The following is a 50,824-nucleotide window of genomic DNA, read 5'->3' on the forward strand; positions in this document are numbered from 1 at the left end:
AACCTCCTTTGATTTGATTGGTTGGCGAACCTAATCTTATTCTTCAAAGGAGGTTTTTTATTTATACTCATAGCTATAAGCTTTTTCGAACCCCAGGCATAGCCGGGGGTTTTCTTTATACAATAAAACACACTAAAAATCCTTTATAAAATAAAGTTTTTTAGTGTGTTTTTAGTTTATATTTATTTTAAATTTACACATTACCTATATTGCCAAGCTAACTTTGCAATAACAGGATAGTGATCAGATGGAAAGTGCTCATTGATTCTATCACGGCATATCTTTACCTCTTCAATATCTAGGTCAGGGCTTACAAAAATATAATCTATAGGCTTCCCTTGTACGCTTCCCTTAAATCCATGATAACTTCGGCCTATAGATCCATCTTTTAAATCTTGTCTGACTGTATAGAGATTTATAAGAGATATCCTTTTTTCAGCATCTCTTTCTTGATCCCATTTACGGAATGTTCTACTTGTAGGTGTTGCATTAAAGTCCCCCATAAAAAGAATAGAATCAGAACTCTTCATATACTGCTCATGAATTTTATTTGTAATCAGTTTAAGACTATTGATTCTGGACCAATAACTCATATGATCAAGATGCGTATTAAAAATGCTTAGCCTTTGCTCCTTATTATCTTTAAAAGACAAATTACATGTTGTACAAATCCGTGGAAATGCTGCGAACCAAGCACGACTTGGCCTCTCTGGTGTACTAGAAAGCCAAAATGTATGCTCCTCATTTAAAATAAATTTATCCTTTAAATAAAAAATGGCTGTATATTCTCCTTTATCGCCACCATTTCTTCCCATGCCTACATAATCATATTCTGGAAGCATACGCTGCATATCTTGAAGTGCCTTTCTTGTTAGCTCTTGTGTTCCTATAATATCTGGTTTATATTCTTTTATAATTTTTTCAATACGAACAGCTCTATATAGCCATTTATTCATACCAAAAGATAAATAATTGCGCTTCATATTAAAACTCATTACTTTAAGAGAAATAGACTTATTCATCAGCTTCTCCTCCATTCACTCTTACTTACTCATAGTATTCATTATACAATAAAAATCTACATATATTCTACATATTTCAAGCATCCATGAATTGTTAAAATAAAATCCCTAGGAAGTATATACTTCCTAGGGATTTTATTTTTATAAAGATTCGATAGATTTTAAAATCACATTGGCTACTTCATTACTTTTTGCCTTTAAAATAACAAATGTATTAGCTTCATGACTTTCATAGTCAGCTACTGTACGACCTCGTGTTTCACCCACTAAGTCTACATGTACTCTTGCCTGTTTACCTTCAAAGAGGCTTTCATCAATAAGGTAGGCCATAGCACATGGGTCATGCATCACACAGCCTGTTGCTCCAAAAGCAGGGCTACCTTTAATGTAGAAATCCATAAGCTCTGCAAAAACTCTTCCTGCATCACTATGCTTTCTAAGATATTCATAATCTTCTTTTAGAATCTCAACTTGTTCTGTTACATCTAGACCACACATTACAATCGGAAGACCTGAACTAAATACAATTTGTGCTGCTTCTGGATCGACGTAAATATTAAACTCTGCATATGGTGTAATATTCCCGTGACAGACTCCTCCACCCATTAGAGAAATTCTCTCTATTTTGTGTAAGTATTGTGGATAAGCTTTAATCAAAAGAGCTACGTTTGTAAGCGGCCCAAGTGCTAAAATCGTTACTTTCTCTTTAGCATCTCTTAAAATGTCTGCCATAAGTTCTACTGCACTTTTATCAGAATCCTTAGAGGTTGTCTCAACTTCTAAAGTTGGGCCATCCATCCCACTATCACCATGGAACTCTGCTGAAATAATGGGTTCATTAATAAGAGGTGTTTCTGGTCCTTTCGCCACTTCTACCTCTGACTTCACTACAGATAAGATATAGTGTGCATTTTTTGTTATCTTTTCTAAAGTATTATTTCCACATACTGTTGTTACAGCACGCAGGTTATATTGATCACTATGTGCAAGAGCCATAAAAATAGCCGTTGCATCATCATGTCCTGGATCACAGTCTATTATTAAATCTTTTCTCATATTTTAGGCTCCTTTTGATCTTCTTTTCTTTTTACGATTTTCAGAAAGCGCATAAGCTAAAAGCCCTAGTAGCGTTACAACGTATGGTAAAATACGTAAAAGTTCTGATGGAATACCTACTGTACCTAATGCATTGGCTGTAGCATCAGCTGCCCCAAATAAAAGGGACGTAATAGTTGTTCCTATTGTTGAACTTTGCCCCATAGCTTCTGCCGCGATAGCAATCCATCCGCGTCCAGCCACCATATCTCTTGCAAACCATGATACATACCCCATAGACATAAAGGCACCACCAAGACCTGCAAGTGCACCACTTAAAAGAAGTGCAATAGTCTTTGTACGCATAACGTTAATCCCCACTGAATCTGCAGCATTAGGATTTTCTCCTACAGCTTTTAAACGATAACCAAAAGCTGTCTTTTTAAACATTAGATAAATCACAACCACTGCTACAGCTGCCATATAAGTTAAAATATTATGCCCCGATAAAATAGCACCTAAGACAGGAATATCTTTTAAAATTGGAATATGAATAGTTGGTAATACTTTACTTGCAAGAGCTGCTGAAGTTCCTTTATCATTTGCAAAAAGATAAAGGAAGAAAACTGTCCCGCCACTTGCGAATAAGTTGAGGGCAATCCCTCCAAGAATTACATTTGTTTTATAGTAAAGTGTAAAGAATGCTAACACACCTGCAAAAGCTACACTTGAAAGTACTGCTGCTATAAGGCCAAGCCATGCACTTCCTGTAAAAGCACTTACAATAACCCCTACAAGTGCTGCAATCAGCATGAGCCCCTCTAAAGCAATATTGGCAATCCCTGCTGTATTAGCAATAACTGCCCCTAAGGCTGCAAATAAAATAGGAGTTGTTACCCTAATAATGGAGTAAGCAAATTCTGATGTAAAGAGTAAATCCATAATCTCACTCATTTATTTTGCCTCCTTTAAAATCATTTTTTGTTTATAACGTGCAAGAAATCTCTCTGCCGAAATAAAGAGGATGATAACCCCTTGCAAAATACCGATCATCTCTGCTGGTACATCTGAAAGTCTCGCTACGAGATCAGCACCTACCCTGATATAAGCTAGGAAAAGTGCTGCGCCAATAACACCAATTGGATTATTACGTGCTAACATAGCAACAAGTGCACCATCAAACCCATAACCTGGAAGCATCGTCCATTCAAATCTTTTATGCATCCCGATTGTTTCAATAGCACCACCCATACCAGCAATAATGCCTGATAAAAGGTGAGCAATTATAATAACTTTAAAAGTATTAATACCTGAGTATTTCGCAAACTCAGCATTAAGTCCTGTCATACGGATTTCATAGCCCCACTTAGTCTTATATAAAATCATATAAACAACTGCTACTGCCACTAAAGCAATAATAAGACCAAAGTGAATACGTGTTCCTGGAATAATACGTGGTAAGAGTGCTGATTCTTGCATCTCATAAGATACAACTGACATAGCATTAATATCTCTTAACTTATAGTTAAGGAAATAAAGCCCTATACCAAATACAATATTATTAAGCATAAGGGAAGTTACAAGTTCACTTGCATTCCATTTTGCTTTCATCACACCTGGAATAAAAGCAACCACTGCCCCTACCATGGCACCTGCCATAATAACTACAAGCTGATGGAAAATAGTTGGCATTGGTACAAAGATTGCTACTGCTGCTGATACCGCACCACTAATGTAGAAAATCCCTTCACTTCCTAGGTTAAATAAAGAAGCTTGGAAAACAACTGACATAGCAAGACCTGAAAAGATAAGTGGTATTGCCATTTCTATAATATTTCCTATGTATCGTTTATTAGATAATGGTCCAAGTACGAATGTTTTAAGCGCTTCTAACGGCTGATCACTAATAAGGAGAATCATACCGAATGCAAGTACAATCGCAATGAATACAGATACTAAGGTACGAATGAAGTTAAATCTCTGTTCTCTATTCACTTAAAGCCCCCCTGATTCTAGTCTGATCATGTTTATTAATCCCTAACATACATAATCCAAGTTCATGTTCTGTTACATCTTTTGTATCTTCAAAGTAAGCTGTAATCTCACCATTGTACATAACAAGTAATGAGTCAGACAGCTCCATAAGTTCGTTAAGGTCAGCTGACATAAGAAGTACAGCACATCCTGCATCACGTAATTCAATAAGTTTTTCATGAATAATTTGTGCCGCCCCAATATCTACGCCTCGTGTTGGTTGTTCTGCAATAAGGACTTCTGGGTTAATATCACACTCACGTGCAACAACAACCTTTTGCATATTACCACCTGATAGCATCGCAATCTTTTGGCTATAGCCAAAGCATCTTACTTTATAGTCAGCAATAGCTTTTTCTGCTAAACGAATAGCTTCTTTATGATTAAAGAAAATTCCTTTGTAGAATTTCTTATGATCATAAATATTAGAAACATAATTATCTTTAATAGAACCTTCTTTAGCCGTTCCTTGTCTTAAACGATCCTCTGGTATGTAGCCAAAACCTGTATCTCTTAACTTCTTAACTGTTAAATCTTTTATATTTTGACCATTGATTTCTACACTGCCACCTTCAATATTCTTCTGACGTGTAAGGATTTCAATGAGTTCTGCTTGTCCATTTCCTTCAACCCCTGCAATACCTAAAATGCAACCACCACGTACATTGAAGTTAATATCTTTAAGTACTGGCACTTCACTTTCACCTTGATAATGAAGTCCTTTAACTTTCATTTTAGCTGGTCCTAATTTCATAGGCTTTTTATCATATTTAATAACCACATCACGGCCTACAATCTTATTACTAATTTCCATTTCTGAAACAGTATTAGTATCAAATACGCCTTCCCATTTTCCTGCTCTCATAACAGTAATACGATCAGAAATAGCTTTAACCTCTCTTAACTTATGAGAGATAAAAACAATAGTATGTCCTTGCTCTTTAAGATTAATAAGTTCTTCAAAAAGAAGGTCTGTTTCTTGTGGTGTTAAAACTGCTGTTGGCTCATCTAAAATAAGGATCTTAGCTCCTCTAGCTAGTGCTTTTAAAATCTCAATTTTTTGTTTCATTCCTACTGAAATATCACTTACTTTTGCTGTAGCATCTACTTTTAAGTTATATTTCTCACTTAAAGCATTAGTAAATTCTATAGCTTTCTTCTCATCTACAAAAAGCCCTTTTTTAGGTTCCATACCTAGCATAATATTTTGTGCTACAGTAAAAGACTCTACGAGCATAAAGTGCTGATGTACCATTCCAATTCCACTTGCAATAGCATCCTTTGAAGAGCTAAAATGCATTTCTTTACCTCTTAAAAGAATTTTTCCTTCCGTCGGCTTTTCCATACCAAAAAGCATTTTCATAAGTGTAGATTTACCTGCACCATTTTCTCCTACCAGTGCATGAATCTCTCCTTCTTTTAAAGAAAAGTTAATGCCTTTGTTTGCAACCACACCGTTGTCATACACTTTTGTAACATTGTTCATTTGTAAAAGATAATTAGACATACTGGCTCCTTTCTAAAAAAGGGGCGTAGCATTTTTCTAAATGCCATACCCCTATACATTTAAAAATTATGGACGAACTGCATCTCTTCTTGCTGCGATTTCTTCGTTGCTAAGACCAAAAGCAGTTGATACTTCTACTTCACCATTTGTAATTTGAGCTTCAATAGCCTCAATTCTAGCTTGATTTTCTTCACTTACAAGTGATTTGTAAATCTCATTTTTTGCAAGACCTACCCCACCTTCAGCTACGCCAAGCACTTCGTGACTGCCGTATGGAAGTGTACCTTCTACATGCATGTTAACTGCTCTTAAAATAGATTCGTCGATTTTTTTGATGGCTGATGTTACAACATGTTCTGCTTTTTCTTTATCACTTTCCATGAAGGCTAAAGCTTGGTCAGAGTCTACACCAATTACATATTTGTCTAACTCTTTAGCTGCGTCGATTACACCAAGTCCTGTTTGACCTGCTACTTGGAAGATAATATCGATACCTTGGTTGTACATAGAAATGGCTACTTCTTTACCTTTTGTAGCATCTACAAAGCTTCCAGCATAAGCTGTTGCGACTTTAATATCTTTATTAACGTGCTGTGCACCTTCAATATAACCTAATAAGAAGTCATTAATTCCTGGGTTATCCATACCACCAATGAAACCAATTGTATTTTGTCCTTTTTCTTCTGCCTCAATAGCTGCAAGTGAACCAGCTAAGAATGCAAGCTCATTTGTACGATAGAACATAGAATATACATTATCTACTACTTCTGGCTCTGATGTATCAAAGTTAATGTATTTTTTATCTGGGTAAAGTTCACCAATTTCGTTAAAGATAGGCGTCATATCCCATGAACCTGATATAATAATATCCCAGTCTTGCTCCGAAAAATCAAGTACAGTTGGTTCCCATTTTGTTTGATCTGTTCCCATTTCTACAACTTTAACTTCTGCACCAAGTTCTTCCTCTACCTTTTTAACACCGTTGTTAGCCGCATCGTAGAAAGATTTATCTCCTAAATTTCCTGGAATTAAAAGAGCTACTTTTAATGCATCTTCTGTACTTACCTCTTGATTTCCTTGTACTGGTGTAGAACCTTCTTCACTACTACAACCCACAAGTGATGTTACTGCCATTGTGCCTGCTAATAATGCTGCTAGTATACGTTTCATTTCAAGTCCTCCATTATGTAATATATTAAACTTTTTATTGCTCTTAAGTAACCGTTTTAGTATAACGTTTACTTCATTCTAGCATCCCGAACTTTTTACGTCAACTAAATCCGAACGTTTTTTTTAAGTTTATTCACTTTATACGATTTTCCATAAATTAATAGCTTTTTTATTGTTATTGACATTTATTCCCTTAATCAGTAGTATAAGTAATTAAAGAAAACGTTTACGTTAAGGAGATTCTTATGAAATCATCAAATATTCTTGTCATCGGAAGCTTAAATATGGACTGGATTATTAAGGTGCCACGCACTCCTCTTGCAGGAGAAACACTTACAGGTGAATTTTCACTTGCTGTACCTGGTGGCAAAGGCGCAAATCAAGCTTTTGCTGCAAGTAATTTAGGCGGCCATGTTTACATGCTTGGTGCTGTAGGCACTGATGAAGACGGTCAAACTTTAATTCAAACACTTAAGAAAGCTCATGTGCATACTGATGCTATTGCTCAGCTTGAAAATAATAAAACAGGTCTAGCACTCATTTATGTGAATAGCGAAGGAGATAATACTATTGTTGTTCTTCCTAATGCCAATGCTAAAGTAGATCATGCGGCCATCGATGCTCATATGGACCTCATGCATCATAGCGATATTGTCTTACTCCAGATGGAAATTCCTGAAGAAACCCTTTACTACGCTATAGATCTTGCTCATAGTCTAGGCAAAACTATTATTCTAAACCCTGCACCTGCACCAGATACTATTCCAGATCATATTTTATCTAAAATTGACTATCTTACACCAAATGAAACGGAGCTTACTACCTTATCTGGTATACAAGCAGATACTTTTGAAAATATAGAAAAGGCTTGCCAGTCTCTTATTGCAAAAGGCGTAAAAAATGTTATTACAACACTTGGCCCTCGTGGTGCACTTCTTGTTAACCAAGAACGTACTGCTCATTTTAAAGGTTTCCCAGCTCATGCTATTGATACAACAGCTGCAGGCGATTCCTTTAATGGTGCTATTGCTACTTACCTTTCACAGGGTAAAACCATTGATGAAGCCATTACTTTCGGTAATAAAGTTGCTTCCATCACTGTGACCCGCGTAGGCGCTCAGTCCTCCATTCCATCATTGGAAGAAGTACTTAATCACTAAACTCATCTCTACACAAAAAATAGAGAACCTATACAAAAAATAATTTTGTATAGGTTCTCTATTTTTATAGCTTTCGTTTCTCCCTTCCCATTTGCCTAGAAGTTTAGCATCACACAGCCTTCCTAATCCACTCTTATTTTATTTCCTGTAATTTATAGCTTATAAATCCTGTACGGCTTGCATGATTATTTCCAAATCCAATACATCCATGTCCATAAGTTCTATCTGTATCCTCATATGTAAGAACTTCACTTCCTGCTACGCTTACTGTGATTTTATTGTCTTTTGCAGTAATTTCTAATGTATATACCTCACCATGTTGCCACTCAAAATCTACTTCATGAAGCGTTGTATAATCTTCATATTTTTTATAAAGAGCAAGTTTACCTTCTGGTGCAAGTCCAACAGCATAACATCGATTACCCCCTTGTACTCTTACAAGCACATGGTGATGGTCACCTAATAAAGGTTTTAATGTAGCTTCAAGCTTATAATCACTCCAATGTAAATTACCTGTGTAAGCTTCAACAGGTTTACTGCTACCACTTGCCATAAGCATGTCTTCTTCTACTCTAAAGATACCTCTTAAGAATGTAAGATGGGCTGGTAATTCATGAATTGGATTCCATTTTTCATTTGGCAGCTTACCTAAATGCATTGCATAGTTACTATGACTAATGATTTCCATCTCATCTAAGTTAACGCTTAATGAGAACTGACGCATAGCCATATTACCTCTTACACAAATGATATAGAAACCAATCTCTTCTACAATCATATCCGTAGCTTCTGGAATTTTAAAGCTTACTTCTTTCCATTCTTTCTCATCTACAAGAAAACTTATTTCACTTTCCATAATATTTCCTGTCATACGGTCTAGTACATAAGGTACAACTTTCACCGTCCCTTGTTGATTTCCACTTACCTTAATTCTAGCTTTTACTTCATCCCCAGGGAATACAATAGGTGAGAAGTCTGGATCATAGCGGCTATCATCAAAATCACTTGGTGTATAGTAAGTTTTATAATAAAGCTTAAACTTATCTCCATTTCCTAAAACAGGTACTGTAGCACGTAAAGAACGTGTCCCTTTATAGCACTCATCATCTACATTTGTAAGGATTACATTTGGCTTACCAGCAAAATCTGCTCTTATACCAAAAGTAGATTTTGGATACTCAAAGTTAAAGTATTTGCCTTCCTCATGGCTAAAGAGTTCTTGCCACATTTCATTTGGCTCTATACCATACATTTCATGTGTTGTCTTAGCTGTAAGTGTCGCAATTTGAGGCACGTTTTGAATATTGAGGTAACCTAAGCTACCTGATGCACATACAAAATCACCAATTTGAGGAAGCCAACTATTATCAATGCCAGATATGCCGTTCATAACACCTAAAATACTTCCTACATTTCCTACATTACAGTCGGTGTCCCATCCACACATATTACAAATATTAATCGTACGAGAGTAGTCTCCTTCGCCATACATCATAGAAAGTACCATGACTGCTGCATTAGGAATAATGTGGCATACCCCTTCATAATGCTGATAACCATAGTGTTTTTCTACATAATGGAAAGCAGCTCTCCAATCAGCTGGATTTTCCTTAACATATCTGATTACATCTTCAGCAACAACTCGATACTCACAATCTGCTGGAATGAGGCTAAGTCCTGTTCTTATAATTTCTTCAATATCATCACATACATAAGCCTTAGCAATACATGCTGCCACAAAAGCTGCTCCATATACGCCATTACCATCATGGGTTACACTTGCCATTTTCATAGCAAGGCTTGCAGCCAATTTCTCATCTCCTGGACATAAGAAGCCCCACCCATCTGCAAAAATCTGTCCACCAATCTGTTCTGCCATCGTTACACCATTTTGTGCAATAGATCCTGATCGAGGTGCAGGTATACCATTCATAAGGTTTTCATATGCTGTATGCTCAGTAGATACACCATAGCCCCCCCACCAGAAGAATCCATGTCCATCTGCTACATAATTGGTCAAAGTATGTGCCATATCCTCAAATGATAAGGCTTTATTATAATTAAAATCTTGAAGTGCTCTTATATAAAGCATCGGCCCATTAATATCATCATCGGCACAGAAGTTTTTATATGTAAATGGATAAGTTGTAATCTCACCAAAGGTATCTTTTATCTTTTGATACTCCCATCCTTCTACATTGGCCCCATGAATAACACCGATGATTTTACCAATCCAACCTCCATACATCTTATCCATATACAATCTATCTAACTGCATTTTTAGTCCTCCTTGAATGTCATTTATTTTGAGTGTATTGTAGCATAGCATTTCAAAAGTATAAACAAAAAATAGAAGTAAAGGTGTAAAAATAAATTTTTACCTTTACTTCTATTTAGGCCTCTTTAAAGAAAAATGAAACAATATACACTACTTGCAAGTCCTATGCAAGCTACAATTCTAGCTGCCCTACTCACGCCATACTCTTTATTTTGAAAGCTCATTAAAATAGCTGCAAGAGCTGGTATGCCTGGTAATAACCCTACTAATTGACTTGTCATATAGTTAGTTGGCAAACTTGTTATCGTAAGAAAAATAATTATACCTGTAAGTACAAGTGTTACAATAAATCCTGTATGAATTACTGTTAAATTTTTGCTAAATAGTGTAGTAATTATAGTAATAATAGAAATAAATAAAATACTTATAAAGAATAACCCTAATATACCTAGTGCCATATGGAGCACCTCCTTTAATTGATAAGCTTATTATAAAAGTTAATTCTGTAGATCCTTCATAGATAATTCTAAAGAATTCTGTAGAGGAAGCTCCATAACCACTTGAAATTGCAACTTATCTTGCCAAATCTTACAGCTTCCATTATAACTTTCTATAATCTCTTTGCAATTTTCAAGTCCAATACCATGACTCTCTGTCTCTACACCTTTAAGATTTATAGCGTTCGTTATACTTAGAATAAACTTCTGATTTTCTTTTTTTATGGAGACTTGTACAGGCTTCATTTTATCTGCATACTTTTCAATATTAGAACAAAAATTATCTAGTACACGTCTTAATAAAACTACATCTATACTAAGTGTATCACCTTTTGTCATAGTATTTTCATAAGTTACATTAAAACCACAACTATCTAACCAATCATCTATTTCTAATAAAATCTGGTCTGCCAAAATATGTGCTTCAAATAGCTGATTTTTCTTAGTCATCTCTCTTTTAGATGTACCTACATAACTAAAAAGTGTATCTGTGACACCTTTAATCTGAAGTGCTTTTTGGCTAGCAATGTGTATATACTCTTCCATCTGGCTAGAAGAACTATAAGCTCCTTTTTCTAAAAAATCCAAATAGCTCATAACTGCAGTTAATGGTGTTCGAATATCATGAGAAAGGGAAGAAACCATCTGCATATTCTGTGCTCTAAGCCTTTTCTCTTCTTCTATTTCCTGTTCAATACGACTCGCTAACGCATTAATATGACGTGCTACTTGCGTCAGTTCATCTTCCCCTTCAAGCGGAATACGCTTTTTTAGGTCTCCACTTTCCATAAGTTTAAGTATTTCGCTTATTCTAAGCAAATACTTAAACTTATAATGGCACATAAAAAGTACGAAGAAGATAAAAAGCATTCCCGAAGCCATCCTACTCATAATGCCTACCTGCATGACAAACTGCTTAGTATAACAAGGATATAACTTTACACTTTCCCTCCCATAAGGTGTCTTGACTTCAAAAGTATAAAAATCTTCCAGACCATAATGACTTGCCGTCAAATCCGGGCTTGTATAATAGAGCTTATCCTCCCTATACAAACTAATTTGTAGTTCTGGATACTCAACATTCCATGTTAATAAGCTACCTATAGGAAATTCTTCTCCTTCAGAACTTTGTAAAAGAGTCACAAGTTCCAAAGCCCCTTCTTTAATATAGGCCTGAAACTTTTCCGAACGTATTAATACCTTACTTCCCATAGATAAAGCAGCTGTATGAATAAAAACATATGAAAAAATAGCACCTATTGCAGCGATGATTATATACCCTATAATTTCTAAACTTAATTTCTTAGTCAATGTAGTAACCCTTTCCCCAGGCTGTTTTAATATAGCGTGGATGCCTTGTGTCCTTTTCTATTTTCTTACGTAAATTCTTAATATGAACCATAACTGCATTATCGCCTACCACTGCCCCATCTTCTTCCCAAATACTCTTATAGATATTCTCCATAGAAAAAACTTTTTTACGGTGGGTTAAAAGTAAATGTAAAATATTATACTCCGTAGAAGTTAGGATAACTTCTACTCCCGCTACTGTAACCTTTTGAGTTTCTTCATCTAGGTATAAGTCTCCAACACTTAGTATAAGACTATCTTTAATAGGCATAGGTTGATAAACATAGCAACGCCTTAGAAGAGCCTTTACCCTCAGTAACAATTCTGTATTTGAGAAAGGCTTTGTAATATAGTCGTCGCCACCTGCACAAAAGCCCATAGCTTTATCTGATTCTTGTCCATAAGCTGTCAAAAATAAAATAGGTACCTGCCATCTTTGTCTAATCTCTGAGCAGGCTACAAAACCAGATTTTCCTGGCATATTTACATCTAATAGAATAAGTGATATAGTCTCATCCACTAATTTTATAGCCTCCTCGCTATTACACGCACATACCACTTCATAGCCTTCTCCCGTAAGGAGTATCGTTAAGATCTGACGTATATCTTGTTCATCATCTACAATTAAAATCTTCTGCACATTACTTGCTTTTATATTCATAAAAAATAACCCCCGTATTTATAAACTATAACTTTGAACTCATTATAGCATAAATAAAGGGGGGATGTAGATTAAGCCTTATAGACTATTTGCCCATCAATGATGGTATAAAGTGTATCTGTAAAAATTTCCATTGGATTCCCTGAGAAAATAGCAATATCTGCATCCTTACCTACTTCAAGGCTTCCCACACGGTCTGCCACACCACAAATAGTTGCAGCATTAATGGTAATTGCTTTAAGACCTTCTTCAATACCTAAACCTTCCTTTGCAGCAAGTCCGGCACATTTACTTAAATATTGCACTGGAATGACGGGATGGTCTGTTGTAAGCGCTACAAGCGTACCTGCCTTATGTACAATTCCTGGTGTTTTAAAGGTTTTGTTTTGAACTTCTATTTTACTTCTACGTGTTAACGTTGGACCAATAATAGCAGGATAAGAAGAGGCTGCTACATACTCTGGAATGAAGTGCCCCTCACTACAGTGGTCAAGTGTCATATGTAAATTAAATTCTTTTCCAATACGGATAGCTGTAAGAATATCATCGCTACGGTGTGCATGGGCTTTAAGTGGAATTTCTTGATTAAGCACTGGAAGCCATGCCTCTTGTTTAAAGTCTTCTGTAAAGTCCTCACCTTTTGCAAGGGCTTTTTCCTTCTTCTCTTTATACTGCGCAGCTTTTGTAAGCGTTTCGCGAAGCAGTGCTGCTGTAGCCATACGTGTAGCTGGCATTTTACCTTTACCGCTGTAGACACGCTTCGGATTTTCTCCAAAAGCAATTTTCATTGCTGCTGGCTCTTTCACAATCATATCATCTATGCTTTTTCCTTTTGTTTTCATAAAGACAAATTGGCCACCTACTACATTAGCACTTCCTGGCCCTGTCATAACCGATGTTACACCACCTTCTACTGCATCATTAAAGGCTGTATCCATTGGATTAATTGCATCAATGGCTCTAAGCTGTGGTGTAACTGGGTCTGTCATTTCATTTGTATCATTTCCCTCAAAGCCTTTATCTTCTTCCATAATCCCTATATGGCAATGTGCTTCTATAATACCTGGCATAACCCAGCCACCTTTAGCATCAATAATCTCCATATTTTCTGTCTCTACAATAGATTCCCCTATTTCTTTGATTTTTCCATCTTCCACAAGGATACATCCCTTTTCATAAGTAATCCCTGCCATTGTCAATACTTTACCATTTTTAATAAGTAACACGACCTGCCTCCTTAGCATCTACTACATAAACTCTAAGCTTATTGCTTCTTGGAAATTCTCTTCTTTCCAGTGTCTTTAACAATTTCTTCATATCCTGTACTTCTAGATTCATAAAAGACTGCTTTTCAAACCCCTCTTCATAAACATTATAGTTTACTGCAAGTTTTTCGATAACTACTTTTCTATCTTTCTTAAAAGTACGGATATCTAAACACTTTCCTACTTCAAGCTTTTCTAATCTTTTTAAAGTGTCCGCAATAAAGCTATCCTTATTAATCATATTTTCAGCCCTTCCTCTTGATGTCTTAATTTTATTTTACACCTTTTTATGATTTTAGAAAGTTTTTTAGCTTGTTTTATTCAGATAAAATATAAAATTGTACTCTCCCCCTTAGACTTTACTACTGTTAATGCAGAGGAGGTATATGACATTCTTAATCATGAGGTATGTAATTAAAATGATACCCTGCTAATTCATGTAAATTAGCCTAAACTTTCATCGACAATAACCCTATATGGCATAATCGTATCATTTCCTTGCTCCCTCTCACTCTTTCACATCCCTTCTTGTATCCTTCACTTTATATACCCTCTATCTTATCAAAAAGTTTGAAGAAAAATATATTTTTATAAAATAAAAACACCTACCAAATGGTAAGTGTTTGAAATACTACTTATTTTGCCTTGAAATGCCTTAATAATTCCATTGCAATAAGTAAAGCACTATATAATGGAATGGCAACTAGCAATAACAAATGATTTATTTTTGCTCAATTAATTATTTCAGTATAATGCTAAGCCTTAATACTATTACCCTAACTAACCTTTTAAAGATAAATTCTAGATCTTCCTTTTCTTGTACAATCCCTATGGATATTCTTAGTGCGTATTTTGTCTACGCTAAAAAATATATCCTATGAAGATTAATACTAGCCCTATACCTATTAAGATAAATTGTGCAATTGCAAAATTTCTTAATAAACTCTTTGTACTATTCCATAAATCTCTTTACCTATACTACTCATATTAGAAATATTATAATATGTAATGTCAGCATGAGCATCTGTGTGCTGCCTTAGTTCTGCTTGGCAATTGGAACAGTAAAAATCCCCCTCATTATTTTCATAATTACATTTCGGACATACCTTTTTCATAATCTATTACTATTTCCTCCTGTATTTATTATCTGATTGATATACTAATATTTACATTTAATTATATAAAATAATTCATTATACAATAAAAAAATAGACTTAAGCCTTATCTCATAAAGCTTAAGTCACATTTTATATACTAAGAGCGGATGACGGGAATCGGACCCGCGTCCTCAGCTTGGGAAGCTGATGTTCTACCATTGTACCACACCCGCTTAGTCCATACTTTTATTATATGCTTTTTTAGATTATTTCAATATATTTTAAAAATTTTATTTATTATTTAAATCAAAATAGAAGGTATAACAAAATTAAAATTTTGTTATACCTTCTATTTACTTATCAGGTCTCATTTTGAACGCCTTTCACTTCTCTATCTAAAGCATTAATCATTTCTGCAATATCATAAGCCACCTCTTTTTCATTACCAAAAGCCTGACTCACTTCTTTTTGAATATAATTTTTCTTAACAGGTAGAATATGTGTTTCTGCTTGATCTGGTGGATATTCTTGCATTAATTGAAAGTACTCATCTTGATAATACTTTTTATACTTTTCACTATCGAGTGTAATTTCTTTCTCTACTTTTTCACCATGGCTACCTTCATATGTTACTGGAAAATGTAATTGACTCATGTATCTGTACTCCTTCTTAAGTATTTTAAAGTTATTATTCTACAAAGCATCATTTTTATGCCTGTACTTTAAAATACTTAGTCTAGAGATCTCTAAAATAAGCTATAACCATTGTGTCTTCTTGTGGCATTGTAAAAAGTGTTTGAGAAGCTCTTAGATTCTCTATACTACCTTTAGAGGCTTCCCAATGATCAAATACTTTCTCTTCTGGCACATGAGCTGTAATCAGAACTTGTGTATTAGGAGCATATCGACCACTTCCTGTTCCATTTATAACGGTAAGTGTATATTGCTGAGAAACTTTATTATCTATAACATGCACAATAGCTCTTCCAAATCGACTTACATCTTCTTTAAATGTAGCTGTAACTATAAGAATGGGGCTTGTCTCATTTTCTCCTACTGATAACACACCTGTGTTATCTATACTTGTATTGCCTTGTACACCATCCACACGCCAATCTATCCTTCTACTTAGTTGCCCCTGTTCTTCCCCTAATAAAGCGATAAATTGCTGACTTTGACCCTTATTTAAAGTTATTTCAGAAGGGATAATATTAAGAGAGGGTTTAACCTCATTACCATAACTATATAGAGACAATGGGCTGAGTAAAAAAATGATTATAACTAATGGCATTATTTTATATTTCATTTTCTCTCACTCCTTTAACTTCATTTATATACTTATTTTAGGATACCTCATTCTCTTAAAAAAAATCATTTATTTCCTTCCTCTTTTATAAAAGTCTAATAAAAAATTAGGTATATGTCACCTTACTTTAAGCGAACATATACCCTATACACTTATTTATTGTCCAAATACCTCTACACGTTTTCTTTTCCCTAAGTAATTAATAGCGCGCATTTGACATCTACCTAATTCATTATGATTGCAAAAATTGATTAAGTCCATTAATAGAAATAGCGTATCTGTTATTAAATACTTAAGGTCTTTTAAGTCTCCTTCATGTGCTTCATCTACTGTGAGTTCACTTGTGCGATTAAGCAGATACTCTATACCGTCTTGTACATCTTCCAATGTCGGTTTAATTTGGTCACAAGTCACCTCTTCAGTTGCAATAAACTTCTCTAAATATGTTTGTAACTGATTATTTAAGCTTTTATATTGTTCATATACTTTGGCTAATTCCATTCCTTGTCCTCTTTCTTTCTAAGTGACTTCCTCTATATAAAAAGACTCATCATAACTTGTATATTTTAGAAATATCAAAGATATGATGAGTACCATTTTATTTATTATAACATGTTATCGATTCTTTTTTCTAGTAATTTTACAAAACGTTCCTTTAATACACTTCTATAAGTTTTTGCTTTACCTTCTGTCATGGTCATCTCCTCTTCCAAAATATTTGGTATTAGTATGACCTAATTCTAGAAAGTCTATTAGAGTTTCATTAAATACTGCCCGATTTCAAAACTTAAGCGAAGTGCAGTCTCTATAAGTTCATCTGGTAATCTATTAGCATAGTTATGGGCTTCAAAACAGAAATCACCTTTATAGTCAATCTGCTTTAAAGTACTTACAACTGCTTTCCAGTCTATCTTACCAAATAGAGGCATGACATGCATTAAATCATGATCTGTTGCACTATGTGTATCCGATACATGCGTTGCTTTAAGATATGGTGCAATATGAAGTAAAGATTTAACTTGATCTTGCTGCATAATATCTGCATGTTCAAAGTCCCAGCAAATGCCCATACGGCTATCATTAAAGGCCTCTACAAAGTCTACTAACTCTTCTGTTGTGACACCAAATTTTCTATATGGTTTAATACCAAAGTCTACCATATTCTCTACAGCTAATTCCATATCATATTTTGAGCTGATTTCTAAAAGATTTTTAAAATACCCTATGTTTTTTTCTCTTGAAGTTTTTACTAGAGTAGAACTTGTAAAATCTGTATCAGGATGAGTTACACAAAGTTTTGAACCTAGTATATGACAACAGTAAAGAGATCTTTCTACAAGTTCTTGATGGTATTTGTAAGCATCATCTGAAAGCTTATGGTCTAAAAAATTAAAAGTATAGGCATGACATTGTCCAAATTGTACACCTAGTCTTGCAGCCTCATTAGCTACTGAATGAATCCAAGCTTCCCACTTATCTGTTATAAATGGTGAATGTGGGAGTGACCAGTCATAAAAACTAATATCAAAACGATCAAAGCCCGCTTTACTTGCTAATTGTAATGTCTTCTCTAGTGTAAATACTTCACCATTTGGACGCTCACATACAATATTTGATGATGTTGCTAGTCTCATGCAAAAAACACCCTCTCTCTTAGTAACTGGATATATTTCTTAAAGTTAAATGATTTAGCGATTTGTAAGTTAGCGTGGTCTGGATGTAATTCAAATGTAATCGTATCCTCACCAAGTGGGCTCTCACAGTCAATTTCAATACGTCCACTTTCAAATTCAGCTATGGTCTCATCAATCATATAGGCCATTGGCATAGCGTCTACTAAAAGGCTGTATGGCTTTAATCCTTTTCTAAGATTAAAGTCTATAGCATCTTTTAAGAACTGAAGTCTTGAACTATGAGATGCTTCTTTTAATATTTCCTCTATCATTTCATTTTGCAACTGAGCTGTTACATCTAAACCTAGTGCTTTAAACTGTACCCCTGACTGGATAACAATTTCGAATGCTTCAGGGTCGACAAGCACATTCCACTCACAACGTGGACGCCCTACAAACTTATCACCTAAAATTTTATAATAGCCCGCCATTGTTACTATGCTTACCTTGCTCCAATCTACATGTGGTGCTTTTTGAATAGCCTGTGCAAGATTTGTCATTGGTGCAATAGAAACAATCTGTAAATTTTTATATTTGCTCACGACCTCTATTATAAAGTCAATGGCATTTTGATCTTGTACTTTAGTGATTGGTTTTGGTAACTTACTTTCACCTAGTCCATCTACTCCACAATACGTATCTGAAAAATTAAGGGTACGTTTAAGTGGTGCATGTGCCCCTTCATAGACAGGAATATGTGTTTTATGGCATAGTTCCAAAATCCTTAATGCATTTTGTGCACATACTGTATGCCTTGCATTCCCTGCCACGGTTGTAATACCTAAAACCTCTATTTCCTCCGAGTAAGCTGCTAACATAATAGCTAACGCATCATCTGTTCCCGGATCACAATCAATTAGTATTTTTTTCATAATTTTCCCTTAAACTAATAGATACAAGTGCATAAGCACTTGTATCTAGAATTTTTATTGATTAATTGGATTTGCACGATAGTAATCATTCATAGCTTGTGTAATACCATCTACAATCGCTGTATAAGTTTGATCTTTGTTTGCTGCACCTGTACCAAATGCCATCATAGCATCTTTGATAACTGAACCTACTGTACTTGAATTTGGACAGAAGGCTGGCACAACTGTTGCTGGTGTATTTTGTAATGTTTCAAGTGGTGCGTTAAGACGTGGCTCTTTTTCAATAGCTGCTTTATAAGCATCAAGTTCTACTGTTTTTGTATTAACTGGTACATAACCTGTTCCATCTAACCACATTACTTGTGCTTCTGGTGAAATCATAAATTGTACGAATTCCCATGCAGCAGCTTTTTTAGCTTCGTCATCTCTATCTAACATATAAAGACCTGAACCACTTGGGTAAGCCCCACCTACATCTTCCCCACTTACTGTTGGGATTGGTGCAATGCCCCATTCAAATTTATCGCCTACTAAATCAGCAATTGTTTGAATACGTGAGCTTGTCATAATAACCATTGCATGCATACCTGCTGCGAATTCTTCATTAATACTATCACGAGTTGCTTTATAAGCACCTGAACCTACTACTTTTTCCCATTCTGTTAAGAAGTTCATAAGTGTACCATTTTTATCTGCTTCAAGCTCTGTCATATGTCCATTATGACCACTTTCATTGTTACCAAAGTAGCTACCCTCTGTACCTTGTGTAGCAATCCAGTTTTCAAGTTCAAATTGGTCAACTCTTACGTTAAGACCATATTCAGCATCTGTTTTCTCAACAAGTGTTGGCATGATTTCAGCCATCTGTGCAATCGTTGTTGGCACATCCGTAATACCAGCTTGGTCAAAGTATGTTTTGTTATAGTACATCATTAATGCTGATGAAGTATAAGGTACGCCAATCATTTTACCTTCAATAGAATGTGAAGAAATCGTATTAGGAATTAAATCTTCTTTTTTTACTGTAGAATCAGCTGATGTAATATAATCTTCCGCCCATACTGTACGTTTATAGTCACGGATTAAGCTTACACTTTCACCATAAAGCTGAATAACATCTGGCATGTTTTTCACATCATCTGTTGACATAGCAGCTGTTAATGCTTCTGTTCCTGGCCAGTTTTGGAATACTGGTGTAACCACTATATTTTTTTCTTGGCCGATTGTACTATTGAAAGCTTCTACTTGTTTATTAACAATCTCTCCAAATACACCATCCATTGAGTGCCAGTAAGTAATTTGTGTTGCTCCGTTTGGCGCAGCATCTGGAGCAGGCGTTTCATTTGCCTCACCATTTGCGCAAGCTGTTGTTGCAAGTAGCATAGTTGTTGCAAGTCCCATAGCAATTAATTTCTTTAGTTTCATTTTGACTTACCCTTTCTTTTTATATTCTATTCTTTAACAGCACCTGACATCATACCTGATACAATCTTTCTTTGGAAAAGAACAAATACAAGTACTGTTGGAATTAAGGTAATAACTACACCTGCCATAACAGGTCCAAATATTGCTGATTCTCTATCTTTAAGCATTGTAATACCAACCTGAATAGTTCTCATTTCATTTTGGTTTGTTACAAGCATTGGCCATACATATTGGTTCCACACATTGACAAATGATGAAATAAAGACTGTTACTAAAATTGGTTTGGATACTGGAAGTAGTACTGTAAAGAAGAATCTTACGTTACCACACCCATCCATATGTGCTGCTTCTTTTAAAGACTTAGAAAAAGTTAAGAAACTTTGTCTCATAAGGAAAATATTTGCTGCAGATACAAGGAAGATTGAGCACATCCCTACATATGTGTTAATAAGTCCTAACTTAGAAATCGTTGAGAAGTTAGAAACGATTAATACATCTGGCGGGATCATAATCGTAGCCATTGTAAGTGCAAAAAGTACTTTTTTACCTCTAAATTCAAAGAAGGCAAAACTAAATCCTGCCATTGTTGCAAGAATTACTCTTGAAATACTTGCTACTGTAGCAATGACAAAGGAGTTAAACATATAACGCATTAAACTTGTTCTTGTAAATGCTGTTACGTAGTTTTCAAAAGTTATCGTTGGTGGCAGCAAGTTAGGTGGATTTGATAATACATCCTTTTGCTCCATCAAAGATACTGAAAAAGCATAAAAGATTGGAAACAGAATAAGTAATGCTAAAAAGATACAAAGGAGCTGAATTAAAATGTCGCTAATTTTCTTAGTTCTCACTGATAATGTACCCCTTTCTTCTCCCAAGCAAAACCTAACATCGTTACAATAAATGTCATAACAAAGGCAATAATAGCTGCTGGGTTAGCATTGGTATAGTTTCCTGTTGCAGAAAGTTGTTTATAAACATACTGCATAATGGTTTGTGTTGCACCAAATGGACCACCGTCTGTAAGAATATTAACTAAGCCCATCATCATCATACTGTAAGCTAAATCTGTTATGATTAGATAAAACATTGTAGGGGATGTAATCGGTAAATAAATACTGATTAACTTTCTAAAAGGTGTTGCCCCCTCAAGATCAGCACTTTCAATTAAATCATCTGGTACACTTCTTACTGCTGATAACATAAAGATAAAAGCATAACCTGTTGATAACCAGATTTGTATAATAGCAATAGCTATAAGTGCTACTTTAGGATCTGTTAACCACTGTACATCTATTCCAAAAAATCCATTGATAAATCCTAATGAAGGTACATAGAGTAATTGGAAAATCATAGCTGTAACAGATGACGCCATAGCCATTGGTATAGCAAAACTTGTTTCATAAAATATAGAAGTTTTACGCTTTTTATTTGCAAGAAGTGCAAGTAAAAAACCTAACACTTTTGATATTGGTACAGTTAAGAGTACAAACCAAACTGTATTAAATATAGCTTGTACAAACTTCTCATCTGAAAGAATGTACATGTAATTCTCAAGTCCTACAAATCGGTTAACATTTCCAAATGAATCCACGATGAAAAAGCTCTTGAAAATCGTTTCAATAAATGGATAAAATGTAAAAGCACCAAACAAAATAAATGCTGGTAACAACCATAGATAGGGTTCCATTGTTTTTAGGAACTTCTTATCTTTCTTTTTCTTTAACATTCTAGACTCTCCTTAAATCGCTGTCTCATAAAATTTATTCACGGCTTCTAAAACACCCGCAGCATTTTTATTCTCACAAACATAATCTGCATGTTGCTTAAGTTCATCTTTAGCATTTGCAACAGCTACACCTTGTCCAACCTGTTTAATCATTTCAATATCGTTTTGAGCATCCCCAACAGCCATTACATTTGCGAGCTCTATTTGAAGTACTTTGGCTATATTAATAATACCCATAGCCTTATTAGAATCTTTTGCCATAATATCTGCTGACCTTGCATCATATTGTACGATATTTAAATGATCTTTATACGGTTCTAAATGTTTTAATACTTCATCAATTCGACCTGGCTTCTCAGGGTCAATTAATAATAACTTTTGTATTTTTAAATCTTCCCATTCATGCTCTAATGGAATATGAAAACGATTGTATCTTCCAAACTTTTCAATTTGTCTCTGTATGTAGGCATTATGTCTATAAGCTGTATCTGTAAGTCCATCACTTGTTACGACTACCATATCCATACGATCTGCACATAACATAGCTTCTTTTACCATAAATGGATCCACTAAGTTACTCCAAATTAATTTGCCATTTTGAACACCTCCAGCACCGTTATTAACAACAACTGGCAACTGAATATTAAAATGTTCTATAAAAGCTTTTAACTCGCTATAGCATCTTCCTGATGCAATTGTAAAAGGAATCTTTTCAGCCTTCACTTTTTCACTAAGCTCATTAAATGCCTGAGATATTTCTTCTGTCTGATCAATTAATGTCCCATCTACATCACTAATGATTAACTGAGTATCCATTGTCCTCTCCTCTATGTATGCTGTCTACGCAAATGTCCTAATCTTTAATCCTTTAATGTCTGAGCACTCATAATCCTCACAATATTCCATTACTCTGCCTTGTTGGCTATAGGTTGTTCGTCTAATAAAGAGTACAGGTTCATCACTGCAAATGCCAAGTTCTGGTGCTATATCTTCTGGACAAATGACTGCACGCACTTCCTCATCAGAGTATTGTGGTACTAAGCCAGCTTTTTCTTTTAGTAATTTAAATAAGAATGATGAACTCATATCCTCTTTACTAAAATCAATATTTTGAATCAGCTCTTTATTGAGGTAACTAATCTGATAGTTCTCTGCAATACCATTGACCATACGGACCCTCTTAAGGCATACTACTGTTGCATCTAGCTCTATACCTAACTGCCTTGCAAGACGCTTATTAGCCTTACACTCAAAAAGTGCAATAATTTTTGAACTTAGCTTTTGTGTTTTAACACGTTCTGATTCACTAAATGAAAGCTTTCTTCCACTTCTTGTCTTACTTGTAGTTTGTTCACTTACAAATGTGCCTTTACCCTTTACAGTAAAAAGTACTTTTTTCTCCACTAGCTCATCAATAGCTTTACGTACAGTTGCACGGCTTACATTAAATTTCTTAGCATAAATTTCTTGTCCTTTAATCATTTCTCCAGGTTCATATATGCCCGTTAAGATATCTTCAACAATATCTTCACGTATTAATTTATATACTGCCATGTGATCCCCCTTTCTTATCAAAACTTCTACATGGCATGCCAAGTTCATCTAAAATATATAGAGCTTTCTTATATCAAGCTCTTATTTAACACCACCTGGCATGCCATATAAATTCAAAAAAATTTTTTTACTATCTATTATATTTTACCTTCTCGAGTATATCATTAGTAAATAGGGAGTGTCAAGTTAACACTTCTACTTATTAAAACGCTAAGTTTAATCTATTAAAATCTCCCTACATGAAGTCGTTTATGACCCTCTTCTTTTCTGCAAGGAGATTTTTTATCCTGACTTATTAAATTTCTCTATTACCCTTTATCTTTCTACTCTTTCATTAGATATCATTTCTTCATTATTTATAGAAAGTATCATACACACTATAGAAATAACAGATATAACAATCCAAAATAAGATAATGGATTGGTATCCTAAATATTTTATGACTATCCCAAATAATATTGATCCTACAGCTGCTCCCATATACGCAATAAAATCCATTATTCCTGATACTGAAGCTACATTATTACTTTCAACAAATCGTAATGGAAAAATAGTTAAAAAAGCTGCATTAATAACTGATACAGCTAATGCTATACAGGCAAGTAATAACGCTGCAAGCCAAATAGGTATTTGATAAGCTACTAATGGCACCAATGAACCAATACATACTATAAAAGCCATAGTAACTACCACTTTTTCATTCTCTCTACATCTATGATACATCCATGGAAAAATTAGGCGTCCTACCAATGTAGCAAGCGGTATTAAAAATACATATATTACTACTTGTTTCACATCTATCCCATACATCATCATAAATAAAATAGGAATCCATAAATTAAGGTTATCTTTTATAATACCATGAGCCATATTGGGTATCAGTATTGCTCTTATTTTTTTATCTAAGAAAATTTTAAAAAATGAAATGTGTTCTCTTTTTATAATTTTACTTTGATTAACATAAGGTATAAATATCAAACTAGCAATGCCAATAATAAGCATAACAATACCTGCTACCCAAAATACTGCTTCAAATCCATTTTCTAGAACTATAGAAGATATAAGAATAGCTAACACACTTCCTACACCTATGGATGTAGATAGAATCATTGCCGCTCTAGAACGCTCTTTCTCTTTAATATATGTATAGGCTAGAATTTTTAAAAGTGGTCCCCAAATCATAGACTGAGCATAGCCATTAATGCTCCATAATAAGAAAATCATAGGTACTGATGGCCCAAACCCAATTAAAATATTACATAATGCTGCAACTATGATTCCTATGGAAAACATCCTCTTTGGGTTTACTCTATCTCCTAGATAGCCATTAATAATTTGTCCAAATGCATATGTAAAAAAGAAACAACTACCTAATGTACCCATTTGAACGGCATTAATAAGTTCCTCCTGTTCCATAATAGGTGCTGCAATAGAAAGATTGAGTCTGCCTAGGTAAATGCTAGCATAGGCCATCCAGCACATCCCTAATATAAATCCTCTTTTAATATTTATGCAATTCACCATCATCCCCCTTTAATTCACTCTCTATTATTTATTCGTTCTCATTGGCTTAAAAAGCGTATGCATCATATCCAATACATTCTGATGTGCGTTCCTTAGATTTTAAAGATAATGCTACACAGATAGCATCCAGAATTGCAATATGTGCTAAACGAGAGGAAATAGCTTCAATGGGATATCTAATCTCATCTGAATAGGCAATAAGACAAATATCTGCTTCATTACAAATAGGACTTCCTGCATTACTTGTAATAGCGATGGTTTTTGCCCCCTTCTCCCTAGCAATCTTAAGCGTTTCCACTGTATCTATAGTTTTTCCGCAATGAGATATCCCTATAGCAACATCTAATTCACTTAATCTAGAAGCGGAAATCCTCATAATGTGAGAATCAACAGAATAAAAAGTGTTATATCCAATTCTCATAAAACGGTAGTAGGCATCCATAGCAATAGGCGCTGAGGTCCCCACTCCATAGAATTGAATAGATTGTGCCTCTTTTAATATACTTACCACCTTTTCAATATCAACCTTATTAATCATGGCTAAGGTATCCTGTAAGGTTTGAATGCTCGAATCAAACACTTTCTCAAACACCTTAGTATCAGTGTCTTGTTCATTAATTACAGGTGTTAATATATTCACTTGCGTAGGGTTATTTCTGACAAAATCTATTTTAAATTCCGAAAACTCTGAATAACCTAGGTTTTTACATAGTCTTACAATAGTTGATGCGGCTACATCTACTTTCTTTGCTAGGTCTGATACAGTCATAGAAAATACCCTCTCACTATTTTCTAGAATATAATCTATAACTAGCTTTTCTTTTTTAGACAAAGTATGGTATGCATTTTTTATTAAAGCTAAGTTTATTTTTTCATTCATTTATATTTTCCTTTAGCACTTTATTTAGATCTTCATGATTTTTAAATCGTTAGCTCTAGATCAGAAATAATAGGCGTAATAGGTGTCCCTCCCACTGTCCCACTATGACCACGTTCTTCTAGACTAGAACCTATAAAGGATGTCTTCATCCCTTTTACTTCTAATCTTCTCTTTTTACCATCTAGTGTAATAATAGCACAAAGCGGTTCCTTATAAGGAATAACATACTTTAAATAAGGATGTAATTTATGTACTTCTTCATCATAATCTTCATTAGGTTCAAGCCGTCCATATTCGCTCCCAACCCATTCATTAGATGCACTATTAATATCAATATGATGAATGCCATCCCAACACTGATAACTGTCTGTATGATTGTGTCCATTAATAGCCAGGCATACCTTTTTCCATCCTGCTTCCTCATTCATTCTTAGCAGGAGCTCATGGAGTTGTTTATAATTCCCACAGCCTCCACTTGTATTAGGATAGTTAAGCCTTACATGGCTTAATAAAACACACATTTTATCACTTCTACGGATAGCTGCTTCTAGCCTGCTCCTTAGAAATATATTCTCTATCATATGGATAATAATTCCCAAACGCATAATCATAGTCCCTCTCTCCATACCTATAATAATTAGTATCGAGAGCAATAAAGTGAAACTGATTATGATCAAAGGTATAATAGGTACTTTCTAAGTTATAGAATTTCTTAAATGTTTCCTTATCATTAGAATCAAAATCATGATTTCCCGCTATAAGATAATGAGGTATTTCTAAGTTATTCCACATATCCCTAATCCAGTTATTCTCCTCACATGCCCATGCAAAATCTCCTAAATTAACAATAAAATCTACTTCATTTTGATCAGCTATCCTAATAATCTTTTCTAACCTTTTTTTGACAATCAGGCATAATATTACCATGATGTAAATCTGAGAAAACTAAAAATTTAGTTTGATGACTCATAATATCCCCTCAATATTTATTTTTTTAAATTTATATTTATATTGATAGAATAAAATAATTTTGTAAATATTTTTCTATGATATAAAATTTTTTTCGAAAAAGTTCTTTTTCTCTTATCTAACGCTCTCTCAACTTCTAGTTGTTATCTTTACGCTTATGGCGCTATTGTTATTTCACCTATTTATTTTTATACTTATATGTAGAAATAGTACTATTTACTTTATAAATACGAGGTGCCTAATGCAACTTAAAATTGGTGAAGTTTTTAAACAATTACGTATTGCTCATTCTATTACACAAGAAAAACTAGCAGACTATCTTAATGTATCTGCACAATCTATCAGTAAATGGGAGAATGGATTAAGCTACCCAGATATTACTCTTATTCCAACTATTGCTCTCTTTTTTAACGTCTCTACAGATGAGCTATTCTCTTTAAGTACCTATACACATACTCAGAAATTTACCGATTATAAAATGCAATATGATGCCTTAAAAAGAAAGGGTTCTATAAGAGAATGCATTGCTTTATGCAGAGAAATGTTTGTAGAATATCCGAGAAATTATATTGTTCTATCTGACCTAGCTGATTCACTCATCTCCTGTTATGAAGGATTAGATGCAAATCATCAGCTTGCTGTAGATAACCATTATCTAGACGAAGCTGTTAAACTTAATGAACTTATCCTATCTGACTGTAATGATTTAAACCTAAAACTTCATGCAACACTTATGCTTTGTAAGTATTATCCACTTGTTAATCAAAAGGATAAAGCCCTCACATTAATAGAACAATTTTCTTCTCTCGATTCTTGTAAAGAACGCTTACTTGAAGAGGTATTAGAAGGAGAGGCGTGCATTAAGCAACAACAAACTAATTTATTAAAACTGACTGACCTTATAGCTCAAACACTCATTCACCTTAGTTTTACTAAAGGAAAGAATATTCCCCATTTAAGTATGGATGAAAAAATAGACTTTGTACTTAGTGCTAATAAGTTATATCAACTTATCATTCCTGATGAAAACTATCTCTATTTTCATAGTAGTCTTGCTAGAAACCACCGCAGGCTTGCAGACCTTTATTTAGCTAAGCACGACCCAGAAAGCTGTTTACTCCATTTAAACCAAGCCTTCTACCATGCTAAATGTTATGATGAGCTTCCTTCTTCCTCTCATTATACCTCTCCTTTTATCAGTTTTTGTGAATTTGATAAAAATACGTATCCTAATAATGAAGAAGTAAATGAATGTGAACGCCTACGCTATATGATGACAGCACAAGGTGTATTTGATACTCTTAACAAAGAGCCACGTTTTATTAAACTTGTAGAGAAACTTACTTAAGCTCTATTAAAGCTTATCCATAAACATACAGATACTGCTCATACCACTCCTCGCATAACTCTTCACTTAAATAATCCGCTGCTACATAAAAAATTTCCTCTATATCATCACGCTCTGCTATCACCTTAGTCTTTCCAAAAATTTGTGCATCTTCTTCTATAGAGAAATGCCAACCTCGCCATTCTAATTCTGTTAAATACATGTTGTAGTCTCCTTTATATTTATTCATTACTCAATAACTTAAGACGGTAGACCAATTGGTCTACCGTCTATTATACACTCTATTTTATTGTCCCATCTTTACAACTTCTGGAACTGTTTCTCCATTTGTATCTACTGTAACACTTTCTATCACAACATCTTCTAAAGGCTTATCCATAGAGTTCGTTGCTACTTTTTCAATTGCTTCTATAATCTCAATACCTGAAGTTACTTCTCCAAAAGCTGCATACTGATCATCTAAGTGTGGGCTATCTGCTGACATAATAAAGAACTGGCTGCCTGCAGAGTCTGGAGATTGACTTCTCGCCATAGAGATTACTCCCTTAGTGTGTTTTAAATCATTTTCTGTATAGCCATTAGATACAAATTCACCTGGGATGCTATAGCCTGGTCCACCTGTCCCAACCCCTTCTGGGTCTCCACCTTGAATCATAAAGCCTTCAATAATACGGTGGAAAATAAGTCCATCATAAAAGCCACTGTTGGCTAATGTAACAAAGTTATTCACTGTATTAGGCGCTTTTTCTGGATAAAGCTCCAAGGTTACTGTGCCATAATCTTTAATGTTCATGGTTACAATAGGATGATTTTGAAGCGCTTGTACTTCCACATTTGCTGCTCCATTACTACTTGGGCTTGCACATCCCGCCAGTAATATACTCATGCATACTATCATCATAACTAGCAGATTCTTCTTTTGTTTCATAACTTTTCCTCTCATTTCTCTTTTATATTCGTTATTATATCTCTCATCCATTTTATTAACCCTTTTATAGTTATTATAACCATGTATCTTTATATTTCAAACTTATGTTTAGTAAAGTAGTGTTTTTTTCTTATAGATACCTAAGTTTTCATATAAAAAATCCTTGTATAGTCTATTGATATACTATACAAGGATTTTCTTAATTACTCTTTAATTGTTCTAATTCTAAACATAAAGTAGTAAAGCTTAAGTATCATAATCGTTACGAGTGTCATTCGCATCATTAGATTATCTACTAATATACAAGGTATTAGTATAAGTGATTCAGAAAAAGCTAATATTATGATTTTTTGCTTCATAGTCATGGCTTTTTCTTCTATAAAATCTTGTAAATGCTTTTTGTAAATCTTAGTGCCTTTAAACCACTCATTAATACGCTCTGAGCTTCTTAGAAAACAGAAAGACGTAAGTAATAAAAAAGGTGTAGTAGGCAATATGGGAAGTATAACACCTATTACGCCTAATATTAGACTTATAAATCCAATTGTAGTATATGCAATCTTCTTGATTCCTTTCATAGGTTACCTCCCATATTCTCTATGCCTCTAATATAATTTTTCTATCTTGAATCTTATATGTCTTTTCACAAATCGCTGTTGTAGATTTTCTATGTGAGATTAAAACTATAGTTTGATCCTTACTATTTTCTTTAATAGCTTTAAGAATTTCACCTTCATTTAAAGTATCCAGATTACTTGTTGGCTCATCTAAAATTAAGACTTCACTCTCTCTTAGGAATGCTCTTGCAAGTCCAATACGTTGTTTTTCACCTGAAGATACATTGCCCCCTAACTCTCCTACTCTTGTGTCGTAGCCCCTAGGAAGCGTCTCAATAAAATCATGGATCGAAGCCTTCTTAGCAGCAGCTATAACTTCTTCTCTCGTTGCATTAGCTTTTGCAAGTTTAATATTTTGTTCAATCGTTTCATCAAACAAATAAGTTTCTTGACTTACTAAAGTCTGAGTTTTTCTCAAACTCTTAGTCGGAATTTCTTTAATATTTCTATCTTCAATATGGATATGACCACTTGTAACATCAAAAAAGCGCATAAGTAATTTAACGAAGGTACTTTTTCCAATACCACTCTCACCAATTAAAGCAATTTTATCGCCCTTTTTAATAGTCATCGAAACATCTTCTAATAGAACACCACTTCTATTAGGATATTCAAAGTTTACTTGATTGTAGCTAATCTCATTACTTGTAATTTGCTGATTACCTGGTACCTCATGAACTTCTGGTACTTCATCTAGTAAGTCAAAAAGCCTTTCTGCACAGGCAAAAGTCTGAAGTAGCGTATTAGATAGATTACTTAAAGCTACTACCGGTCCAAAAGATGCTGCCAAAATAACAATAGCAATTAGGTACTGTGCAAAGTTTACAGCCCCACTTTCGTATAACCCACTTCCTACAAATACAGTAGTTAAAATAGCGAGCATAACCATTAAATCTGAAAGCGCTCTTACAAGCCCCTCATGCCCTTTAATCTTTGCTTGACTCTTATTTAACTCTTCAGAACTGTGGTTAACAGCCTTTAAACGTGCCTCACTATTATTAAATAATAAAATTTCTTTTAGTCCTCTTAAAGAGTCAAGTATGTAACTGTTAGTCTTAGCAAAAGTCTGCCTATAACTTACACCTGCTGCTTTTCCATAGATTGAAGAAGCATAAGGAATAATAAGCCCTACAGCAATAAAGAATAAACCACCGATTAAACCGAAAGATGGATGTATTCTAAAAAGAATATAGGTGATAATACTGTTCGTAATAATAGCAATGCAGATTGGTGCTATAGTATGAGCATAGAAAACTTCTAAAAGCTCAATATCTGATGTTACCATTGAAATAAGATTTCCTTTTTCTTTACCCTCTAACTTAGCAGGTGCCAGTTTTCTAAGAGCAGTAAAAATCTTATCTCTTAATATAGCTAATATTTTAAAGGCAATATAGTGACCTGATAACTGCTCCATATATCTTAAAAGCCCTCTTAATACAGCACATACCCCCATTACAATAAGAGCCCCTTTAAAACTTATAAAAGTAATTTCTCCTATAAAAGCTCCTATAGCAACTGCACCAAAAACAGTAATAGCTATAGCGGCTAAGAAACCTAGTACACCCATACTAATGGTAATCATCATAACAGGTGTTAAAGTACTTAGTTCAAGGATTAACCTTCTCATAATGCTTAAACCTGATAGGCGTTTCATACTAAATCACCTCCCTAATTGTTTCTAATTCATTTTGTTTCTCTACCATGCTATAATAAACTTGTTTTGCTCTATAAAGCTCATCGTGTGTTCCTTGTTCTACTACTTGTCCTTCTTTCATTACATAAATCTTCTTAGCCTCTCTTACATTAGCTAAACGGTGTGAAATAACAATAATAGTCTTTTCTTTAGCAAGTTCATAGATAACTTCCCAAATCGCTTCTTCACTTTCTACATCAATATTAGAAGTCGCTTCATCAAAGATCATAACTTCTCTATCAGCTAATATAGCCCTTGCTAAAGCTAATCTTTGTTTTTGCCCTCCTGATAGAAGTCCTCCACCTTCACCAACTAGTGTATCAATGCCTTGCGCTAGTCCTTCCACAAATTTCATCAGTTTTGTACGCTCTAAGGCATTTTTAACATCTAAGTCTGTAGCTTTCGGATTACCCATAAGTAGATTATCTTTTATGGATCCATTGAAAATATAGCTATTTGTTGAAACTAAATTCATTTGTTCATAAAGTGATGCATAGCTTATATCAGACAGCTTGCTCTCTCCCCAATAAATACAACCTTTTTGCACATCATAACTTCTTAGTAGCAAAGAAGCTACAGTACTTTTACCACTGCCACTCTCTCCTACGATAGCTGTAAGTCCTCCCGGTGTAATTTCCATATTGACTTGTTTTAAAATCTGTCTTCCTTTTTCATAGCTAAAATCTACATTTTCTAATACAATAGGATTTTCTTTTAACCTAGTCTCTTTTTTACCATCTATACGCTCTTCACTGTCTAATACCTTAAAAATTCTATCTGATGCTGTCATACCATTCATAGCAATATGGAAGTAAGAACCTAATAAACGCATTGGGATGAAAAATTCTGCTGAAAGTAAAATAATTACAAGTAGGTCACCCACTAAAATCTCACCTCTTGAAAACTGCATAAGCGCAATGATCGTTCCTGCTGCTGCACCTCCAAAAGCTACTAAATCCATAATATTAATAGAGTTAAGCTGCATACTAAGGACTTTCATAGTCATAACCCTAAAGTTTTCAGCTTCTTCATTCATCTTCTGATGGTACTGTTCATCTTGATCAAAAACTTTAAGTATTGTAAGGCCTTGTAAGTTTTCTAAGAATGTCCCACCTAAGTTTGCATAGCTATTCCAGTATTTCTTTAAAATACGCTTAGCAAATTTCATAATCGCAATAATAGATACAGGTATAAGTGGTACACAAATAAGTAGTACTGTCGCTGCCTTCCATGAAATGGTCATAACCACTACAAACAGCGTAATAGGTGCAAGTAAAGCATAAATAAGCTGAGGTAAATACCTACCAAAATAAATCTCTAACTGCTCAACACCTTCTACCATTACCTGTACAAGTGAAGCTGTACTTTCTACTTGCCCATATCCTATTCCAAGCTTTAAAAGCTTTTTATATACACTCTCTCTTAACTTTGTTTTTGTGTGCTCTGAAGCAAGTGCTGAAAACTTTCCATATAATAAATTGCTTGTAAAACGTATTGCCAATAAACCTATTAAGTAAAGCATACTGGCTCCTTTTATAGGTGTTCTATGTAAAATACTATTAATAAAATCTCCTACAAACAGGATAATCATAATATTACATAATAGCGCTATCCAATTCATAAGCACTGTAAGGCCAATAAATTTTTTACTTTCCTCACATAGGCTTATAAGCCTTTTGTTAATCATCATACTATTGTCCCTCTTTCTTTTTTGATAATGAATATCACTAACATTAAATATAATATCTCATTTTTGTTTTGTCAAGCATCTCACATTGCGTTATGTATTACTTTTTCTACTTAACATGCAAAAAAGCACTCTCATTTTTAAAATGAGAGTGCTTTTTTGCTACTTCTACTATCTTTCTGTTCCTAAAAACATCACAGCCATAGCACCTGGCCCACCATGTGTGCCAATTACTGTACCAATATAATTTATAACAACGTCTTTAACTGCAACTTTTTCTAAAATCATTTCCTTTAAAATCTGTGCATTTTCTTCTACATCAGCATGACAAATAAAGATTGTTTGGTTCTCTAAATCTACACCTTTTTCTACTACCTGATTCGCTAGATATCTAAGAGCGTTTTTATTTCCCTTTAATTTAGCTCCTGGTATTACCTTCCCTTCACTATCAAACTTGATACTTGGCTTAATACCTAACATGCCACCAATCACTGCTGTTGCGGCAGATATACGGCCACCTCTTTTAAGGAAGTTCAAGTCATCTACCGTAATAGCATGAATGACTTTACTGCAATTTGCCTCTACCCAGTTTACAATCTCTTCTTTGCTACAACCTATCTTGATCATTTCACAAGCTTTTGTTACAAGTAAACCTTCCCCTAGAGATGCACTTTTTGAATCAATTACAGAAATATCTGCTTTAGGATACTTTTCTAATACATTCATACGTGCTGCAATGGCACTATTAAATGTTCCACTTAAAGCCGATGCAAGACCTATGTAAATAACAGCATATCCTTCTTGTACATGTTTCTCAAAAATTTCTTCAAAAGTATGAATGTTAACTTGTGAAGTACTTGTCTGTTCGCCTTGACGGAGTAATTCATAAAACTGTTTGTGTGGCATAGTTTGGCCGAAGTCATCTTGAATAAATTCTCCTTTTACATTCACTTCAAGGAAGGCTACATCAATACTATTATTTTGGATGTATTCTAATGGTAAATCACAAGCTGAATCTGTAATAAGTTTAATTTTCATACACGCTCTATCCTCCATGTTGTTTTTATACTTGTAATCTATTCTATCTGTTTTTATTTTGAAACCATTTAGTATATAAGTTTTTATATTATTTTTATTGATAGCTTTGTAAAAGAAACTATTACCTTTAAATAATGTAATAGCTTCTTTTTTATAGGCACTAGATTTTACTTTTCTAACTTATAGTTATAAATTCTTTCTCTATCTCTGCCTGTACAAATTTGCATTGTTAAATCATCTAAATTATAAACACAAGACCATTGTGTATCTGATTCAATTTCTTCGTTAAGACCTTCAATTACACGTATACCTTGTGATGGTACACTAAGTAAAAGCTCTAAGGCCTCATCCTCTGTCATGATGCCACCCGTTTCAGCTTGTTTAGCTTTAATGGCTTCATAACGATCTTGCCCACTTCCTTCATTCATATCATTATAAAGCACGAAGTTTGTTGCTGCTGTATAGCCCTCTTCTTTTGTTAAAACGTGCATTTCATTATCTATGTATTCTACAATAGCTGTATTCCCTTCGGCATCAGCAATTTGAAAATGGTAACCTGTATCTCCACTTGAGTTCATATCATATTTTTCAAGTAAAGCAATAGCTTCATCAACAGTTGCTGCTTTATCTAAAATCATACGGATTGCTGAAGTTGTTGTAATAGGTACTTTACCTGTTGATTGATGTACAATTCCTTTGTTAATCACAAGTACACCAATTGAAAGTCCTTTTTCATTCATACCATCTAAAGGCGCATAAGGTGCTGCTAAAGTAATAATACGATTTAAAAGGTTTTTAGTTGGCATGTTTTCCTGACTTAATCCTAAGTGATTTAAGTTAACCACAGATAGAGATTCATAACCATTTTTAGGCGCTGTACGCACAATTAAACCAATTGAAGGTACATAGTCAAAATTTCTTCCAAATAGATCATCGCCTTCTGGTGTTGTGGCTATAAAAGTACTGCATGCACCATCTGGGTTTACTTCAAAAGAAACACCCTTTAAGATCTTCTTCGTTACAAAGCTTACAAGTTCATCATCTGTAGCTGCACCTTGTTCTAAAAATTCATCAAGACCATAATCTGCATGATAGGTCATTTCATAAAAAGGTTGATCATTTAATTGTTTAAAAGTAAGCAACGTACGAATTTCTCCCGAAAATATAATTCCTAAGCCAAGTACTGCTACTAATAGAATAGAACCAATACTTATCCCTGTAATCTTTAATATTTTTTTCATTAGTCTATCTCCTGTATTATCCTGTATTTCTTACTTATTATAAACTAATTTATTTCGAATATCAAACTATTTTTTTATCAAAGTATTTTATAATCAAACTATTTAAGATTCAAAGTACCTTTAAACCCTTAGGATTCAAGTGTTACATTAACCTATCACTTTAACCAGTAAATCTTTATTTTTCTTGTATAAAGTATTAAATGCATTTCTTTAATTTCTAGCCCCCCTTTAAAAAATACGTCTATTTTTATTTTTATAAATTTAGGGATTACGCCAAAATTTAATTTTTCTATATTTTAATCTAGACTCTTAAATAATTTAGTCGCATAATAAAAATATCAAGTGCAAGCTTTAAAGTATTCCTAGGTAGCGATAAAGCTTACACCACTAAGAAAAAGTTTGAAAGCTAAGGTTCTCTCCCTACCCTATCTGACAAACTGCTTCTTGGGACTGACCTGCCTTAGGATGTGGCAACTAAATCAGGCTCAGGTTATTTCTCTACAATTCCATTGTTCTATCCATTATGTGCTATCTTCTATCAAAGCTTAACGCCCTAGTGCCTAAAGTAATCCCTTTATGCACTCTCCTCATTCAGAATCTTGCAGTGGTACGTCATAAATACCTCTTCCACCTATAGTCTCCTGCATGCAGAGCGTGTCATAAGGTAAATCTAACCGGCACCAATGCCTATGGCTAAGATTAATAAAAGCAAGTTGGATTGAATAACTGCTCTATAGGATTTATTGCCACAAACACAAAAAGCTAACTTAAGTCTGTCTATTAAAAGGGAGAGAGACGACTTAGGTTAGCTTTTTGTATTTTAAAACAAAATATCTTCTCTTATCAAAATATTATCGTTAGTTATAAAACTATCTCTTCATTAGATTACTAAGATCTATAAAATTTCTGATGATTATAATCTTTCATCTGCTCTGTATATTCACCTAACTGCTTTTGATATTTTAAATAGGTTTTTTCATTTATTTGCTTATTTTTATAACTTTGCTCAACTAGCGCAATAGCATCCTTTCTTGCCTGAATAGCTAAATCTTTATAATTATTTTCTAAATAGAGCTTTAAATCATTAATTTGAAGCTCTATTTGTTTTTTAATTTTATTCTTAAACAGCATACGTATCACCCTTTTATGAAAAAGTCTTTCTACTATTCATTGTATATTTTTAGCAATCTACTGTCTATTGCTATTACATTTTTATAATGATTTCTATGGTTCTGTATAGTCTACATCATATTTTACATACTAACACTATAGTACTTTACTAAAGAAAGGATGCCTTGGCCAATGACATTAAATTTAGATGTTTATAAAACTATGGCTTTAGTCTCTCTAGTGTTTTATATGGGTAAATATCTTAGAAATAAATTTAATATCTTAAATAAATACTGTATTCCACCCTCTGTTGTAGGGGGTTTTATAGTAGCACTCATTATGCTTATTTTTAATCTTACAGGCGCTTTTACCATCAATCTAGATACCTCGTTGCAAAATATATTTATGACTGCTTTTTTTACTAGCATCGGTTTTACTGCCAGTTTTAAAATATTAAAACAAGGTGGGGGTAAAGTCATTACTTTTCTAGGTCTTTCCATCTTACTCGTTATTTTGCAAAATGTAGTGGGTACCACCCTAGCTTCTCTCTTTCACCTTTCTCCCCTTTTAGGACTCTGCACTGCCTCTATTCCAATGGTAGGTGGACATGGAACAGCAGGCTCCTTTGGACCTATTCTTGAAGATATGGGAATCTCAGGTGCCACTAGTGTTTCTATAGCCTCTGCTACCTTTGGCCTTATTATGGGAAGTATTATTGGTGGTTTAGTTGCTAGAAATTTAATACTGCACCATCATTTAAAAACAGTTTGTGATGAAAACTCAGGTAGGATTCCCGATGAAGTAGGGGATTATAATGAAGAAAATCATAATATATTATCTTATAAAAAACTCATGGCAGGTGCCTGCTTTTTATTCATCGCCATGGGCATAGGCTCTATCGTCTCTGAATGGATTGAAACATTAGGCCTTGCTTTTCCTTCTTATATTGGTGCCATGATCGTAGCTGCTATTATAAGAAATATTTATGATTTCCTAGGAAAAGAAATTGTAGAAAAGGAAATAGAAACACTTGGTGGATTAAGCTTATCCTTTTTCTTAACCATGGCGCTTATAGGACTAAAACTTTGGGAGCTCTTTAGCCTAGCACTGCCACTTATAATTCTACTCCTAGCGCAGGTGCTCCTAGTAGGATTATTTGCTTACATCATTACTTATAGAGTCATGGGTAAAAACTATGAAGCTGCTGTATTTGCTTCTGCAATATGTGGCTTTGGTATGGGTGCTACACCCAATGCCATTGCCAATATGGATGAACTGACTAATCGATATGGCTTTGTTCCTACTCCTTACTTTGTAGTACCTATTGTCGGCTGTTTATTTATTGACTTTATTAACTCAGCTGTCATTACTGTGTTTATTAATTTTATTCAAGCTCTCTAGTAATAGAGAGTTTTTTACTTTATTCTTGTTCACCTAATCTTCACTTAATAAACACTCTACTTTCATTCTAGTCATGTATTCTTATTTCTATAGTTTTCAATATAAAGACAAAAATGGAGGTTTTAATATGAAGATGAAGAAATTTTTAAGTAGTGCCCTTTCCGCTTGCCTACTACTCTTTCCTGTTACACCTATTTTAGCTTTAGATCAGGTGAAAATTGTTTCATCAGCGGAAGTTCCTATTTCCTCTCGTGAAATTTCCATCTCTTTATCGGATGACAATATTTTAGTAGATGGGGTCGCTGTTTCTAATGATAGTAGCAATGCCGTCTATACGAGTCACGATATTATCTACTATGAAGATAAAGACTCTTACGAAAGTGGTAACCCTTATGGTGAAGGTAGTATTAGTGAGCGTCATAGCGCTGAAGAAGCTGCTAAGCATACAGTTGTTAATATCACACAACCAGGTACTTATCGCATATCTGGTGAGCTCTCTTATGGACAAATTTTTGTTAATGTCGGTAAGGAAGAAAAGGATAAAGTTACTTTAATTCTTGATAATGTAAATATTAATTGTGCAGTAGCACCTGCTATCTTCTTTTATAAAGTATACGAATGTAATACAGATGCTACTACAGAAACAGCCACCAACCAAGTAGATACCTCACAAGCTGGTGCACGTGTTATCCTTGCAGATGATTCTGTGAATGCTATAACAGGCTCACATGTGGCACGTATTTACAAAGATAACGATGAACAAAAGAAACTTCATAAATATGACGGTGCTTTTTATTCTCGTATGAGTATGGAAATAGATGGTGAATCCAAAGGAAATGGTATTCTTAATATTACTGCTGATAATGAAGGTTTAGACACCGAAATGCACCTTACTCTAAACGGTGGCGTTATCCATATTCAATCTGCTGACGATGGTATTAATGTTAATGAAGATGGTATTAGTGTCCTTACTATTAATGGTGGTTACCTAAGTATCTTTGCTGGGAATGGTAAAGAAGGTGATGGTATCGACTCTAATGGATGGATTGTGATCAATGATGGTACTGTTATTTCTCTTGCCAACCCAAATAGTATGGATGGTGGAATCGACTCTGATATGGGTACCTCTATTAATGGCGGTACAGTGATTGGTGCAGGCAGTATGTATGACCCACTTGAAAGTAATTCCGAACAACTTTTTATGTTTCTACAGTTTGCTGAGGAGACAGATGATTTAATCGTTGTAACAGATGAAAAAGATGTCCCAATTTTTGCTTATGATTTCCCTTATGACTATACTTATATTTCATTTAGTACACCTACTCTTACTGAAGGGACTTATCATGTATATAAAGGCGGGGATATCTCTGGTACTGAGCAAGATGGTTTGTATAGCACAATTACTTCTTATAGCAGTGGCATACAGCTTCACCATGGAGGTACCTCTCTAAATGGAGGTAAAGGCAACCGCCCAGATATGAATGCCCACAGTGAACGTCCTGCTTTCCCTAATAACAGTGAAATGCCACATCTTCCTGAAAAAGGTGAATTACCAACAATACCTGAAGATATGAAATTCCCTATGATGCCTGAAAATAGTGAACGCCCTGCTCCTCCTGAAGGTATGGAAAACTCAGGTCGTCCTAATAGCTTTGGCGGTAATATGCAAAGCTCAAGTGATACAGAAAGCTATGATTTTGTACTGACTTCATCAAGTCGTGGCTTTACAAATGTTTCCGGTAACATCCTATCTACTTCTAATAACGGAATAGGCTTTACAGATGTAGCAAGCAATAGCTGGTATACAGAAGCGATTAAAATTATTTAATATCTATCTTCATATCTTTATAATAATATATTTTATCTCTCTCATTAATTTCACGTAATACACGACAAGGATTTCCTACTGCAACAACATTAGCTGGTATATCTTTTGTGACTATACTTCCCGCACCAATAACAGTATTTTCACCAATGCTTACCCCAGGTAATACAACTGCTCCAGCTCCTATCCAAACATTATTCCCTATACGTACAGGAATATTATACTGTGCAACCTTTTTTCTAAGCTCTGGATCAATAGGATGCCCAGCAGTTGCAATCGTTACATTAGGCCCAATCATAACACTGTCACCAATAAAAATATCTGTATCATCTACTAAAGTCAAATTAAAATTAGCATAAACATTATTGCCAAAATGCGTATGTCTTCCCCAGTTAGTATGTAGAGGAGGTTCAATATAACAGTTCTCTCCTAATTCTGCCACAAGACTTTTTAAAATTTCTTGTCTCTTTTCCTTTTCTGATGGCCTAGTATGGTTGAAATCATATAAAATTTCTAAACATTGTTCTTGTTCTCTTACTAAATCTTCATCATCACAGAAATAGACTTTTTGGCTATGCATTCTTTCTTTTGTAGTCATAGTAATCTCCTTAGTATTAAAGTTTAACTATCTTACCTCATATTATTTTTATTCTATCTCTATGTCTAACTTTTTTCAATAGTTTATAATTTTCACTTTAATGTTCTATAACACCTGATTCACCTAATTTTTTAGAGAATTGATGAAGGAATGCATTAGCTTTTTTCTTTAATAAAACCCCAATAAAGATAAAGAAGATAAAGAATAAACCAAGTACTACTAAATCTTTAGCCAGTGTCTCATAGTAAACTCCAGCGATTGCCTCTCGCATAGCACTAATACCATACGTAAAAGGTAAGAGCTCATGGATTTTTTGGAAAAAGTCAGGTGTAACTTGTATAGGGAAAGTGCCACCTGAACCCGCAAGTTGCAATACTAATAAAACAACGCCTATAGCCTTACCTACATTGCCAAATAGTGATACTAAGGTGTAAACAATTGCAGTAAAAATTATGCTATAGCACACAGCTAAGCCTATAAACAATACAGGCTGTTTCACCTCTACACCTAATACTACAATATCTCCAACTGATGCAATAAATCCTTGTAATGCTGCAAGGGTTGCAAATAAAAGATATTTTCCAAGATACTCCTCTACGGGTGTATATTCAAAATCTGCATTTTTGGCTTTAGTCGTTAAGAGCGCACAAAGTAATAAGGCCCCTACCCATAAGCAAAGTGTTGTATAAAATGGTGTCATACTTGCACCATAATTTGCCATAGGATACAACTTATGTGTATTTAAAATAACTGGTGCAGCTAAGAAATTACTCTTTTCACTATTATCCATGGTCAGCTCATTGATTAATTCCTTAATATCCACATTTTCATTAATAAAATTAATTTTATCTATTACCTTATCTATATCTTCTTCTATTTGGGGTACATGGGCTTTCACTTCATTAATATCTTCTACTAATAATTCACTCTTTTCACCTAAACGTACACCAAATTCCCTTAAATAATTTAATTCGTTTTTAACATTACCAAGTAATCCGCTTATATCTCCTGTAAATACTGAAACTTTACTAAGCTCCTCTTTAATTTTAGTTATGAAGTCAGCATCTAATAAATCAATTGTCTGATCTAAAGAGGCCTGGATATTAAAGTTAAGCTGTGCTATATTTTGCAATGTTTCTTCAAGCACTCCCCTATCTTCTAGAACACTATTTAGCTTACCTAGTCGCTTTTCAAGCTCTGCTAAGTTTACTTTAATATCTTCTACCTTCGTTTCGACTTTATCTACCTTACTGTGAGAAGCTTTGATGACTTTATGTGCTACATCCTCCAGCTTGTCTTGTACTTTCTCTATATTATCAACAATTTCCTCAACCTTTTCTCTTCCGCCACTGGTTACACTCATGATAATATTTTTTAACCCATTAGCCCCACTGGCTACTTCTCTCATAAGCTGTTCAACAGTGGATAACTTATCTAAAATACCATTTACTTTCACGTCTATACGTGCTCTAATTGTTCCAACCACACTACTTAGCCCTCTACCTTGTACTTTTAATTGACCTAATTTTTCCTCTACAAGGCTTGAGTTATTAAAATCATCCTTCAGAGCTGTTAGACTATCTTCCATATCCTCTAATAGATATACAGCATCACTAAATACTTCTTTGTTATGACTCATATTCTCCTTAGCTTCACCTACTAAAGCTAAAATATCTTCTATTTCACTTAGAAAATTTGTATCTAACTCAGTATTACTATTCTCCTCTAATACTCGTAACTCTTCATCCGATGATATGATATACGATGCAGAAGGAGTCTTTTCTAAATCATGTAACGGTTTAATAGCTTCTATCTTCTCTAAAATATACTGAAGTTTAGCTAATTGACCGTCTATCCCTTCAGCCACTCCCTCAATAGTTTTTCGTAAGCTTTGAATTTGATCTGCTAATTTATAATGAATATGCTCTATCTTGCTTAAAACCTTTAAAGCACCTTCAGGTGTATCTAAATTTAATTTCAATTCTTCTAACGCATTTATGTAATCATTTAAAGTACTTATAAGCTCATGTTCTACATCACTAACCGTACTACTTATATCTTGATCTAATTCACCTAACTTATTTGTAATTCCCGTTAGACGCTCTTTTATCCCTTCTAGCTTTGCAATACCTTGATCAATATCATTGATAAGTACAGGCTTATTAAGCTCTATAGCTTCTTTAAGCTCAGTAGTAGAGCGTGCTATATCTGCAAAAATTGTTTGGATAAGTATCAGGTCTTCTTTTATTTCAGGAATTACTTCTTCTGGTTTAGTGCTTAGTTCATCTAAAGTTTGAGTAATATCATCATTAAAGCCTATAAGCTGGCTTATTATTTTTTCTAATTGAATTATATTTTGATCTTGCCTATCAACAAATACTTTACCATCCCTTGCTTTTTCTGTAAGATACTCTAACCCCACCTCTAAAGTTGGGAACTTATCCTGCAGGCCTATTATCATATTTTCTAATTTTTCAATAGTAGGATATTGTTTATCGACCTCAACGCCCACAGAGTGCATAACTTCAATCACTTTATCTGCTACTGTTTCAATAAAAGAACTTGTAATTTGACTTTGTATCGTTGCTGCACCTTTATCTGTAATCTTTGGTGCAATAGCATTAATCTTTTCATTGACATAGTATTCAAGTTGCGGCTTAACAGGTTCTTTATCTATAAGGGTTAATATCTTTTTAGAAAAGTCCTCAGGAATAATAATAGTTGCATAAACATTTCCTTTGTTCAATTCTGCAAGTGCCTCTTCTCGATTCTCAAAAAAAGTCCAACCTAAACTTTCATTTTCCTTGAGAGAGCTTACAACCTCTGTTCCAATATTGACTTCACTCCCTTTAATACTGCTACCTTTATCTTCATTCACAACACTTATCTTAATACCTTTAGTATTTCCATAAGGATCCCAAGAAGCATAAATGTTAACCCATGCATAAAGAGATGGTAATAAGATTAAGCCTCCTAATACAACTAGACTAACCCAGTTCCTACATATTTTTGAAAGATCTACTTTATAAATCTTTAAACTATTTTTCAGTAATTTTATTAGCACGATTTTACTCCTTCCTATGTATCCATAGAATTTTCAATCTAATATTACATGCTTATTACATCCCATAACAATAGACAAAAGTCTTTGTTTGTCTAAAACTTATTTTTAGACTTGCTTAATTAGATTTGTTTTTTATAGTGCCTTACTTTAAAATAATATGTACACCCTAAAGTAGATTCATTATAAAAAAATAGCAATCAAGAAGTTTCCTTCAAAATTGCTACTTTTATTTTATAGTATCACTTATATTTTCTACATTTTTTAATGGCTAATCAGTTATTAACTCTACCATTGGGAACTATGTCCTATGCCCCAATGTGCCCTCCCACTTCTTTAAGTTTACATTGTATATCTTCCTCAGTTAGTGTATAGATATGAGAAAATTTCTTTTCTAATGCCATATTGAAGTACTTAAGGGCACCTTTATATTTTTCACATCCTTGTAAAATCAGAGCATAGTAGTAATAAGGTTCTGGGAAGTTTGCATAATCAGCTATAAGCTCTTTATAAAGTTTAACAGCCTCTTTCTCATGACCTGCATAGTAATAACTTGTTGCAAGATTACATTTAATACGCTCACTGGTATTATTAAACTCAAACGCTTTTAAGTTAAACTCCAGTGCCTTTTTATAATTTTTCGCACATATAAGGAGATAACCTAAAGTCTCATAAATAAGAATACTATCTTTATCATTTAAAAGTGCTTCATAAATCTCAATGGCTCTATGTAAGCCGCCTTGTTTCCAAATACTTAATGCATTTGTTGCATTATAGTTAAGACGCTCATTATCATCCATGGTATCATAGCTAAGTGTCCCTAAAATTTTTGCGCCTTCATTTATTTTACCTTCACTTATTAAACGATACGCATATAAGATTTTAACCATACCCGGGCACCCTTCTAGTTGAATAGCCTTTTCATAAAGCATAAAGCTCTTCTCAATCTGCCCCTTCTTATAAGCAGATGCGGCTGAAGATGCAAGAAAAGCTGCTCTTTGTTTGTACATGACAAAGCCAAAAGAAACTATAAAAACGATAACACCTAAAAGAATATTCCTTAGAAAAAAGGAACAAATGAAACTAAGCACAACCCCTAAGAGTAAAATGGTATTAGCAGAATTCGTTTTTCTCATCGTCTTCTCCTTTATATTTTATCTATAAATAATTAAAAAATTATATCATTTACTAGATATCTAGTCAAATTTACTTAAAAGATTGGCGCTTGATTATTCATTGAATACCCATCACTTCTCACATCACTCATTTCTAAGCTAGTATCCTTTATTTCAATCTTGCTCAGTTTTTTAACTGCCCCATAAGACTCTTTTAGTGAAAGGCTGTCCCCTCGTCCAGAAATGACCCATAGAACTTTATAGCCTCTAGGAATAACCTGTAATTTTTCTTCACCTTTACCATCTGTGAAATAGATGAGTAAATTAATGTTTTTCTTATTAGCGTAATCAAAAACTGGCGTAAATCTGGTCCCCCCACTTGCACACCTTCTCTCTTGAACATCACGTACAGATTTTACTTTATAGGCACATCTAATTTGGTCATCACATTCTATAAGCGTAATCTCATGATTATAATTCTTGACAATATGAAGTACTTCCTTTATAGCTTGGTTAAACTCTTCCTGGCTCATACTTCCACTTATATCAACTGCAACAGCTATTTCTGCCTTGTGGTTTCTAAGCTGCCCTCTTAAATCTAGCCTTTCTGGTTGCCTTCTATTACGTCTTGTTATGGTCTTCTTTTTATTACTTTCAATGGTTCCCATTAATCTACTAAGATATAAATTCCAAGGCAATTCCCCCTTACTACTTTTAAGAGATGCAATCATACCTTCTAAATGAGCGGGTATACTCCCTTTCTGTGCATGAGTTATAAATTTCTGTGTAAACTCTTTAAGGGTTTTCTCATCTATTTCATCAGACTCTTCCCACAGGTCATGTGTGCTTCCTGGATTATAAGAATCGTCTATCTCACCCTCTTCATCTTCTTCTAGCAAATCAAAAGCTATTTGAAGCTTCTCGGCGTAATATTCAAAAGGTTCATAAGGCTCAAGCTGCAGACCATACTTAATGTTAACTTGTTTTAAAGTGGTCGCATAAGGTGGAAGGTAATCTAAATATTTATTAACTACTATGTCCATGGCCATATTAAGCACTCTTGTAGCATATCTACCTTTTAACTCTCGCGCCCTTATTAAATAATAATCATTATTATAACATATTTATTAATCAAATAATATCTTTATCTTTGCATCATTCCAATAAATGCTCTTTCTAACTATCCTACTCTGTTTATTTGTTCATCTAGAAATGTAAATTTTTCATCAATATATGTTATTTGAAAATAATTAATTACTTCGTATTGACTTTTATTTTTTATTTATGTATAATTTTTTCGACAGAACAAACATATGTTTAATTATAAACATAAATTTAAATTAAATGGGCAAACCTTGGGAAACCTTGGGACGCAAAGCTATAGGGGTTAAGGTTTTTTTAAACTATACCAGCCAGTTGCCAAAAAGTCATAAACTTTTTGTTATTATTTTTGATAGGATAATTTTACTCTCTTTGAGGAGATTTTTTATTGCAAGATTATAATACTTACTCTAAACTTGCATAAAATTCTTTATAAAAAATATCCTTCTGTACTTTAAAAAGTTAATACAGACTAAGGCATAGCTATGATAATAGCCTACTTCTAATTTAAATCATTTTTTCTGTTTAAAAATTTTAAAAAGATAAAATGAGGTGTTAAAATGAACAAATTTATGAAGTCACTATTAATCACAGGTATTGTTGCATCAAATGCTACAGCAGTATTGGCAACAACACCACAAAATGTCAGAGTATTAGAGCAAAGAGTAGCTACATCAGCTACACTTAAAGCTGAACAGGCATCTGTTAATTACTCAAATTTCATTAAAAATGGTGGTGGAGAACTTTGGGTTAATCTAACACTTGAGGGTGCTCAGTTTAATACAAATGATCCTTATAAAATCAAAGATGCCATTACACAAAATTATGATATTCAAACAACTTTAGCTGTAGGCAATGATGGAAAATCTATTGAAGTTGGTGTTTATAAACCAAATGCAGGTATTGAATATATTAATAATTGGGAAATCACAATTGATTCTTCTGTATTAACATGTGATAACGATGTAACAATTAAAATTCCAGTTCTCAAAGACATCCCTACAGTAAATACTCCAAAAGTTATCACAGATAGAAAAAGTATAACAGTTAAAGAGCTTGAAGAAGGTTTCATTATTAATCTTGAAGGCATAAATGGAGCTTACTTTAATACAGGATGTTTAGGAGGTTTTATTCGCCAAAGTATAATGCGTACTTCTAATATTGCTGTTAACCCATTACCATACTGCGATGGTCTTAATTCTACAAAAGTTAAACTTCATATTAAATCTTTAAATCCTGTACCTTACTATCGTGACACATTAGAATTTAGAATAGAAGGTGAAGCGACAAACTCTTCAGTACCACTCCTTGTAAGCCTTCCTATTATCAGATAATTAATTTTTCATATAACTTTAAGACCCTCAAACTAAGTTCGAGGGTCTTATTAATTTTAAGTAAATTTTTTAATATATTTATCTAAATTTTCTTCTGTTTGATTTTAGACAATACTTACCCATTCAAAAAGAGACTAAGCCCCCCAGCTTAGTCTCTTTTTCCTTGATACAGTTTTTTACTCTATCTATATGTATCATACGAATTTTGCCCTATTATATTAATAACATAACATATGTTATTTTTCAATAGGCTATTTTATTTTTAAGATTAATAGTAGACAAAGCTGAGCCTATGCCGTTGTTTTCAAGAAGAAAACTGCATAGCACTCAGCTTTTTGTCTATTATTATCTTAAGTGAAATTGTCTCATTCTCTTATATCGTTAGGCTTTTATGGGTTAAGTACCTCTTTAATGATATCTGCATTGACTTTATGGTAGAAGTCAATTTCTTCACTATCGATAAACAGAATAGTATCATCTTTGCGCAAAAGCAACTCATTCCAATTCTGATGTTTATACGCTTCATCTGCTCCAAAATAACTTCCATCAACCTTTTCTAGTGCCCCATAAGCAATACTTTCATCAGAATGACGTTCATAAAGTTTATCCCATACTATTTGCGCACTCCTCTCATTCTTACAATCATAATACGCTATATTAAAACTCATCCCCTCATAATTTTCCCTATAATCATAATACTTATTAAGAACAAAACTCTCTCCTGAGTCAATGCTTACCCATTCTATTTGAGCATTTTCATACCCTGGGAAGTTCCTAAGGCTTAATACCCCTACCCTTTTTGCTTCTGCTATTTCATCCTCTAGAAGCGGTCTTTCATAAGAGGTTCTAGAAATCGAAGTTATAATAAACATAAAAGTTGCGCAAATAATAGCGACTATACCTATGCCATATAAGAGATGGATATACACCTTCTTTTCCTTTGTCTTAGGTGATACATTATAATAATGCTTTTTATATAAGATAGTGATGATTATAACTGCACCTAGCATGGCTACTAGTGGCACAAATACCTTTAAATTCATTTCGCTATCACACATCCTATTAATCACTCTAAACAATAAGATCACTATAACGCCATAATACACATTTCGCCTATACTTTGCCCCCTTCAAGGTTGGCTCATAATCTTCTTGTCGTAAGCTTTTGATAATAAATATAATCAGATAAATACTATACAAGCTGTATGTGCCACCTATTGCCAACTTCATAAAAGCTGACTGTAAGGACATATTATCTAATAAATCATAATAATTCATTGTCGTTAACTCTCTAACACCCCACATAAGCCACAAAATACTAAAAAGAACCATCCATCCTTCTCTTGCGATGATGGTGTTCATCACTTGATTTTTCTTAATCTCCCCATATTTATGGATAGGCGTAGGTTCTATATCTTTCTTTGCCTTATAAATATATATATAATTCCCCGCCTTAATCTCTTGCCACTCTGAGGTTTTATACAAGCCTTCATATTCCTTTAGCATATTATCATCCAGCACCTCCACACAATAACGAATGTGGCGTGGCTTACTAGCTCTAAATTTACCAAATCCTAGAGTACCTATCTTTTCTAGTTCATACCCTTTCTGTCCCATTTCTTCGAGATAGATTTCAAGTGCTTTATAATCGATTGTTAAATAGCTTAAAAAGCGATATATATATTTTTCACCCATCTATTTTCCTCCCCATCAAAATCAGTCTTACTATTAGGCACCCATTCATATATTTTATTCGTGTCTATTCATAAATTCATTATATCAATTCAAAATTTTCAATACAATTTTAATTAACCCTAGCTACATCTCTTTTAAAGCCATACTAACTTTAGTCCATTGATATGCATCAGACGTATATCCTTTAATACCTTTTATTAAATTTCTCTTTTAAACCATTCCTTTCTGCTAACCTTAGTTTGCTCACCATTCTTCATATTTTTTATAATCAATTGTCCTTTTTCTACTTCATCTTCACCTATTATAATAACTGTGCTTATCTCTTTTGCATCTGCATAACTTAATTGTTTTTTAAGAGGGTCTTTATTCAAATAAATCTCCGACTTAATGTCTTGTCTCTGTAATGCCTGATTTACTTTAATACATTCTTTTAATGTATTACCAATAGGACTAATAAGATAATCTAACGTATCTTCTAAAGTATAGCTTCCCACAAATCCTATTTCCTTAAGTACAAAAAATAACCTTGTGATTCCTATAGATATGCCTACTCCGGGTATTTTCATATCTGTATAAAGTTCAGCCAAATTATCATATCGCCCACCTGAACAAATAGATCCATAATTTTCGTTTCTTTCAATAACTGTCTCAAAAACAGTTCCTGTATAGTAATCAAGACCTCTAATAATCTTTAATTCAACTCTAAGATTTTGCTCATTTACACCAAGTAATCTTACTGTATTTATGACTTCTTCTAATTCCTCTATACCTATCCTCATTTTAAAATAACCCATCTGCTCTTGATCACTATTAAACTGTTCTCCTAGTTTCTGATTAAAAGCTTTCATCTGTTTAATGACATCATCTACCCTCCCTTGAATCTCTAACAGTTCCCCAATATATATGGTCTTGCATGCTCCAACTAATTCCTCTATCTCTTTGATACAATTTTCTTTACCAATCTTATCATATTTATCAATAAGCCCCATAACCTCTTGTTGCTCTGCTATTCCTAGCATTTCTAGTAATCCTGATAAAATTTTTCTGTTACTTATCTGAAATCTATAATCTTTTAAACCAATACTTTCAAATGCCTGTGCTGCTAAACTTATAACAAATGCATCATTTGTAATATCTAACTTTCTAGGACTCACAATATCTATATCGAGCTGATAAAATTCACGGTATCTCCCCTTCTGATTACGTTCTCCACGATAAACCTTTCCAAATTGATAGCGCTTAAAAGGAAAAACTAATTCATTCATGTGTTGTACGACATAACGTACAAAAGGTACCGTTAAGTCAAATCTTAATGCCTGTTTATTTTTTTCTTTATCAATTCTATAAACTTGCTTCTCTGTTTCTCCCGCAGATTTAGCAAGTAATATTTCTTCTTTCTCTATAATGGGTGTATCCATAGGCATACAACCATTTTGTTCATAAACTTTACTCATTTTACTTACTATATCATTAAAGATAAGCTGTTCCTTTGTTGATAATTCCATAAATCCTGGTAAGATTGATGGTTTAATTTTCTTTGTCATACTAATCTCTCCTTTGAATTGGGGTAATAAAAAATGCACATAGGCTTTATACCTACATGCATTGATTCTCCCTTAAAAGAGAGCCTTGAATTATGAATTCAAATCATCACAGTAGATACAAGCCTAACGTCAAATAGACTTGTATCTACCAATCAAATTGGTGACCCAAGCCCTACTTGTGATGATGATGTAATTGAACTATTAGCGTTAATTGTTCTGAACTCATAATTCCCTCCGTATCTTATTTTGGATTATTGTACTCTATTTACATATATTTTTCAATCCCAAAGTTAGAATACTACCAACATTTGTATAAACAATCGTATCTTTATGCAAATGTCGCATATTTAATTAGCATAATTGTAAGCGATTAATTAGAATGTGTCCAAAAATAAAAATCGTACAATTAGAGTTGGAGCATTTCACTCTAGTTGTACGATTTATTATTTGCAGTTATTTTGAATCTCTGGTGCCCAAGGCA

General features: G+C 33.9%; 46 protein-coding genes, 1 tRNA gene and 1 riboswitch. Of the genes, 5 read left to right on the forward strand and 42 right to left on the reverse strand.

Annotated elements, in window-relative coordinates:
• Nucleotides 1-200 precede the first annotated feature (200 nt).
• The 6 genes from H8718_RS14345 to H8718_RS14370 form a co-directional block, all read right to left on the reverse strand.
• On the reverse strand, nt 201-1,022 hold the full coding sequence (locus H8718_RS14345; RefSeq protein WP_249333415.1) for an endonuclease/exonuclease/phosphatase family protein: 822 nt from the start codon (nt 1,020-1,022) through the stop codon (nt 201-203).
• A gap of 141 nt (nt 1,023-1,163) precedes the next feature.
• The gene (locus tag H8718_RS14350) at nt 1,164-2,078 is read right to left on the reverse strand and encodes a nucleoside hydrolase (protein ID WP_177671328.1); all 915 of its coding nucleotides are present in this window, start codon (nt 2,076-2,078) and stop codon (nt 1,164-1,166) included.
• A gap of 3 nt (nt 2,079-2,081) precedes the next feature.
• Entirely contained in the window at nt 2,082-3,011 is a 930-nt protein-coding gene (locus tag H8718_RS14355; protein WP_177671329.1) for an ABC transporter permease, read from the reverse strand.
• A complete protein-coding gene (locus H8718_RS14360; protein ID WP_249333416.1) occupies nt 3,012-4,052 on the reverse strand; it encodes an ABC transporter permease in 1,041 nt (346 codons plus the stop codon).
• The gene (locus H8718_RS14365) at nt 4,045-5,598 is read right to left on the reverse strand and encodes an ABC transporter ATP-binding protein (protein ID WP_177671330.1); all 1,554 of its coding nucleotides are present in this window, start codon (nt 5,596-5,598) and stop codon (nt 4,045-4,047) included. The genes H8718_RS14360 and H8718_RS14365 overlap by 8 nt, the downstream gene beginning before the upstream one ends.
• A 66-nt stretch (nt 5,599-5,664) precedes the next feature.
• Nucleotides 5,665-6,768 carry a BMP family ABC transporter substrate-binding protein gene (locus H8718_RS14370; protein WP_177671331.1) on the reverse strand — a complete coding sequence of 368 codons (1,104 nt, stop codon included), beginning with the start codon at nt 6,766-6,768 and terminating at the stop codon, nt 5,665-5,667.
• 245 nt (nt 6,769-7,013) lie between these two features.
• On the opposite strand from H8718_RS14370, the gene rbsK reads away from it, so the two are divergent.
• A complete protein-coding gene (rbsK, locus tag H8718_RS14375) occupies nt 7,014-7,928 on the forward strand; it encodes a ribokinase (RefSeq protein WP_249333417.1) in 915 nt (304 codons plus the stop codon).
• A 133-nt stretch (nt 7,929-8,061) separates the two neighbouring features.
• Here rbsK and H8718_RS14380 read toward each other — a convergent pair whose 3' ends face one another.
• From H8718_RS14380 to H8718_RS14485, 22 genes are all read right to left on the reverse strand, one after another.
• Entirely contained in the window at nt 8,062-10,206 is a 2,145-nt protein-coding gene (locus H8718_RS14380) for an ADP-ribosylglycohydrolase family protein (protein ID WP_249333418.1), read from the reverse strand.
• 125 nt (nt 10,207-10,331) lie between these two features.
• Nucleotides 10,332-10,664 carry a hypothetical protein gene (locus H8718_RS14385; protein WP_177671334.1) on the reverse strand — a complete coding sequence of 111 codons (333 nt, stop codon included), beginning with the start codon at nt 10,662-10,664 and terminating at the stop codon, nt 10,332-10,334.
• A gap of 39 nt (nt 10,665-10,703) precedes the next feature.
• Nucleotides 10,704-12,014, reverse strand: a complete 1,311-nt coding sequence (locus tag H8718_RS14390) for a HAMP domain-containing sensor histidine kinase (protein WP_249333419.1) — start codon at nt 12,012-12,014, stop codon at nt 10,704-10,706.
• Nucleotides 12,007-12,714, reverse strand: coding sequence for a response regulator transcription factor (locus H8718_RS14395; protein WP_177671336.1), 708 nt, complete (start codon nt 12,712-12,714; stop codon nt 12,007-12,009). Before H8718_RS14395 ends, H8718_RS14390 begins: the two co-directional genes overlap by 8 nt.
• 71 nt (nt 12,715-12,785) lie before the next feature.
• Nucleotides 12,786-13,940 (reverse strand): amidohydrolase, encoded by a 1,155-nt coding sequence (locus H8718_RS14400; protein ID WP_249333420.1) that lies wholly within the window; start codon nt 13,938-13,940, stop codon nt 12,786-12,788.
• Nucleotides 13,927-14,220, reverse strand: coding sequence for a hypothetical protein (locus H8718_RS14405; protein WP_177671338.1), 294 nt, complete (start codon nt 14,218-14,220; stop codon nt 13,927-13,929). Before H8718_RS14405 ends, H8718_RS14400 begins: the two co-directional genes overlap by 14 nt.
• Nucleotides 14,221-14,914: 694 nt before the next feature.
• Nucleotides 14,915-15,094: a hypothetical protein gene (locus H8718_RS14410; protein ID WP_249333421.1), complete on the reverse strand. Its 180-nt coding sequence runs from the start codon at nt 15,092-15,094 to the stop codon at nt 14,915-14,917.
• A 144-nt stretch (nt 15,095-15,238) separates the two neighbouring features.
• Nucleotides 15,239-15,309 (reverse strand) — tRNA-Gly (locus H8718_RS14415).
• Nucleotides 15,310-15,436: 127 nt separating this feature from the next.
• Entirely contained in the window at nt 15,437-15,730 is a 294-nt protein-coding gene (locus H8718_RS14420) for a hypothetical protein (protein WP_249333422.1), read from the reverse strand.
• A gap of 82 nt (nt 15,731-15,812) precedes the next feature.
• Nucleotides 15,813-16,382 (reverse strand): InlB B-repeat-containing protein, encoded by a 570-nt coding sequence (locus tag H8718_RS14425; RefSeq protein ID WP_249333423.1) that lies wholly within the window; start codon nt 16,380-16,382, stop codon nt 15,813-15,815.
• 156 nt (nt 16,383-16,538) lie between these two features.
• Nucleotides 16,539-16,883, reverse strand: a complete 345-nt coding sequence (locus tag H8718_RS14430) for a hypothetical protein (protein WP_249333424.1) — start codon at nt 16,881-16,883, stop codon at nt 16,539-16,541.
• 251 nt (nt 16,884-17,134) lie between these two features.
• The gene (locus tag H8718_RS14435) at nt 17,135-18,016 is read right to left on the reverse strand and encodes a sugar phosphate isomerase/epimerase family protein (protein ID WP_249333425.1); all 882 of its coding nucleotides are present in this window, start codon (nt 18,014-18,016) and stop codon (nt 17,135-17,137) included.
• A complete protein-coding gene (locus H8718_RS14440; protein ID WP_249333426.1) occupies nt 18,013-18,927 on the reverse strand; it encodes a nucleoside hydrolase in 915 nt (304 codons plus the stop codon). Before H8718_RS14440 ends, H8718_RS14435 begins: the two co-directional genes overlap by 4 nt.
• A gap of 54 nt (nt 18,928-18,981) precedes the next feature.
• Complete coding sequence (locus H8718_RS14445; protein WP_249333427.1) at nt 18,982-20,352, reverse strand: extracellular solute-binding protein; 1,371 nt, start codon at nt 20,350-20,352, stop codon at nt 18,982-18,984.
• A 26-nt stretch (nt 20,353-20,378) separates the two neighbouring features.
• Nucleotides 20,379-21,203, reverse strand: coding sequence for a carbohydrate ABC transporter permease (locus H8718_RS14450; protein WP_249333428.1), 825 nt, complete (start codon nt 21,201-21,203; stop codon nt 20,379-20,381).
• Nucleotides 21,200-22,081 (reverse strand): carbohydrate ABC transporter permease, encoded by an 882-nt coding sequence (locus H8718_RS14455; RefSeq protein WP_249333429.1) that lies wholly within the window; start codon nt 22,079-22,081, stop codon nt 21,200-21,202. The genes H8718_RS14450 and H8718_RS14455 overlap by 4 nt, the downstream gene beginning before the upstream one ends.
• 12 nt (nt 22,082-22,093) lie before the next feature.
• Entirely contained in the window at nt 22,094-22,897 is an 804-nt protein-coding gene (locus H8718_RS14460; protein ID WP_249333430.1) for an HAD family hydrolase, read from the reverse strand.
• 24 nt (nt 22,898-22,921) lie between these two features.
• Nucleotides 22,922-23,635, reverse strand: coding sequence for a GntR family transcriptional regulator (locus H8718_RS14465; RefSeq protein WP_249333431.1), 714 nt, complete (start codon nt 23,633-23,635; stop codon nt 22,922-22,924).
• A 315-nt stretch (nt 23,636-23,950) separates the two neighbouring features.
• Nucleotides 23,951-25,156, reverse strand: a complete 1,206-nt coding sequence (locus H8718_RS14470; RefSeq protein ID WP_249333432.1) for an MFS transporter — start codon at nt 25,154-25,156, stop codon at nt 23,951-23,953.
• A gap of 49 nt (nt 25,157-25,205) precedes the next feature.
• Complete coding sequence (locus H8718_RS14475; protein WP_249333433.1) at nt 25,206-26,039, reverse strand: MurR/RpiR family transcriptional regulator; 834 nt, start codon at nt 26,037-26,039, stop codon at nt 25,206-25,208.
• A gap of 41 nt (nt 26,040-26,080) precedes the next feature.
• On the reverse strand, nt 26,081-26,650 hold the full coding sequence (locus tag H8718_RS14480) for a hypothetical protein (protein WP_249333434.1): 570 nt from the start codon (nt 26,648-26,650) through the stop codon (nt 26,081-26,083).
• The gene (locus H8718_RS14485) at nt 26,571-26,966 is read right to left on the reverse strand and encodes a metallophosphoesterase family protein (protein WP_249333435.1); all 396 of its coding nucleotides are present in this window, start codon (nt 26,964-26,966) and stop codon (nt 26,571-26,573) included. The genes H8718_RS14480 and H8718_RS14485 overlap by 80 nt, the downstream gene beginning before the upstream one ends.
• 283 nt (nt 26,967-27,249) lie before the next feature.
• Between H8718_RS14485 and H8718_RS14490 the strand changes: the two genes are divergently transcribed.
• On the forward strand, nt 27,250-28,356 hold the full coding sequence (locus tag H8718_RS14490) for a helix-turn-helix transcriptional regulator (RefSeq protein WP_249333436.1): 1,107 nt from the start codon (nt 27,250-27,252) through the stop codon (nt 28,354-28,356).
• 13 nt (nt 28,357-28,369) lie between these two features.
• Here the strand turns inward: H8718_RS14490 and H8718_RS14495 are convergent, their stop codons facing one another.
• The 8 genes from H8718_RS14495 to H8718_RS14530 form a co-directional block, all read right to left on the reverse strand.
• Entirely contained in the window at nt 28,370-28,558 is a 189-nt protein-coding gene (locus H8718_RS14495; RefSeq protein ID WP_249333437.1) for a hypothetical protein, read from the reverse strand.
• Between the two features lie 84 nt (nt 28,559-28,642).
• Nucleotides 28,643-29,149 carry a peptidylprolyl isomerase gene (locus tag H8718_RS14500; protein ID WP_334299089.1) on the reverse strand — a complete coding sequence of 169 codons (507 nt, stop codon included), beginning with the start codon at nt 29,147-29,149 and terminating at the stop codon, nt 28,643-28,645.
• 338 nt (nt 29,150-29,487) lie between these two features.
• Nucleotides 29,488-29,862, reverse strand: a complete 375-nt coding sequence (locus H8718_RS14505; protein WP_249333439.1) for a YbaN family protein — start codon at nt 29,860-29,862, stop codon at nt 29,488-29,490.
• Nucleotides 29,863-29,881: 19 nt separating this feature from the next.
• Nucleotides 29,882-31,555 carry an amino acid ABC transporter ATP-binding/permease protein gene (locus H8718_RS14510; protein ID WP_249333440.1) on the reverse strand — a complete coding sequence of 558 codons (1,674 nt, stop codon included), beginning with the start codon at nt 31,553-31,555 and terminating at the stop codon, nt 29,882-29,884.
• A gap of 1 nt (nt 31,556) precedes the next feature.
• Entirely contained in the window at nt 31,557-33,284 is a 1,728-nt protein-coding gene (locus tag H8718_RS14515; protein WP_249333441.1) for an ABC transporter ATP-binding protein/permease, read from the reverse strand.
• Nucleotides 33,285-33,452: 168 nt separating this feature from the next.
• Nucleotides 33,453-34,319, reverse strand: a complete 867-nt coding sequence (locus H8718_RS14520; protein ID WP_249333442.1) for a DegV family protein — start codon at nt 34,317-34,319, stop codon at nt 33,453-33,455.
• A 167-nt stretch (nt 34,320-34,486) separates the two neighbouring features.
• On the reverse strand, nt 34,487-35,560 hold the full coding sequence (locus tag H8718_RS14525) for a C45 family autoproteolytic acyltransferase/hydolase (RefSeq protein WP_249333443.1): 1,074 nt from the start codon (nt 35,558-35,560) through the stop codon (nt 34,487-34,489).
• Between the two features lie 888 nt (nt 35,561-36,448).
• Complete coding sequence (locus H8718_RS14530; protein WP_249333444.1) at nt 36,449-36,691, reverse strand: hypothetical protein; 243 nt, start codon at nt 36,689-36,691, stop codon at nt 36,449-36,451.
• A gap of 171 nt (nt 36,692-36,862) precedes the next feature.
• Between H8718_RS14530 and gltS the strand changes: the two genes are divergently transcribed.
• Together gltS and H8718_RS14540 are read left to right on the forward strand one after the other, a co-directional pair.
• On the forward strand, nt 36,863-38,071 hold the full coding sequence (gene gltS / locus H8718_RS14535; protein ID WP_249333445.1) for a sodium/glutamate symporter: 1,209 nt from the start codon (nt 36,863-36,865) through the stop codon (nt 38,069-38,071).
• A 127-nt stretch (nt 38,072-38,198) separates the two neighbouring features.
• Nucleotides 38,199-39,899, forward strand: coding sequence for a carbohydrate-binding domain-containing protein (locus H8718_RS14540; protein WP_249333446.1), 1,701 nt, complete (start codon nt 38,199-38,201; stop codon nt 39,897-39,899).
• Here H8718_RS14540 and H8718_RS14545 read toward each other — a convergent pair.
• The 4 genes from H8718_RS14545 to H8718_RS14560 all read right to left on the reverse strand — a co-directional run bounded on the left by H8718_RS14545 (nt 39,892) and on the right by H8718_RS14560 (nt 45,719).
• A complete protein-coding gene (locus tag H8718_RS14545; protein ID WP_249333447.1) occupies nt 39,892-40,494 on the reverse strand; it encodes a sugar O-acetyltransferase in 603 nt (200 codons plus the stop codon). The two genes, H8718_RS14540 and H8718_RS14545, sit on opposite strands and share 8 nt — an antisense overlap.
• 97 nt (nt 40,495-40,591) lie before the next feature.
• Nucleotides 40,592-43,558 (reverse strand): YhgE/Pip family protein, encoded by a 2,967-nt coding sequence (locus tag H8718_RS14550; RefSeq protein WP_249333448.1) that lies wholly within the window; start codon nt 43,556-43,558, stop codon nt 40,592-40,594.
• A gap of 305 nt (nt 43,559-43,863) precedes the next feature.
• Nucleotides 43,864-44,691, reverse strand: coding sequence for a tetratricopeptide repeat protein (locus tag H8718_RS14555; protein WP_249333449.1), 828 nt, complete (start codon nt 44,689-44,691; stop codon nt 43,864-43,866).
• Nucleotides 44,692-44,765: 74 nt separating this feature from the next.
• Nucleotides 44,766-45,719, reverse strand: coding sequence for a vWA domain-containing protein (locus H8718_RS14560; RefSeq protein ID WP_330597728.1), 954 nt, complete (start codon nt 45,717-45,719; stop codon nt 44,766-44,768).
• 288 nt (nt 45,720-46,007) lie between these two features.
• A riboswitch (cyclic di-GMP riboswitch) is annotated at nt 46,008-46,094 on the forward strand.
• A gap of 237 nt (nt 46,095-46,331) precedes the next feature.
• Here H8718_RS14560 and H8718_RS14565 point away from each other — a divergent pair.
• Nucleotides 46,332-47,105 carry a hypothetical protein gene (locus H8718_RS14565; RefSeq protein ID WP_249333450.1) on the forward strand — a complete coding sequence of 258 codons (774 nt, stop codon included), beginning with the start codon at nt 46,332-46,334 and terminating at the stop codon, nt 47,103-47,105.
• A gap of 389 nt (nt 47,106-47,494) precedes the next feature.
• On the opposite strand, the gene H8718_RS14570 is transcribed toward H8718_RS14565, so the two are convergent.
• Together H8718_RS14570 and hisS are read right to left on the reverse strand one after the other, a co-directional pair.
• The gene (locus tag H8718_RS14570) at nt 47,495-48,799 is read right to left on the reverse strand and encodes a DUF2812 domain-containing protein (RefSeq protein ID WP_249333451.1); all 1,305 of its coding nucleotides are present in this window, start codon (nt 48,797-48,799) and stop codon (nt 47,495-47,497) included.
• Nucleotides 48,800-48,996: 197 nt separating this feature from the next.
• Nucleotides 48,997-50,343, reverse strand: a complete 1,347-nt coding sequence (gene hisS, locus H8718_RS14575; RefSeq protein ID WP_249333452.1) for a histidine--tRNA ligase — start codon at nt 50,341-50,343, stop codon at nt 48,997-48,999.
• Nucleotides 50,344-50,824: the final 481 nt, after the last annotated feature.

This window comes from Zhenhengia yiwuensis (genome assembly GCF_014384995.1).
GTDB classification, from domain to species: Bacteria; Bacillota; Clostridia; order Lachnospirales; family Cellulosilyticaceae; genus Zhenhengia; species Zhenhengia yiwuensis.

Excerpts from the sequence above, each read along its gene's own strand:
- H8718_RS14345 (WP_249333415.1), bottom strand. The coding sequence starts at position 1,022 with ATGAATAAGTCTATTTCTCTTAAAGTAATGAGTTTTAATATGAAGCGC.
- H8718_RS14350 (WP_177671328.1), bottom strand. The coding sequence starts at position 2,078 with ATGAGAAAAGATTTAATAATAGACTGTGATCCAGGACATGATGATGCA.
- H8718_RS14355 (WP_177671329.1), bottom strand. The coding sequence starts at position 3,011 with ATGAGTGAGATTATGGATTTACTCTTTACATCAGAATTTGCTTACTCC.
- H8718_RS14365 (WP_177671330.1), bottom strand. The coding sequence starts at position 5,598 with ATGTCTAATTATCTTTTACAAATGAACAATGTTACAAAAGTGTATGAC.
- H8718_RS14370 (WP_177671331.1), bottom strand. The coding sequence starts at position 6,768 with ATGAAACGTATACTAGCAGCATTATTAGCAGGCACAATGGCAGTAACA.
- rbsK (WP_249333417.1), top strand. The coding sequence starts at position 7,014 with ATGAAATCATCAAATATTCTTGTCATCGGAAGCTTAAATATGGACTGG.
- H8718_RS14380 (WP_249333418.1), bottom strand. The coding sequence starts at position 10,206 with ATGCAGTTAGATAGATTGTATATGGATAAGATGTATGGAGGTTGGATT.
- H8718_RS14385 (WP_177671334.1), bottom strand. The coding sequence starts at position 10,664 with ATGGCACTAGGTATATTAGGGTTATTCTTTATAAGTATTTTATTTATT.
- H8718_RS14395 (WP_177671336.1), bottom strand. The coding sequence starts at position 12,714 with ATGAATATAAAAGCAAGTAATGTGCAGAAGATTTTAATTGTAGATGAT.
- H8718_RS14405 (WP_177671338.1), bottom strand. The coding sequence starts at position 14,220 with ATGATTAATAAGGATAGCTTTATTGCGGACACTTTAAAAAGATTAGAA.
- H8718_RS14410 (WP_249333421.1), bottom strand. The coding sequence starts at position 15,094 with ATGAAAAAGGTATGTCCGAAATGTAATTATGAAAATAATGAGGGGGAT.
- H8718_RS14420 (WP_249333422.1), bottom strand. The coding sequence starts at position 15,730 with ATGAGTCAATTACATTTTCCAGTAACATATGAAGGTAGCCATGGTGAA.
- H8718_RS14425 (WP_249333423.1), bottom strand. The coding sequence starts at position 16,382 with ATGAAATATAAAATAATGCCATTAGTTATAATCATTTTTTTACTCAGC.
- H8718_RS14430 (WP_249333424.1), bottom strand. The coding sequence starts at position 16,883 with ATGGAATTAGCCAAAGTATATGAACAATATAAAAGCTTAAATAATCAG.
- H8718_RS14435 (WP_249333425.1), bottom strand. The coding sequence starts at position 18,016 with ATGAGACTAGCAACATCATCAAATATTGTATGTGAGCGTCCAAATGGT.
- H8718_RS14440 (WP_249333426.1), bottom strand. The coding sequence starts at position 18,927 with ATGAAAAAAATACTAATTGATTGTGATCCGGGAACAGATGATGCGTTA.
- H8718_RS14445 (WP_249333427.1), bottom strand. The coding sequence starts at position 20,352 with ATGAAACTAAAGAAATTAATTGCTATGGGACTTGCAACAACTATGCTA.
- H8718_RS14455 (WP_249333429.1), bottom strand. The coding sequence starts at position 22,081 with ATGTTAAAGAAAAAGAAAGATAAGAAGTTCCTAAAAACAATGGAACCC.
- H8718_RS14460 (WP_249333430.1), bottom strand. The coding sequence starts at position 22,897 with ATGGATACTCAGTTAATCATTAGTGATGTAGATGGGACATTAATTGAT.
- H8718_RS14465 (WP_249333431.1), bottom strand. The coding sequence starts at position 23,635 with ATGGCAGTATATAAATTAATACGTGAAGATATTGTTGAAGATATCTTA.
- H8718_RS14475 (WP_249333433.1), bottom strand. The coding sequence starts at position 26,039 with ATGAATGAAAAAATAAACTTAGCTTTAATAAAAAATGCATACCATACT.
- H8718_RS14480 (WP_249333434.1), bottom strand. The coding sequence starts at position 26,650 with ATGATTATGCGTTTGGGAATTATTATCCATATGATAGAGAATATATTT.
- H8718_RS14485 (WP_249333435.1), bottom strand. The coding sequence starts at position 26,966 with ATGGTAATATTATGCCTGATTGTCAAAAAAAGGTTAGAAAAGATTATT.
- H8718_RS14490 (WP_249333436.1), top strand. The coding sequence starts at position 27,250 with ATGCAACTTAAAATTGGTGAAGTTTTTAAACAATTACGTATTGCTCAT.
- H8718_RS14495 (WP_249333437.1), bottom strand. The coding sequence starts at position 28,558 with ATGTATTTAACAGAATTAGAATGGCGAGGTTGGCATTTCTCTATAGAA.
- H8718_RS14500 (WP_334299089.1), bottom strand. The coding sequence starts at position 29,149 with ATGAACATTAAAGATTATGGCACAGTAACCTTGGAGCTTTATCCAGAA.
- H8718_RS14505 (WP_249333439.1), bottom strand. The coding sequence starts at position 29,862 with ATGAAAGGAATCAAGAAGATTGCATATACTACAATTGGATTTATAAGT.
- H8718_RS14510 (WP_249333440.1), bottom strand. The coding sequence starts at position 31,555 with ATGAAACGCCTATCAGGTTTAAGCATTATGAGAAGGTTAATCCTTGAA.
- H8718_RS14515 (WP_249333441.1), bottom strand. The coding sequence starts at position 33,284 with ATGATGATTAACAAAAGGCTTATAAGCCTATGTGAGGAAAGTAAAAAA.
- H8718_RS14520 (WP_249333442.1), bottom strand. The coding sequence starts at position 34,319 with ATGAAAATTAAACTTATTACAGATTCAGCTTGTGATTTACCATTAGAA.
- H8718_RS14525 (WP_249333443.1), bottom strand. The coding sequence starts at position 35,560 with ATGAAAAAAATATTAAAGATTACAGGGATAAGTATTGGTTCTATTCTA.
- H8718_RS14530 (WP_249333444.1), bottom strand. The coding sequence starts at position 36,691 with ATGCTGTTTAAGAATAAAATTAAAAAACAAATAGAGCTTCAAATTAAT.
- gltS (WP_249333445.1), top strand. The coding sequence starts at position 36,863 with ATGACATTAAATTTAGATGTTTATAAAACTATGGCTTTAGTCTCTCTA.
- H8718_RS14540 (WP_249333446.1), top strand. The coding sequence starts at position 38,199 with ATGAAGATGAAGAAATTTTTAAGTAGTGCCCTTTCCGCTTGCCTACTA.
- H8718_RS14545 (WP_249333447.1), bottom strand. The coding sequence starts at position 40,494 with ATGACTACAAAAGAAAGAATGCATAGCCAAAAAGTCTATTTCTGTGAT.
- H8718_RS14555 (WP_249333449.1), bottom strand. The coding sequence starts at position 44,691 with ATGAGAAAAACGAATTCTGCTAATACCATTTTACTCTTAGGGGTTGTG.
- H8718_RS14560 (WP_330597728.1), bottom strand. The coding sequence starts at position 45,719 with ATGGCCATGGACATAGTAGTTAATAAATATTTAGATTACCTTCCACCT.
- H8718_RS14565 (WP_249333450.1), top strand. The coding sequence starts at position 46,332 with ATGAACAAATTTATGAAGTCACTATTAATCACAGGTATTGTTGCATCA.
- H8718_RS14570 (WP_249333451.1), bottom strand. The coding sequence starts at position 48,799 with ATGGGTGAAAAATATATATATCGCTTTTTAAGCTATTTAACAATCGAT.
- hisS (WP_249333452.1), bottom strand. The coding sequence starts at position 50,343 with ATGACAAAGAAAATTAAACCATCAATCTTACCAGGATTTATGGAATTA.